Annotated in this window: 42 protein-coding genes, 1 tRNA gene and 1 other RNA gene; 24 read left to right on the forward strand and 20 right to left on the reverse strand. The window is 43.5% G+C overall.

The window, feature by feature from the left end:
- A partial coding sequence (locus F9K33_11840; protein KAB2878738.1) for a 2-C-methyl-D-erythritol 2,4-cyclodiphosphate synthase occupies positions 1 to 387 on the forward strand: 387 nt, incomplete at its 5' end.
- Here F9K33_11840 and glgC read toward each other — a convergent pair.
- Complete coding sequence (glgC, locus tag F9K33_11845; GenBank protein KAB2878739.1) at positions 384 to 1,631, reverse strand: glucose-1-phosphate adenylyltransferase; 1,248 nt, start codon at positions 1,629 to 1,631, stop codon at positions 384 to 386. The genes F9K33_11840 and glgC overlap by 4 nt on opposite strands.
- A gap of 226 nt (positions 1,632 to 1,857) precedes the next feature.
- On the opposite strand from glgC, the gene dxs reads away from it, so the two are divergent.
- Positions 1,858 to 3,858: a 1-deoxy-D-xylulose-5-phosphate synthase gene (dxs, locus tag F9K33_11850; GenBank protein ID KAB2878740.1), complete on the forward strand. Its 2,001-nt coding sequence runs from the start codon at positions 1,858 to 1,860 to the stop codon at positions 3,856 to 3,858.
- Here dxs and pta read toward each other — a convergent pair.
- From pta to F9K33_11945, 19 genes are all read right to left on the reverse strand, one after another.
- Positions 3,855 to 4,832: a phosphate acetyltransferase gene (gene pta / locus F9K33_11855; GenBank protein KAB2878741.1), complete on the reverse strand. Its 978-nt coding sequence runs from the start codon at positions 4,830 to 4,832 to the stop codon at positions 3,855 to 3,857. The two genes, dxs and pta, sit on opposite strands and share 4 nt — an antisense overlap.
- Positions 4,833 to 4,864: 32 nt before the next feature.
- Positions 4,865 to 5,749, reverse strand: a complete 885-nt coding sequence (locus F9K33_11860) for a hypothetical protein (GenBank protein KAB2878742.1) — start codon at positions 5,747 to 5,749, stop codon at positions 4,865 to 4,867.
- 11 nt (positions 5,750 to 5,760) lie between these two features.
- The gene (locus F9K33_11865; GenBank protein ID KAB2878743.1) at positions 5,761 to 6,864 is read right to left on the reverse strand and encodes a UPF0164 family protein; all 1,104 of its coding nucleotides are present in this window, start codon (positions 6,862 to 6,864) and stop codon (positions 5,761 to 5,763) included.
- Positions 6,818 to 12,013: a T9SS type A sorting domain-containing protein gene (locus F9K33_11870; protein KAB2878744.1), complete on the reverse strand. Its 5,196-nt coding sequence runs from the start codon at positions 12,011 to 12,013 to the stop codon at positions 6,818 to 6,820. Before F9K33_11870 ends, F9K33_11865 begins: the two co-directional genes overlap by 47 nt.
- Before the next feature lie 142 nt (positions 12,014 to 12,155).
- Positions 12,156 to 12,998, reverse strand: a complete 843-nt coding sequence (locus F9K33_11875; GenBank protein KAB2878745.1) for a TIGR00159 family protein — start codon at positions 12,996 to 12,998, stop codon at positions 12,156 to 12,158.
- A gap of 2 nt (positions 12,999 to 13,000) precedes the next feature.
- Positions 13,001 to 13,834, reverse strand: coding sequence for a dihydropteroate synthase (gene folP / locus F9K33_11880; GenBank protein KAB2878778.1), 834 nt, complete (start codon positions 13,832 to 13,834; stop codon positions 13,001 to 13,003).
- Complete coding sequence (locus F9K33_11885) at positions 13,821 to 15,527, reverse strand: hypothetical protein (GenBank protein KAB2878746.1); 1,707 nt, start codon at positions 15,525 to 15,527, stop codon at positions 13,821 to 13,823. The genes folP and F9K33_11885 overlap by 14 nt, the downstream gene beginning before the upstream one ends.
- Positions 15,528 to 15,588: 61 nt before the next feature.
- A complete protein-coding gene (locus F9K33_11890) occupies positions 15,589 to 17,577 on the reverse strand; it encodes an ATP-dependent metallopeptidase FtsH/Yme1/Tma family protein (GenBank protein ID KAB2878779.1) in 1,989 nt (662 codons plus the stop codon).
- A gap of 38 nt (positions 17,578 to 17,615) precedes the next feature.
- On the reverse strand, positions 17,616 to 18,158 hold the full coding sequence (hpt, locus tag F9K33_11895) for a hypoxanthine phosphoribosyltransferase (GenBank protein ID KAB2878747.1): 543 nt from the start codon (positions 18,156 to 18,158) through the stop codon (positions 17,616 to 17,618).
- Complete coding sequence (tilS, locus tag F9K33_11900) at positions 18,151 to 19,566, reverse strand: tRNA lysidine(34) synthetase TilS (protein ID KAB2878748.1); 1,416 nt, start codon at positions 19,564 to 19,566, stop codon at positions 18,151 to 18,153. Before tilS ends, hpt begins: the two co-directional genes overlap by 8 nt.
- On the reverse strand, positions 19,567 to 20,562 hold the full coding sequence (locus tag F9K33_11905) for a VWA domain-containing protein (GenBank protein KAB2878749.1): 996 nt from the start codon (positions 20,560 to 20,562) through the stop codon (positions 19,567 to 19,569).
- Positions 20,563 to 20,564: 2 nt separating this feature from the next.
- Positions 20,565 to 21,590, reverse strand: coding sequence for a VWA domain-containing protein (locus tag F9K33_11910; GenBank protein ID KAB2878750.1), 1,026 nt, complete (start codon positions 21,588 to 21,590; stop codon positions 20,565 to 20,567).
- A 507-nt stretch (positions 21,591 to 22,097) separates the two neighbouring features.
- Positions 22,098 to 23,027 (reverse strand): M28 family peptidase, encoded by a 930-nt coding sequence (locus F9K33_11915; protein ID KAB2878751.1) that lies wholly within the window; start codon positions 23,025 to 23,027, stop codon positions 22,098 to 22,100.
- Positions 23,028 to 23,040: 13 nt separating this feature from the next.
- Positions 23,041 to 23,871, reverse strand: a complete 831-nt coding sequence (locus tag F9K33_11920; GenBank protein ID KAB2878752.1) for a GTP cyclohydrolase I FolE2 — start codon at positions 23,869 to 23,871, stop codon at positions 23,041 to 23,043.
- A gap of 106 nt (positions 23,872 to 23,977) precedes the next feature.
- Positions 23,978 to 25,534, reverse strand: a complete 1,557-nt coding sequence (locus F9K33_11925; GenBank protein KAB2878753.1) for an Rne/Rng family ribonuclease — start codon at positions 25,532 to 25,534, stop codon at positions 23,978 to 23,980.
- A 299-nt stretch (positions 25,535 to 25,833) separates the two neighbouring features.
- Positions 25,834 to 27,369, reverse strand: coding sequence for a DUF4301 family protein (locus F9K33_11930; protein KAB2878754.1), 1,536 nt, complete (start codon positions 27,367 to 27,369; stop codon positions 25,834 to 25,836).
- Positions 27,370 to 27,373: 4 nt separating this feature from the next.
- The gene (locus tag F9K33_11935) at positions 27,374 to 28,876 is read right to left on the reverse strand and encodes a leucyl aminopeptidase (GenBank protein ID KAB2878755.1); all 1,503 of its coding nucleotides are present in this window, start codon (positions 28,874 to 28,876) and stop codon (positions 27,374 to 27,376) included.
- Between the two features lie 55 nt (positions 28,877 to 28,931).
- Positions 28,932 to 29,921, reverse strand: coding sequence for a bifunctional oligoribonuclease/PAP phosphatase NrnA (locus tag F9K33_11940; protein ID KAB2878756.1), 990 nt, complete (start codon positions 29,919 to 29,921; stop codon positions 28,932 to 28,934).
- A 30-nt stretch (positions 29,922 to 29,951) separates the two neighbouring features.
- Positions 29,952 to 31,235 (reverse strand): FAD-binding oxidoreductase, encoded by a 1,284-nt coding sequence (locus F9K33_11945; protein ID KAB2878757.1) that lies wholly within the window; start codon positions 31,233 to 31,235, stop codon positions 29,952 to 29,954.
- Positions 31,236 to 31,515: 280 nt separating this feature from the next.
- Here F9K33_11945 and F9K33_11950 point away from each other — a divergent pair, with 280 nt between their 5' ends.
- From F9K33_11950 to F9K33_12055, 22 genes are all read left to right on the forward strand, one after another.
- On the forward strand, positions 31,516 to 32,571 hold the full coding sequence (locus tag F9K33_11950) for an outer membrane beta-barrel protein (protein KAB2878758.1): 1,056 nt from the start codon (positions 31,516 to 31,518) through the stop codon (positions 32,569 to 32,571).
- A 24-nt stretch (positions 32,572 to 32,595) separates the two neighbouring features.
- Complete coding sequence (locus F9K33_11955) at positions 32,596 to 34,380, forward strand: M28 family peptidase (GenBank protein KAB2878759.1); 1,785 nt, start codon at positions 32,596 to 32,598, stop codon at positions 34,378 to 34,380.
- An 81-nt stretch (positions 34,381 to 34,461) separates the two neighbouring features.
- Positions 34,462 to 34,919: RNase P RNA component class A (rnpB, locus tag F9K33_11960), an RNA gene on the forward strand.
- A gap of 176 nt (positions 34,920 to 35,095) precedes the next feature.
- On the forward strand, positions 35,096 to 36,823 hold the full coding sequence (gene recJ, locus F9K33_11965) for a single-stranded-DNA-specific exonuclease RecJ (protein KAB2878760.1): 1,728 nt from the start codon (positions 35,096 to 35,098) through the stop codon (positions 36,821 to 36,823).
- Positions 36,824 to 36,839: 16 nt separating this feature from the next.
- On the forward strand, positions 36,840 to 37,427 hold the full coding sequence (gmhB, locus tag F9K33_11970) for a D-glycero-beta-D-manno-heptose 1,7-bisphosphate 7-phosphatase (protein ID KAB2878761.1): 588 nt from the start codon (positions 36,840 to 36,842) through the stop codon (positions 37,425 to 37,427).
- Positions 37,428 to 37,449: 22 nt separating this feature from the next.
- The gene (locus F9K33_11975) at positions 37,450 to 38,610 is read left to right on the forward strand and encodes a pyridoxal phosphate-dependent aminotransferase (GenBank protein ID KAB2878762.1); all 1,161 of its coding nucleotides are present in this window, start codon (positions 37,450 to 37,452) and stop codon (positions 38,608 to 38,610) included.
- Positions 38,611 to 38,643: 33 nt separating this feature from the next.
- Positions 38,644 to 38,718: transfer RNA gene (locus tag F9K33_11980), tRNA-Pro, on the forward strand.
- Between the two features lie 157 nt (positions 38,719 to 38,875).
- Complete coding sequence (locus tag F9K33_11985; protein ID KAB2878763.1) at positions 38,876 to 40,420, forward strand: NAD(P)H-hydrate dehydratase; 1,545 nt, start codon at positions 38,876 to 38,878, stop codon at positions 40,418 to 40,420.
- 58 nt (positions 40,421 to 40,478) lie between these two features.
- Positions 40,479 to 41,261: a hypothetical protein gene (locus F9K33_11990; protein KAB2878764.1), complete on the forward strand. Its 783-nt coding sequence runs from the start codon at positions 40,479 to 40,481 to the stop codon at positions 41,259 to 41,261.
- 234 nt (positions 41,262 to 41,495) lie between these two features.
- A complete protein-coding gene (folE, locus tag F9K33_11995; protein KAB2878765.1) occupies positions 41,496 to 42,059 on the forward strand; it encodes a GTP cyclohydrolase I FolE in 564 nt (187 codons plus the stop codon).
- Between the two features lie 40 nt (positions 42,060 to 42,099).
- On the forward strand, positions 42,100 to 42,897 hold the full coding sequence (locus F9K33_12000) for an enoyl-CoA hydratase/isomerase family protein (protein ID KAB2878766.1): 798 nt from the start codon (positions 42,100 to 42,102) through the stop codon (positions 42,895 to 42,897).
- A gap of 173 nt (positions 42,898 to 43,070) precedes the next feature.
- On the forward strand, positions 43,071 to 43,823 hold the full coding sequence (locus tag F9K33_12005; GenBank protein ID KAB2878767.1) for a hypothetical protein: 753 nt from the start codon (positions 43,071 to 43,073) through the stop codon (positions 43,821 to 43,823).
- Positions 43,824 to 43,839: 16 nt separating this feature from the next.
- Positions 43,840 to 44,640: a 2,4-dienoyl-CoA reductase gene (locus F9K33_12010; protein KAB2878768.1), complete on the forward strand. Its 801-nt coding sequence runs from the start codon at positions 43,840 to 43,842 to the stop codon at positions 44,638 to 44,640.
- A gap of 7 nt (positions 44,641 to 44,647) precedes the next feature.
- The gene (locus F9K33_12015) at positions 44,648 to 45,514 is read left to right on the forward strand and encodes a DUF4835 family protein (GenBank protein KAB2878769.1); all 867 of its coding nucleotides are present in this window, start codon (positions 44,648 to 44,650) and stop codon (positions 45,512 to 45,514) included.
- 7 nt (positions 45,515 to 45,521) lie between these two features.
- Positions 45,522 to 46,910, forward strand: a complete 1,389-nt coding sequence (locus tag F9K33_12020; GenBank protein ID KAB2878770.1) for a sigma-54-dependent Fis family transcriptional regulator — start codon at positions 45,522 to 45,524, stop codon at positions 46,908 to 46,910.
- 26 nt (positions 46,911 to 46,936) lie between these two features.
- Positions 46,937 to 47,884 carry a hypothetical protein gene (locus F9K33_12025; protein ID KAB2878771.1) on the forward strand — a complete coding sequence of 316 codons (948 nt, stop codon included), beginning with the start codon at positions 46,937 to 46,939 and terminating at the stop codon, positions 47,882 to 47,884.
- Positions 47,885 to 48,003: 119 nt separating this feature from the next.
- Positions 48,004 to 48,360: a TfoX/Sxy family protein gene (locus tag F9K33_12030; GenBank protein KAB2878772.1), complete on the forward strand. Its 357-nt coding sequence runs from the start codon at positions 48,004 to 48,006 to the stop codon at positions 48,358 to 48,360.
- Between the two features lie 290 nt (positions 48,361 to 48,650).
- Positions 48,651 to 49,208, forward strand: a complete 558-nt coding sequence (locus tag F9K33_12035) for a hypothetical protein (GenBank protein KAB2878773.1) — start codon at positions 48,651 to 48,653, stop codon at positions 49,206 to 49,208.
- A gap of 157 nt (positions 49,209 to 49,365) precedes the next feature.
- Positions 49,366 to 49,890: a DinB family protein gene (locus tag F9K33_12040; GenBank protein ID KAB2878774.1), complete on the forward strand. Its 525-nt coding sequence runs from the start codon at positions 49,366 to 49,368 to the stop codon at positions 49,888 to 49,890.
- 377 nt (positions 49,891 to 50,267) lie between these two features.
- On the forward strand, positions 50,268 to 50,696 hold the full coding sequence (locus F9K33_12045; protein KAB2878775.1) for a hypothetical protein: 429 nt from the start codon (positions 50,268 to 50,270) through the stop codon (positions 50,694 to 50,696).
- 393 nt (positions 50,697 to 51,089) lie between these two features.
- A complete protein-coding gene (locus F9K33_12050; GenBank protein KAB2878776.1) occupies positions 51,090 to 51,722 on the forward strand; it encodes a hypothetical protein in 633 nt (210 codons plus the stop codon).
- A 258-nt stretch (positions 51,723 to 51,980) separates the two neighbouring features.
- Complete coding sequence (locus F9K33_12055) at positions 51,981 to 52,529, forward strand: hypothetical protein (protein ID KAB2878777.1); 549 nt, start codon at positions 51,981 to 51,983, stop codon at positions 52,527 to 52,529.
- Positions 52,530 to 52,739: the final 210 nt, after the last annotated feature.

Here is a 52,739-nt window from a genome sequence, read left to right on the forward strand (position 1 = left end):
CTGGGGCACTCCGATGCTGATGTTTTATTACACGCGATCTGCGATGCTATGCTTGGCGCTTTAGCATTGGGCGATATCGGGCAGCACTTTCCGGACACAGATCTTCGTTTCAAAGATATCTCAAGTATGTCCCTGTTATCAAAAACAAATATACTTATTCAATCAAGAGGATTCTCAGTGATTAATATTGATTCCACGATCATTTTACAAAAACCTAAAATCGCGCCGTATGTGGAGCAAATGAAAAAAAATGTCGCGGAAATTTTGGGCCTGAGTAATGATGCGGTTTCAATCAAAGCAACCACATCTGAAGGATTAGGTTTTGTAGGTGCGGGTGAGGGTATTGTAGCGTACGCAGTCGCCCTGCTAGGGCCGAAGAAGATTTAGAGGAGTTGCGTGTTCTTAGATACCACGACGATTCCGGACGGTGTGACAAAGAATTTCTTCTTATCTTCCTCGATATTGTAGCCAATCTCAAAGTTTTCAGGAATCCTAACGTTTTTATCAATGATCGCCTTGCGGATCTTTGCATGGCGCCCCACGCTCACATTATTGAACAAAATAGATTCTTCCACATGAGAATAGCTGTGAATGCGGACGTTCGGCGATAAGAGGCATCGTTCTACTTTACCGCCCGAGATAATACAGCCGCCGGATACCAGTGAATCAATTGCCGTTCCCATACGGCCCCCTTCAAAGCTTTCAGAGAACACATTCTTAGCCGGTGGATACTGCCCCTGATAAGTTCGAATAGGCCAGTCAGAGTCATACAAATTAAATACAGGTGAAACGGAGACCAAATCCATGCTGGATTCATAGTAACTGTCAATAGTTCCAATATCACGCCAATAGGGGCGCGCCGTTTTATTCTCATCTTCAAAATTGTATGCCTGAACTTTGTAATTTCCAAGCATGGATGGGATTATGTTCTTTCCGAAATCATGTTGTGAATCTTTTTTCTTGGCATCGTCGATGAGTACACGGGCAATGGCCTCTGCGTTAAAAATGTAGATGCCCATATTTACATAACAAGTGTCCTCCTTGTGCGGAAGTGGTTTAGGTTCCTGAGGTTTTTCCTGATATTCGATGATCTCATTGGAGTCATTGACCACCATGACACCAAATTGATGCGCAAGGTTTTTTTCGACTTCTATTCCTGCGATGGTCAGATCGGCTTTTTTAGCGATATGGTACTGTAGCATTTTCAGGTAATCCATTTTATAAATATGATCCCCTGAAAGGATGACGATATGTTCCGGCCTTTCATCCTGCAAAATATGTAAATTCTGAAATATCGCATCAGCCGTGCCTTGGTACCAGTGGTTTGCGGTCCGAAATTGCGGGGGAATCGAGTAAATAAATTCACCCAACTCGCCGTTTAAGAAACTCCAGCCTTCTCGTATGTGGGTGTCCAACGACTGAGATTTGTATTGGGTAACAAGATAAACCTTGCGAAAGCCTGAATTTATTACATTCGAAAGAGTGAAGTCGATAACGCGGTATTTGCCGCCGAATGGAACTGCCGGTTTAGAACGATCTTTTGTCAACGGGTATAAGCGTTCGCCCTGCCCGCCGGCAAGGATGATCGAAATAGTTTTTCTGAAAAGAGTTGAGGAGATCGGCGTCATCATGGACTCCAATTTATTTGACAGATTATACAAAAATGCAGACGGGCTTGAAGAATCTAACAATTATTACTTTACGAGGCAATATAAATAAACAAAGAAACACCATAAATCGCCGTCCATTGTAGGTTTTTGAATAATCGGAGCTAAATTTTCCATTGACTACGTACTGTTAAATGCTTACTTTTGCTACGATTTAAAACATTATGTGAATATTTTAAAAGGGGAATATATGGGAAAAGTTTTCGATCGGGTCAATGTTCCAAACGACCTGAAAAAACTTTCTACCGAAGAATTGGTACAATTATCTCATGAACTGCGTCAACATGTTATTGATGAAATCACACGCATCGGCGGACACTTAGCGCCCAGCCTCGGCGTGGTAGAAATCTCCGTTGCATTGCATTATATCTTTGATGCGCCTACCGACAAGATCATTTGGGACGTGGGCCACCAGGCGTATGTGCATAAATTGCTTACGGGCCGCAAAGATCGATTTCATACCATTCGACAGTTGGATGGCTTAAGCGGATTTTGTAAAATTCACGAAAGCGAATACGACGCGTTCGGTGCTGGACATGCCAGTACGTCTATTTCTGCGGCGGTGGGTATGGCTATAGCGCGAGACCGGCTGCAACAGGATCATAAAGTGGTTTCCGTTATAGGCGACGGATCGCTCACCGGCGGTATGGCTTTTGAAGCAATGAATAATGCAGGAATGCTCAAAACCGACATGCTTGTCATTCTTAATGATAACATGATGTCCATTTCAACCAACGTAGGCGCGCTGTCCAATTATCTCACCGATTTGATCTCCACGCCGATGTATAACAAAGTTAAAGACGAAATATGGAATGCGCTCGGCAAGTTTCATGATCTTGGCGACAAGGTAAGACAGGGGCTTGCCAAACTCGATGAAGGCGTAAAATCGATTTTGGTTCCAGGGCATTTTTTTGAAAGCTTAGGATTTCGTTACTTTGGCCCGATTGACGGCCACGACCTGCCGCGAATGATCAAATTACTCCACGATGTAAAAAACCTGAAGGGGCCTATCTTAATTCATGCTCTGACCAAAAAAGGCAAGGGCATGCCACTAGAGGAACAAGACGTTGAAAAGTATAAAGTGAATGCGAATAAGTTTCATGCCGTAACCCCACCTAAGAAAGCTGAACCGAGCGCGGTTGAAATTAAATCGGCGCCAAGTTATACGGATGTTTTCGGAAAGACCGTTGTCAAGATGTGCCGGATGAATCCAAATGTGGTTGGAATTACGGCTGCGATGGCTGATGGAACAGGGCTAAAATATTTAGCTAAGGAAATGCCCGAACGTTTTTTTGACGTTGGCATTGCGGAGCAACATGCTGTAACGATGTCTGCCGGCATGGCATTGAGCGGATTAAAGCCGGTCGTGGCGATTTATTCCTCTTTCCTGCAAAGAGCATATGATCAAATCGTTCATGACGTTGCGATCCAGAATATTCCGGTATTCTTCTGTTTAGACCGCGCGGGATTGGTTGGTGCAGACGGACCGACGCATCACGGCTCGCTGGACCTTTCTTATCTGCGATGTATTCAAGGTATGGTGATCATGTCCCCAAAAGACGAGAACGAGTTAAAGGATATGGTTTATACAGGGATTCACTATAATGAAGGGCCCATTGCCATGCGTTTTCCTCGCGGTAATGGACTTGGGGTGACTATAAAAGACGAATTTGAGCGAATTAAAATCGGAAGATCTGAAACGATTCAGGAAGGGAACGATATTGCAATTATTGCAGTAGGACCCATGGTAGATCACGCAGTTCAAGCATCCAAGATTCTTCTGCGGGACGGATATACCATGCAGGTAGTTAATGCGCGTTTTATTAAACCGCTGGATGAGGATATGCTTACGGAAATATGCAGAAAATTCGAAGATGTTATTACGGTAGAGGATAGCGTCATGATCGGAGGATTTGGCAGCGGCGTTTTGGAGACGATATATTCTGTGTCGTTCATTGAAAAAGGATCAAAAAAGGATAAAAAATTCGCCGACAAAATCGCAGCGCTGCAAATCGAGCGAATGGGTCTTCCGGATCAGTTTGTCGAACATGGCGAATGCAATATACTTTACCAACGCGTTGGGATTGATCCGGTCAGCATTGCAGCCAAGGCCAAAATGATGATAGAACGGCGACGAACCGGCGGGATGCAAATGTTGAATAAAAATAATTTTAAAGCCAGCGCCAGCTAGACTTTCACGCAGCAAATGGCGACTACATCCGCAATGTCCTGCGCGCTACATCCTCTAGAAAGATCGTTAATCGGTTTTGCCAAACCCTGAATTACCGGCCCTACCGCCTGTGCCTTCCCAATTCGCTCAGTAACTTTATAACAAATATTGCCTGCGTCTAAATTCGGAAAAATATAGACATTTGCTTTTCCAGCAACCGGGCTGCCCGGCGACTTCCGCTGTCCTATGGATTCTACAAAAGCTGCATCAAATTGCATCTCTCCATCGATCTTGAGATCGGGGCGTTTCTTTTTTGCAATTCCTAAAGCCTGAGTTACTTTATCAACTGCCTCGTGATTTGCGCTTCCTTTTGTTGAAAAAGACAGGAGCGCAACGATCGGTTCTTCGCCGGTGAGTTGCAGGTGACTGTCAGCGGACGCGATAGCAATATCCGCCAGCTGATTAGGATCAGGATAAGGCATCACTGCGCAGTCGCCGTATGTCAAAACGCGCCCCTCCGGTAGAATCATCATGAATATACTGGAGACGGTACTGATTCCGGGCGCAGTTCCCACGCAGTGTATTGCGGAACGCAAGACGTCGGCTGTCGTGTGAACAGCTCCTCCGACCATGCCGTCAACTTCGCCTCGTTTAACCATCATAGATCCGTAGTAAAGAACGCTCTGCATAGCTGTTTTGGACTGTTCATAAGTCATCCCCTTGGCCTTGCGCATGGTAAAAAGTTCGCTCGACATGTCCGATGTTTTTTCAGATTTTTTCGGATCAATTATCGAAACTGAAGAGGGGATATCAACGCTAAGTTCATAAGCCCTTTGCCGGATCTTGTCGGCATCGCCTAATAGTAATGGTTTTGCTGTTTGTGATTCGAGAATTATTTTCAGGGCCTGAATGGTCCTGTCTTCTTCGCCTTCGGGTAAAACGATGCGGCATTTTTTCTTCCGCGCCTTTTCCCGTATCATGTCCATTATTTTCATAGTGTGTATATGATTGGAATTATAGGAACTAGTTAGTTTGGATTTATGTAATCTTTAGTAACGGAAAATGTCGTCCAACGCGATTTGGATTCTGCGCCGTCGTAAATGCAGTCCACTCGCCATGAATAGGCGTTACCTTTTCGAAGACGGCCCGCATCAAAAAAAGACTGATTCACAAAATGTACGGTAACAAACGGAGTTACCTTAATCTCTAAACTATCGTCTGCAGCATAAGAAGCGTTGTGAAATGTAAGATACTCATGATTATATTGATCAAAACAATCGCCGTCAAATATTCCCGGCTGCTTTTCAGCAATCCAAATTATCTGGCCGGTTAATGTTGCTAATTTAACAATATATTTTATGGGCACCAGTCCAATTCCTAAACACCAAGTGAATTTAGGTTTCGTATTAGCCGTATCCGCCGGCGGAGGACCTAAATTTTCCACCTTATGCCCAAGTTTTATTGATTTTATATAATCACTATTTCCAAAATAGGCCGATGTGTCGGTTATTTTATCTTTGGAATTTCGTGCGAAGATAAAATAACTGTAAGTCACGTCTTCAAATACATTTTCATCTATAAAAAAACTGTCCTCTTCTGCAAAATCGACCAGCCGATTTCCGATCTGAACGTAGGGGCTGTCAATGCCGTTCGAACGATAAATAAAATATTCTTCAATGATATTATTTTCGTTGCCGGTCAATGGCGACCACTCAATTCGAATTCTTTCTTCGATTCCCTCGAGAGGACGGAGTCCGGTTTCGGCTTGAAATGTGGTACCGTTGTGCCCCTTTATCCTCACGCCTTCAGGACGCGGTTCCGGCGGATTTACCTCATCCGGACAGGAAATAAGTACCATCGAAAAAGAAATTGCCAGAAAAACTGAAATGAAAATGTATTTGTGCTTAGTCAAAACGGGCTCCATTAAAATTTATAGGCGGCGCTGATGCGGTGAACATTTCCCAAAGCATGATTGGAAAGAGCATAATCGAGGCGGACCTGCCACAGCGATATCCCGGCTCCGTAAGTAATGAGTTTATCATCCTTACCCAATCGTAATGCAACCGTTTTCATGTAATCCCATTCTAAGCCGTAGTGTTTATCTCCGCCGTAACGCGTATTACTTTCGTAAGAAAACAAAATATTGCTCTTTAAGGCGCCTAACGGGTGAAGGTATGACATGCCGAATTTTAAGTTTGGCTTAACAATATCACGCGCCCGTGTAGACGAGGAAACGGCATTGTAGCGAACGCCCGTCACAGTAACATCCTGAATATGGAGGCCCATGGCAAAATCGCCCAGATTCGGTGATTCGGCAAGGTCGCTTATACCGAACATGATCATGGTTCCAATATCTACGCCGATGCCTGATTTGCTGACATCTTTTGTTATCACGCCATTGTTACCTGAAATGCCGTTAGTGCCGCCCTGAATTACTTTGAAATTTATCCCAACAGGTATCTGCATTGGAAATTCACTGTATAACCAGCCCAAATTTAACTTAATTTGATTCATTTTTGCAAAAGAAAAGAACAGCGCATTGTCGGCGTAACTAAAGCGTCCGTGAAAATATTGACTGAAATCATAATTGGGGTTGCCATGATCGTTATATGAGCCCTCTAATGCACTTGTTTCAGGAATATCACCGACGTTATAACGAATCCATCCGATCGAGAAGGCGTATGTTGATGTTAATTGATGAGTATATCCAACAAAATTGTACTGGCCAAGACCGTCAAATTGGTTGGCATACATCATCGTTACTTCACGCTTGTGCATGAGGGCTACGCCCGCCGGATTCCAGAAGAATGCAGTTCCGTCATCAGCCACTGCCACGTAAGCATTGCCGATCCCGGCTGCGCGGGCTCCGAGAGGTATTTCCAGAAAAGCATTGGCATAACGCCGGGTGCCATCACCTGCAAAAACAACGGCCTGAAAGATGACTATTAACAATACGGTATATAGAATTCGGTATTTCATATTATCTAAAATAAGCCAGTTTACCTTTCTTTTCGACAATTTTACCATTCAGCTTTCCTTTGATCCGATAAAAATAAATTCCGTTGGCAATGTCACGTCCGTTATCGTCCGTAGCGTCCCATTGAACTTCGTGGTACCCCACGGAATTCAGTATCTGGCTTGTGATATCATCGGGCGTAATTTTCTTAATACGTCTTCCAGACACTGTGTATATACCGATCTCGAGATTATCCAATTGTTCCGATGCTTCGATACGAAACGCAAAGGTAGTCACGTTGGTGAATGGATTCGGGAAATTTCCTAAAACCTTAATGTCAAAACCACTTACGACTTTGAAGTGAAGCGTGTCCGGCGCGCTCACATTTCCGTTTACATCTGAAACCTGAAAAGTAATGTTGTTAGAGCCGACATCGAAGTTTTGATCATTGATAAGCGTAAGAGTAACGACGTTTGAATTAGCCAAAGAATCCGGAAGAATTATTTTTGTTGAATCAAGCCGCTGCCCGTTTAACTCAATGTTATAATGTTTGCGGTTGAGGCTAACTCCGTTTCGGTCATAGATAATTGCGGAAATCTTCGGATTTTTCGGGGCGATCGAGCCTTGTGAAAAATACTGACCTTCGACGGTCGGCTCAATAACAGGCGATAAACGGTCGCGATTGATCATAAGAGTAAAAATGCCGATTTCAACTTGCTCCGAAACTTCGACGGAAATAGTTCCGTTTTGAATCAGCTTTTCTGAATTTACGATATTCCATTTTCGGTTGCCGGAATTCCATATATAGATATTCAGCGAGTCATGATAGAGCATGGAAGCAGGGTAGAGCGTCGTGTCATACTCAAATTGAACGAGGATTGATTTTGAATTCACAAGCGGATGCGATAACGATACATCGTAAGCTTGAGGAGTTGCATAGCCTTTCGGATATGCAAAACCGAGATCGGGTTGGTCATTTATCAGGATGTTCGTTTTTCTATTGATGGACAAGGTTGAGTTTTGGGTCACTGCGTTGGCGGGCGCATTTACAAAAAAACTATTGTCGACTGAAACGGTATCGTTCTGTATTCCATCGTATGTGGTGCCTGTGGAGGGCGTAACGTTAAATGTACTCAACGTCAGCGCCCGGAATCCGAGATTATTATATCGATTAACATCGGATGTAATTGAATCGGGATCAATCCATACATAGACATTATGTGAACCGTTATTCAGCGTCGAAGCAATGGCAACCGTGTCTACTGCAATCTTTCCGGCGTTTGGAACAGAGCCGTCAATCGTTAACTCAGCTTCGCCAATAAAAATCCCTGCAGCGCGAGGGTCGCCGTTATAGAAACGAATTTTAACATTCGAAGCAGGCCTAAATCCGACATTTTGAATGACGGCGTTAATGTTTGTTTGGTTTATTCCTCCCAAAAAAATTGAGGCGGTTTGATCGCCCGGACTGTTCACCTGATCCATTTTAAGATCGAGACCGGCAAGAATTCGAACTTCCTGTAAGTCTGAAATCGTCGAGTCGCCTAAACTGTCTTTGACTTTTATCCGATAGCTAATCAGATCATTTTCGGTGAATGGCCCGCTGCCGCGGCTGATGTAAATATTGTCTTGTGATAAAAAAAGCGTATCGGTTACATTTTCCGTAACGGAGCCCGTGCGATCATATGTAACCGTTACGCATTCCACTAAATCCGGATCGCTTGCTACGGCTGAAAATCTTACGGTGTCGGAACTTGTAGGGGTAGATGGAAGCACTTGAATCTGTGAAATATAAGCGCCATTGATAGTAAAATTATCCTGTCCATTAAAGGAATAACGGCCATCGGACGATTCGGCAAATATTCTGATTCCCGTAATGCCGTTTTCTAAAGTAGAGGATGCGATATTGCCCAGGTTAATATTAAATGAATAATTTCCATTTGAAATTAAGAAATCGACTGTATCCAGATCGACGAATGAAGGCTTGTTTGCGCCGTTGGCAACTGAATCGATAACCTGACGCATTTGATACATTTGCGCCGTTCCTGTTCCGCTTGAAAATCCCGCCGCGCCTGAAACCGTTATGACCGATGTTTTTGACGGACTGTAATTTGAAAGAGAAAAGGTTCTTTTCAACGGAGTTTTTAATCGTAATGCAGGGTCGCCCAAATAATTAAACTGAAAAACCATGCTTTGTGGTATGGCCCCGGTAGTCAATGTATTGCCGGCTCCGCTTACTTCATAATCGGTAATACCTTGCTGCAAAAGATAGTTTATTTTGCCCTGCGTCACCGCTTCACCGACCGAATTGCCCGGCTTCAAAAAAGCATTTATAGATTGATCGAGCAGTTGAAAGTCGCCGATGATCCAGCCGGTTCCGCTGGATGCTATGACGCCGACAGCGCCACCATAAGGTTTGGTTAGTAACAATTCACCCAGTGAATTAGGGTTGTCAAAGGCGCCAACAAAACAGGTCATGCTGAGTACAAGAGGGTATCGCCCCGGATTAGTTTTTAGCTCATTTACTTGGGTCAGATTCAAAAGCGGTTTTCCTGAAACAGAATCCAGATCGCCCCAGATACCGCCTCCGCCATGGCCAAGATAAGCAGTAAGTAAATTACCCTCTTCAAATCCTTTGACGACCTGAGCAAAGTTTCCGTAGAATTGATCTCGGATGGGAAAAACGTAAACCCTATCCGGTGAAAAACTCTGCGGCATGCGGGAGTTGATAATGCTGGTGGCTTGGAAACGAAAGACATCTACAGGTATACTGCTGATGTTTTGTACCACACCGCGGTTATCGCTTTGCCCGCCTATATAAAGTACTTTGTTTCTCCATGAACCCGATAAATTTGATTGTTCGTATGTAATAATCTTATCGATAACCGCATCGAGTTGCGTAACGGTTGATACTGGAAAACGGCCGATAAAAAAATCGGGCAAAATATCCTGATCATCGGCCAGACTGTACCAATAATCGCTTGCGGCCGGACCATAGGTCTTAGTTTGGATAAACTGAACAGGGATGAAATCGTTATTATTACTAATGGCTTTTGGAGAGGCGGACGCATCGCCGATTAACATGATGTAGAGTGGAGAACCCTGACTGCCATGCCAATTAGGGCTGAGGTAAGTAAAACGGAGGAAATCACGTATCGCATACGGACTTTTTATTCCGAAATTGAATTCATCATAAATATCTTCTATATCAACGGATTCAACCGATAAGCCCCTGGATCGCCGATAATTTTCCAACCTTAATGCTGCATCTTTCAACAGTTTCGGCGCAATAATCAGATAACGTGCGTTATGATATCCTGTGGTCAAAACGGATGGTTTGTCAAGAAGTACATCCTTTGGTAAAAGTTTTGCGGATTCACTCACTGCGATATATTCAATTCCGCTTATGCTCACTTCATCCTGAAAAACCAGAAAATAGGACGTGTCCTTCTGGAAGCCGCTGTTGGTTTTTAAGTCCCAATTCACAATCCGGCTTACGCCTTTTTTGTAAAGGCTGATATCCGGGTCTGTAAATTTCTCGATCTTAAATTCTTTTAGAGTAGTGAAGCTCTCGTCTCCAACCCGAAACTCAACGTAGTCTTTTTCCGCTTGGTATTTTCTTTTATAGGTGATTTCAAACCAATTTAATGCAAACTTATCCAGTAATGCAGGATTAGATGTCACGGGCGTACTGATGGTGAGCGTATTGATACCCTCTCTGAGCGGATTAGAAGAAATATTGGCTATCGGAATATCTACCTGAAATTTGACCGGGCCGGTCCATACTAAACTTGTTGTAAGTCCAATACCGTTGATTTTAATATCGACAGTATGGTTGTTGGTGCTGATGCCCTGCAAATTAATGCGTAGCACCTGATTGAGAGAAGATGAAGACAGTTTTTCGATAGTAAATTCATAATCTTTTTGAGACTGACTCGAAATCAGATTTGCAATCCCTCCGTCGAAAGCCCAAATATCCTCGACTACAGCCGGTTGAATCAGGTTAATATTTTTGATATCAAGACGAATATTGTCTTCTTCGAAATGTTTAGTGACAGTAAATTGATTTGAACTAAGTGAATCGGATTTCCGCGGAAGAATTACCCCTCCGTTTTCCTCAATGAGCCGAATTCCTGGCTTTTCTCCCCAGCTTAGGAAATAAACGTTGTCGTCGCTCCACGGGTCCAGATAATGTCCGATACTTGGCGGAATATCGCGGAGATTCTTGTTAAACTTTGCCAGGTATTTTTCTCCGTAAAATTCAAAGTAATCGCCGGAACTAAATTTATCTTTTTCCTGACTACGATAATATATCGGCACTTCCAGCCCGAGATTAAACAAACGAAAGTTTCTTGGATCGATTCCGGAAAAATCCAGCCCTGTTTTTTCTTTCAAGTAATCATAGGTAACTTTGTAAATACCATTCTTGTTAACGATAATTTTGATCGACTGACCCGGAGATTGTGTAACATTTGAAAGTGTTGCCTCAGCAGAGCTTTTTAGCATAGCTTTGTTTTTCAAATACCGTGATTTTTTGGCCTGTTTTTCGTTAATCAGTTCGGAATCAAGTATTTCATTGATCTCAGAGGTGTTGCTCTCATAAACCTGCACTTTTTTAGATGTTGAGTAGGTAATCCTGACGGTTATATTTTTATTGAACTCAACCTGATGTTTTTTTGCATTGTATCGGTATGGATATACGGTTAATCGGTACAACGGAATTTCTCGCATTTTTCCGAGATAACTTAACTCAACTAAATTTCTTGGATACCAGCCTCCGGCAGCGTTGAATTTCGAAGTGATTTGCTTTGGCGATTCTTGTACTGAACCGTCCGTGGGTAAGTTTGCGCCGGTTAAGATGATAGATTGCATCGGTATATACTCGCGCTCATTCTGCGTCACCAAGGCCTGCGGTGATCCTTCAGGTAATTCAATGAGGTAACTAATCTTGGGTAATTGCGGAGCCCCTTCCTCTTGTATATATTCAAAAAGAGGGGATGTAAGACGTTGATATGTTTCACCATTTAATTCTACCCGATCGATATCCGGTTTGACAAAATTGAATGTGTAGACTAATTCGCCTTCCTTTTCTGAGACGGACTTAACGTAATCTTGCTTTGATTGAATTTGTGCGTGAACTGCTTTGGCTCCACAAAGGATGGCAAAGGCAATCATCCCAATCGCAATAAGGGTAGATCTATTTCTGAAATGTATTTTATGCATGGTGTCTGGTCACAAAAAACCCTACAAGAAGCAACTTGCAGGGCGTTACAAATAATTCTGTCATCATTCGATAGAAACTAATTCTAAAGCCGGTTTTCTGTCTGTTATTATACAAAATTTAGGAGTTTTAGTCTACTTTTTCCTATTTAATTGCTACGTTTGTAAGCGGCTGTCTCTTACCCGAGTTTACCGATTTGCGCCACAATCCACGTGTTCTTCCTGACTTGAGGACTTCCTCAATAAAACCTTGGAGTTCAGCCACCGATATGTTTCGATTCAAGGTTCCCTTATAGGCTATGGATATCTTTCCCGTCTCTTCCGAAATGACGATCACAATTGCATCCGATTGTTCTGATAACCCCAAGGCGGCGCGGTGCCTGGTTCCGAGTGATGACTCGATGTACGGATTCTGACTCAGAGGTAAAAGGCATTTGGCGGCAGATACCTGGTCATTTTCGATGACGACAGCTCCGTCGTGAAGAGGCGATCTAGGATTAAATATGGATAATAATAATTGCTGAGAAATTTTTGCATCCAAAGATACGCCGGTCTCAATGATATTTTTTAGGCCCGTCGATCTCTCCATTGCAATAATCGCACCTGAACGGCGTTTGGACAGGTGTTCACAAGTTTTTATGACTTCATGTACATATGTGGGTATGCCTAGTTTTATAATATTACGAAGGAATCCGCTTTGGCCGAAAAACGTAAGCATACGCCGCAATTCTGGCTGGAATATGATAACAAATGCGATGACCCAGACGGTTCTGATTTGGTCGACGAGCCATATCATACCGCTCATATTCAGAGCTTGTACGGCAATGGATACGATCAAAATCAGGATCAAACCCATTAACATACGCGAAGCAGTCGTGCCTTGTATGACAAGATAAGCGCGATAAAAAATAATGGTAACAACGGCGATATCAAGTATATCAATCCATGTTACAGGCACGATCCAGAATTTAAATAATTCTTGCTGCATAGTTACGGGTTCATGATTTTTTCTGCAATAGTTACGGCTCGCCGAATGGATTTTACATCGTGTACCCTCAAAATATTTGCGCCTTTTTGCATAGCAATAATATTAGACACTATCGTGCCCTCCAGGCGGTCCAAGGGCGCAGCATCAAACGGTTTGCCGAGATATGATTTTCTTGAAGAACCGATCAATAGGGGATAGCCGAGCGATTTAAGTTGTTCAAGTTTATTTAAAATCAGAAAATTATCTTCAAATCTCTTTCCAAACCCCAACCCGGGATCAATTATAATTTTTTTAATCCCGCTTTTTTTTGCCTTTTCGCATGCATGGAACAGAAAGGTTTTTATTTCACTGACAGCGTCACCATATTGCGGGTTTGTCTGCATATCTTTTGGGGTGCCTTTTATATGCATGATTACCAACGCGGCGTCGTGTTGTACTGCGGTGGCAATCATATCATGGTCAAAAGTCAACCCGCTGATATCGTTAATAATGTGAGCACCTGATCGCATAGCCTCATCCGCTACTTTCGATTTATATGTGTCAATTGAAATTAGTACGTCGAGAGATTTTGTTATTTTTTCAATAATCGGAATTGTCCGGTCTAATTCCTCCTGTAGTGATACCGGATCCGCTCCAGGCCGAGTCGATTCGCCCCCGACGTCCACAATGTCAGCGCCGTCTTCTTTTAATTGTATGGCATGCGCCATAGCTGCTTCGGGAGAGTAAAACTTACCGCCATCTGAAAATGAATTCGGCGTAACGTTCAAAACGCCCATAATATAAACACGGGTTAGACAATCCGTGTAAAAATCTTCTGTGCGGCTATCCTTCGACATCTGGAAAAAATTCATTTAATTTTCGTCTGGCCTCTTCACGGTATTTGTCGTCCCTGTCAAGTATTTTCATCACCATTCGAAGAGCCTCTATTGCATCGTGGTCGTTTTTGAATTCCGCATAAATTTTAGCCAAGTACATATAAGCATAACCGTGATTGGGTTTCATTTGAACTGCTTTTTTGAAATAGGCCTCGGCTATCAAGTATTGGGCTCGTTCTTCATTCTTTTTTCGTTTGGGCTTGAAGCTCACTCCGATATGGTAATTAATAATCCCCAGATTATAGTATACATCCGCCTTTTCCGGATGAATTTTTTCAGCGAATTCCAACAGTTTGAGCGCGCGGTCATACATGCCGACGTAATCGCACGCCAACACCATGCCGGTTATCGCCTCAAAGTCAATTGGGCGAAGCTGGTGGGCGACGCTGTAATTATCCATAGCTAATTTCGCGCGGCTATCATGCGGTTTGCTGAGCTCGATATACGATTTGCCTAGATTGATGTAACTGTCAAAACCGCCGGGATTAAGCCGGATGGCCTTTTGAAGAACTTCCTCCTTAGAAGATAATCCGAACGACTCCCATCGCAGTTTCTGCATATAGCTCAAGACGTAGTATACGTTATAATCTCTGTTGTATAATTCGTTGGCTCCGATCAAAGCGATTTCGGCGTCAAGATAGCGAGGTTCCGGTTTGAAAAACATGTAATACTTTGCAAGGGCGGAAATGGACGGTTGAAAAGTTTCGTCGATTTGGCCTGCTTTTTTCAAATAATATTCAGTTCGGTACTGATGAAACTGATGAGTTTTGTTGTCTTTTGTCCTCAGCATTAATTCACCGTGAGCGACGCCCATCCCATACCAATTCAACGAGCCGGCGCTGTCATTTTTTAATGCCAATTGAAAAGCGTATAACGACGAATCAATTAATTTGTTCGCAAGAAGATATTTTCCACGGGAGTAATTTAATAAGCCCGGCGTCAAAAATATTTTTTGATCTATTTTTGATTCATCAAATTGCTCATCAACATATTGATACAATATTTTCGAAAGTTCAATGGATGCGGATGATAGACGTTCAGCCCATTCTTTTTCCGATGTTAGCGGAATTGAAATTGGAATTTGCCGTATGGATTTTCGTGTGGCAATTTCATAGAGCAATATGTTTAACTGCAGTATATTGCCGGTGACCTTGAAAGTGCCGGCTGCGAGGAATTTTAACTTAATTAACGTCGCCCAATCCAAAAGATGCGCGTCGTCAAAAACGGATACTTTACCTAAACTGTCATTGTCATGCGAACTAACGAGCCATTCCGGCCTTAGAAAATTAATATGTTGGGGAGAGGATAATTCGGAGTATCGGGAAGATGCTTCGGCCAGTGCCCAGCCGGTACCGGAATATTTATCGATCATGTTGCGAAGTGAAGAATCGGCTGGGGTATTTTCATTCTCCAGGGGCAGTATGCCTACATAGATAACGTCAGGCTGGGGTGGCCGGGCAATTCGCAGAATGGTGAATGTCAGAGTGACAAAGCCTAGTGCCGTAAACATAAAAATAGAAAATTTTCGTTTGTTTACCACCGGTGAATGCCGAACGATATACCAGAAAAAAAAGGAAAGAATAAAAATGATACAGAAATATAGAAAGAAGCCTCCGGGAACTTCACCCGACAAAAAACGAATTATATTCTCCATGTTCTAATAAAGACCTTTTTAAACTGTATATAGCGCACCAACCTTAACAATAATAGCCTGATTATAAATTGACATGCGGCTGATCTTCAGCGATTTCACCATTGGATTTATTAATGGTCTCCTGTGGTTTTAGGCTTTGTCCGCTCATGATCAGATCCAGATCTTCCGCATCAAGCGTCTCACGTTCAATAAGTGCGGCGGCTATATTGTGTAAATTTTGGACGTTTTCGTTGATCAGTTGAATGGCTTTTTGCTCCGCCTCAAGAATAATTGCTTTGATTTCAGTGTCGATGAGACGGGACGTTTCTTCACTATAATTTTTGGCGGTGGAAATTTCTCTTCCGAGGAATACTTCTTCTTCTTTTTTGCCGAAAGCAACCGGGCCTAATTTATCGCTCATGCCCCATTCGCAGACCATTTTACGCGCTAACATCGTTGCGCGTTCAATATCGTTGCTCGCGCCGGTTGTGTAGTGGTTAAATATGATCTTTTCCGCGCCGCGTCCTCCCAGCATGTAAGTCAGCATGGTCTGAATATACGACCGGGAATAGGAATGCCGGTCATCCGTCGGGAGATAATGCGTGAGTCCGAGCGCGCGACCGCGTGGAATAATGGTTACCTTATGAACCGGGTCCGAATCCGGCAGAAGACGCGCAACAAGCGCATGGCCTGCCTCATGGTAAGCGGTTGTTTTCTTCTCACTTTCGGAAATGACCATACTTTTACGTTCAACGCCCATCATGACTTTATCTTTGGCGTTTTCAAAATCGATGTTGTCCACGGCATCGGAATTACGCCGCGCCGCCAGTAATGCCGCTTCGTTAACCAAATTCTCGAGATCAGCTCCGGACAAACCGGGGGTGCCCTTTGCGATTTTCTTTAGAGTAACGCCTTCATGAAGATGAATCTTTCGCGTGTGAATTTTCAATATCTCCTCGCGTCCGTTGACATCCGGTTGGTCGACAACAATTTGGCGATCAAAACGGCCGGGGCGCATCAGCGCGGAGTCAAGTATGTCCGGGCGGTTTGTCGCCGCAACCAAAATAATACCGGCGTTTGAATCAAAGCCGTCCATTTCAACAAGTAATTGATTCAGTGTCTGTTCACGTTCGTCGTGGCCGCCTCCGAGTCCTGCGCCCCGAGATCGCCCTACCGCATCGATTTCATCTATAAAAATAATACACGGATGATTCTTCTTAGCTTGTTCAAAAAGGTCGCGCACACGGGCTGCCCCGACGCCAACGAACATCTCGACAAAATCGGCGCCGCTGATGGAGAAGAAGGGCACTTCGGCTTCGCCGGCCACCGCTCTGGCAAGCAATGTCTTTCCGGTTCCCTGTGGGCCCAGGAGCAATGCACCCTTGGGTATACGTCCGCCAAGTCGCGTAAATTTATCAGGATCTTTTAGAAAATCCACGATCTCCTGCAATTCTTGTTTCGCTTCATCGCATCCGGCAACATCGGAAAAAGTGACGTGAGGATCTTTATCCGACGACATCTTTGCCCGGCTTTTGCCGAATGAAAAAATATTCTTTGCGCCGCCGCCGCCCTGCATGCGTCTCAAGATAAAAATAAATATTCCAATGGCGATAATCCACGGAAGCATTTGAATGAATATGGTTGAGAAATCGGTCCCTTTTTTTGAAAATTCAACATTAATGTTTTTTGCATTCCATTCTTCGATCATTTTGCTGTCAATAAATGGCAGGTAGATCTTGAATTGGCTGAACTTCACAGGCACTCCGTCGACCGGAAAGCTGATTTCTTCTTTTAATATTCCACGTAATTCATTTTCCGTAACGTGGATACTGGCGATTTTGTCTTGAGATAACAGAGCTTGGTAATTCGAATAAGATACCTCCATGTGACGGTCACCGGTGGCAGTAAATATCTGGTATAAAAAGAAAAAAGCAGCAAAAATGGCAAGCCAAAGAAAAAAAGTGGACAGCGAATTCTTAAAATTCGGATTCCCGTCCGGCGACGGACGTTTTTTTCCTGAATTTGATTTTTCAGGTTTCAGTTTTTTGTTGGACGAGCCTTCCGATGTCATAAGCGCTAAATGTTTATCTATCAACAATATTTTCTCCTTTAGTCATGGGTAACGTAAATATCTTTCAGATGCCGGAATCGCTGTGCATAATCCAAACCGTAGCCGATGACAAAATCGTTTCCGATATCAAAACCGACATAATGAACCGGAAAATCTGTCTTTGCCTTTTCTTTTTTTAACAAAAGCGTGACAAAACGAATGGAAGCAGGCTTCATTTTTTCAATATGTTTTTTTATAAACGTGATGGATAGCCCGGAGTCAACGATATCTTCAACCACGATCACGTGGCGCCCGGCTAACTTAGCGCTCACATCTTTGTCCAATCGAATGGATCCGCTTGAATGCATATGATCGCCGTAACTTCCGATTTTGAGAAAATCGATCTCACATTCGGTATTAATTTCCCTGACAAGATCGGCAACAAACAAAAATGAACCGTTAAGAATGCCGACGAGAATGGGGTTTTTATTTTTGTAATCCTTGGTAATTTTTTTTCCGAGCCGACGCACTGCTTTACCAATATCCTCTTTCGAGATCATGATCTTAAATCGATGGTGGTCTGTTGTTATGGTTTTATTCATTCAGGTTATATTCCAGTTTAAGTAAGTGGCGTGTTCTGTTATCGACTTTGTAGCGGTCGTCTAGTCTGAGGCCGCAAACCCAGATAATATTCTCCTTGGTTCCGATCTTTTCACAGAGAAGTGGAATTTTCTTTTTTTTAAGAACCGGTATTTTGTTATCAACAAAAAAATCACTGAGCTTCTTAAAGCCGTTCATACCAATGGGCTTAAACTTATCACCGATTTTCCAATTCCGAAGCCTTAGATGTCCTGTAATCTTCTCCTTGTCAATGTATTCAACATTTAGGATGCGGCCAAAACTGCTTTTGAGTTCAGACGAATAGGGTAAAAACGAGCTCCGAAAAGAAAAACCCGGGTCTTTCCAGGAATAATTTCGGCCGGTTTCAATTCTAAAACAAAAATCGGGGCTTGCTAGCCGGTTCTTCGTCAGGAAAATAATTTGATCAGCAGTTTTCAGGCAAATGACATTGCCGAATATGACTTTCTTTCCGCTTTGTTTTTTTTCAATGAGATCGGAAAGCCTTTCGTAATCGGAAAATTGTAATTTCTGATCGAATTCATTCCAAAACAAAAATTCAATTAGCGCATGCCGTTGAGCCCGAAGATACCGGTTAAACGCTTTAATTTCAAGGACTATTTTGCCATCGGAGGCCTTGCAGACTTGCAAATACTGCTTTTTAGCATTCCGGTTGAAGTGCGATTTCGTTTCCTCGGCGATAAGACCCAGTTGAATCAAATGTTTTTCGATTTGCAGATCGAATTTTTTTCTAAGGAGCGGTATTAAATCATGACGAATTCTATTTCTCAAAATAGCGGTATCGCGGTTTGATGCGTCATTCACATACTTGATTTTCTCTGCCTGAACATATTTTTTAATGTCCTCCTTTGAAAAGACCAGCAACGGCCTAACAAACAAACCGCGTTTTTCACGAATACCTGACAATCCGGACATGCCGGAACCCTTGATTATGCGCATTAAAATCGTTTCAGCCTGGTCGCTTCTATGATGCGCAGTGCAAATTTTGTTATAACCAAACTGTTTTGCTGTTTTTTCAAAAAAAGTATAACGTAAATTATGCGCTTCTTCCTCTATGGATTTCTTTGATAACTTAGCCTGTTTGCGAACATCCAATCTTTTGCAATGAAAAGGATATTCATGCGACAAGGCAAATGTTTTAACAAACGCTTCATCCCGATCACTGGCGGCGCCGCGTAAACGGTGGTTTAGATGAGCTATGCCTATTGTAATTTTAGATTCAAGCTGTAAAATTCCGATGAGGTGTGACAGCGCCATAGAATCCATACCGCCTGAAACAGCAAGCAATACACGGTCGTTACTTGAAAAGAAGTTTTTTTTACGGCAGTGTTCCAGGAATTGTTTTTGAAAGGATTTTGTAGTTTGTCTCATTTATGGCAATTCGAGAAAAATGGATCTGATTAGAACAAAGTGTAGAAAAAGTAGAAGTAGAGCAGGGATAAGAACCCACGGGTACAAATCCTCGTATCGAAAATAGGTTTTAACGTCAATTTTTGTTTTTTCCAGTTGTCCGATCTGTTCATAGATTTCTTCCAGCGCTTTGAGATGGGTAGCGCGAAAATACTGTCCGCCGGTTATTTCCGCTATCCCTCTCAATGTTTCTTCATCAATTTTTACTTCAGCGGTCACATATTGTTTTCCGAAGAAAGGATCGTCCACCGGAATTCGCGCAAGCCCATCTTTGCCGGCGCCAATGGTATATACACGTATATTCAGCGCCTGCGCTATTTGTGCCGCAGTCATGGGGTCAATTTCTCCCCGGTTATTTTGGCCGTCCGTCAATAAAATAATCACTTTACTTTTGGATGTGCTTTCACGGAGGCGATTGATGGAATTGATCAAACCCATACCGATCGCGGTTCCGTCTTCCACAACGCCGATAGAAACCTGTCGAATGAGGGACGTTAATATTTGGTAATCTACGGTCAAAGGGCATTGGGTGAAACTTTTTCCAGCGAATACGACTAGTCCGACACGGTCGGATTGACGTCCGCGAACGAATTTTTCTGCTACATCTTTAGCTGCGTCCATGCGGTTCAAATTTCCCATATCTTCGATCAGCATACTCCGGGATACATCCAGGGCCATCATGATGTCAATTCCCTCCGTTGTAATACTGGACTGTGAGTTTCTCGTTCGCGGCCTTGCTATGGCTATGATCAGTAAAAATAATACGAGAATTTGAAGCCATTCTAACACAGGCTTTACTCGTTGTCGCAAAGAAGGCTTTGCAGCCTTAATAGTCTGAACGTTTGAATATACTACAGCCGATTTGGCAAATTTCCTTTTCCGCCAAAACAAAATGACCGGAATCAGAATCAGCAAGATTAGAAAATAAGGATCGGCAAATTCAAGTGAATTGAGCATAATTAGTCTTTAATTATTTTTCGGCGATGTATCACGAGGTCCATACACAAAGAGACAACGGCAAGAAGCAGGAACCATTGATATCTGTTTTCAAACTCAGTAAACTGATAGTCGGAATTTTCAGATTTTTCCAGTTTGGAAATCTCCTGATATATTTTTTTGACTTCAAGCTCGTTGGTTGATGCGGCATAGTATGCGCCGCCGGACTCACTTGCCAACTGACTTACGAAACCCTCTTCAAGTTTAGTTGTAATAACCGAACCGTTACTTTTCTTAAAATCTTTGACGGTTCCTGTTTCATCATAGATCGGTATGGGAGCGGCATTAGTCGTTCCGACACCGACAACAAAAATTTTGATGTTTTGTTTCTTCAAGTTCTCAAGCAGGCTGTAGGATTCAGGGTTATGGTCTTCGCCGTCAGAAAAAATGACCGCCGCTTTTCCGGCTGTAGACGTTGATTCATCGCCTGATTTACGCGGGAATGCTTGTGCGATCACGTCGAGGGCCTCAGCAAAATCTGTTCCGGCGGATGTCGTGGTATTGACGGTAACGGCATCAAGAAACATCCTCACGGCGCTGTAGTCGGTGGTCATTGGGCATTGGATAAATGCCTGTCCTGCAAAAATAACCAGAGCGACTCGATCACCTCGCAGTTGGTCAAGGAATGTAGCAATTTCATGCTTGGCCTTTTCGAGGCGGCTGGGCTTGATATCTTCTGCATTCATAGAGGTGGATACATCTAAAGCAAATACGATATCCACTCCGCTGATTTTCACTTGTTCATATTTCGTGCCGACTTCAAATCCTATCATCGCAAGCGTTATCATGATAAAACAGGTGAGCATGAGATAGGACTTAAAGTAATCTTTGACAGAACTGAAAGAAGAAAGCAGCTTTTCGATAAGGTTACTATCTGCAATTTGCAGAAGAAGTTTTTTTCTTTTCCGTGCCTGATAAAGCATCATAAATACCAGCAGCGGAATGAGTAACAATAGAAAAGCAAAATAGGGATAGGCTGATCTGATCATGAGTTAATATACTCAGAAGTTAGAAAATTTGCAAAATGAAACTAACCCATAACCGGGGCATTTGAAAGAATAATCGGCTAGCGAAATATCTAAAAAATCGGGTACTATTCTAAGTTATTGCGCTGCGGATTTGCTGCAAGAGAGAAATTTTAGCATCTTTTGTGCATTAAATCACATTTTGGAAAAAAAACACTTGTATATTTATCCGTTGGAATTTATTATTAAATATAATTCTTTAGTTCATTTTGGTAGTAGAAAACCTTAATAAAAAGGTAGGGGGCATTCTAAATGGCTGACTCTAAACCAAAAGAAAATAGGGGCGATCTTGGAGCACTCGTCTTGATGTTTGTTATATCCTGCGTGATTCTCGGGCTTCTTTTTTATTTCCTCTAAGACACCTGTTTCATATACCGAATTATATACCTGTTTACATTAGAGTAACACGAACGTGCCGGATGATGACAATCGGATGTTCGAATGTTTTTTTTTTGCTGATTTACGGAGATACTACTCGCTGTATAGCACTTCAACAAGTACGTCGCCGATCTGCTGCAGGCTTTCCGCGCTGCATTTATCAGGAGTATCGGATAGGGTATGATGATAACGGTTGCCGGCATCGGGATAATTGAAATCGATAATGTTAATACATGGTATGCCGATGCGCAAAAGGGGAATGTGGTCGTCAAACACGTCCGCTTCTATCGATGTACGAAATGCCGGTTTTTTTAATTTCTTAGCCTTATCCCACACCTTGTTTACAACATCTTTTGCTTGGTTATATGAATTTTTTTCAATCGGGATATCCAAATTCTTATCGCCGACCATATCCAACAAAATTCCATAGGCCGGCCAGTAGGTCTTGTTGTTTTTTGCAAAATACTCGGAACCGATACAATAGGGATTCAAACTATCGGGAAAAAGTTCTCCATTATGTTCTCCATAATCCTCAAGATCCCACAAAATAATATCAACTCCGATATCCAACGGGTTTTCTTTCAGAATTTTTGCCATTTCAAGTAGAACGGCTACACCGGAAGCGCCGTCATTAGCGCCCAGAATCGGTTTATCGTGGTTAGATGAATCGGGATCTTTATCAGCCCATGGGCGCGTGTCCCAATGTGCGCATAAGAGAACGCGTTTTTTACTTTTGGGTTGTAAATTGATCGACGCGATAATATTCGTTCCGTTGAGCTTCACCGAAGTATCCTTTTTGTCGACGTAAACGAAATTCTGGTGATCAACGCGTTCACAATACTTCTTAAGTTCTTCCGTTAAAAACTGCAGGCATTGTTTGTGACCTTCGGAATTGGGATTGCGCGGTCCGAACGAACACTGTTTTTCGATGTACCGCATCGCGGACTCGCCGTCAAAAGGTGGTTTTGAGCACGACGTAAGCATGGACAAAAGCGCAATTAAGATTACTAAATAGAAAGGCATTTTAACTCCTGAGTTACGAAACGGATTCGGCTAAAACAGCGTGTACGTGCCGGCTGCTCTTCACAGATTTCTTATCCACCTCAATAAACGCATAGGCGTCATGATTATGAATACTCTCGAAATTGGTTACTTCGACGCTAAACCATGTGATTGGATCCACTTCAGATAAAGAAAGAGCAATGTCCCTGACAAGATCTTCAACAAAAACCGGATTCTCATATGCCCGCTCAGTTACAAATTTTTCATCTTCGCGTTTGAGTAATGCAAAGATTTCACAACTGGAAGTTTTTTCAATGCGGTTGATTATATCTTCAAAATCCATAGACATGTTATTTGCAAAACGTGTATGCACCCGAACCAGGCCCCGTTGATTATGCGCGCCATATTCACTGATGGACTTGGAACACGGGCACAACGTTGTAACAGGAACGTCAACGGTTAAAGTCATCTGATCCGATTCGGCAGACTCACAGAGAATTGAAATCGCATAATTCATAAAGCTTTTTGTTCGTGTTACCGGCGCCTCTTTTTCAACGAAATAGGGGAATGTTATTTTTAAATAGGCCGTTTCGGATTCCAGTTCTTTTTTCATACCGGCGATTATTTGAAATACTGTTTCAAGCGAAATACAATCTTTGTTCTCGTTCATTATTTCGACAAAACGGCTCATGTGCGTGCCTTTTTGGTCGTGAGGCAGATTCACATACATCTCGAAAGTGCCAACGGTTCGCTGCAGATTACCCGAATAATTGGACACGGTGATTGGATATTGAATATTTTTAATACCGACTCTGTTTATAGGTAATTGCCTGAAATCGCTTTTGCTTTGTGTATCTTCAATCATAATATAACTTTCTTCAGTGATTATTCATGCGTGGGATTCGGAAAATATCCCATTCTGCCTTAATTTATCAACCATGCTTTCCAGTTGTGGAGGCCTCAACTAATGCTTAAACGGCGTAATTGTCCGTAACATCTTCGTCTTTAAAGGTCAAAACACGAAATTCGTCCATACGCATTTCTTCTTCACCGATGAGGTCGGCGAAAATAAAATACTTCCATTTCATTTTCTTTATTTTGATTTCGAGTTGATCGACGACGTCAGGATGAACCATGAACTGCAATCTGGAAATAAATTTATGGTCTTTTTTGTAGCGTCGAACCCATCGATCGATCTTGTTGTGCAATGTCGTACGATTCCCGACGCGGCCTGATCCGGCGCAGGCGGGACAGGGTTCGCTCAAAGAAAACAATATACTCGGGCGTATACGTTCGCGCGTCAATTCGATCAGACCGTACTCATCCATCGGCAGAATACTGAATTTGGCCCGGTCCTTCCGCAGTTCGCGTTTGATTTCCTCAAAAAGCTTTTTCTTATTTCGCTCGTCGCGTAAATCAATAAAATCGATGACGATCAATCCGCCGATATCCCGCAAACGAAGTTGCCGAACGGTTTCTCGCGCAGCGATCATGTTTACGGCCATGGAGTTGTCTTCATAGGATCCGCGACCCATAAATTTTCCACTATTTACATCGACCGAAACAAGCGCTTCCGTATGCTCGATAATGATATACCCGCCATTCTTGGTCATCACTTTTTTCTCAATGCTTTGCTGTATATCCTGCTCGATATTATAATGGTCGAAAATCGGTTTCCTGTCTCCGTAATACTCGATGCGGTCCTGCAACTGAGGGGTTGTGACAGAAATATAATTGCTGATAGAGCGGAATAGCTTTTTGTCGTCAACAAGCACGCGGGTCACGTCGTTTGAAAACAGATCCCGGATGATGCTCGACACCATCTCCATATCTTTATAGACCAGCGAGGGCGCAGCCATGGACTTGGCCTTTTTATCAACGTCATACCAAGTGTCGAGAGAATTCTGAATGTCGTTGCGCAGAATTTCTTCTTCCTTATTTTCAGAATTCGTACGTATGATTAATCCAAATCCGGCCGGTTTTACGTCACGGGCTAATTTCTTTAATCTCTTTCTTTCGTGTACATTTTGAATCTTCCGCGAAATGCCGATCATTTGAGACGGTTCATTGGGAATCAGAACGGTAAAACGGCCGGGAATTGAAATTTCCGAAGTAACACGCGCGCCTTTATTGTAGATAGGCTCTTTGATGATCTGTACGAGAATCTCCTGACCCGTTTTCAGAAAACGGCCGCCGCTGTCGTGATTATGTATGACTTTGATCTGATGGATCTCGCTTCCCGGGGCCACTTCGACATCGTCCGATTCATCGTCGTCAGCCATCGCGGCGTATTCGTGGGTATTGTCGCCGATGTCGGAGAAGTGCAGGAAAGCATCCTGCTTCATGCCGATATGAACAAAAGCCGCTTTCATGCCCGGCAGGACTTTGGCTACACGTCCTTTGTAAATGTCGCCGACCATGCGTTCTTTTTCGGGTCGCTCGACAAAAATTTCTACTAAACGTCCTTCTTCGACAATGGCGATGCGTGATTCCGCCGCAGTAGAATTGATGAGAATCTCTTTTTTCATGAATTTCCTATTCTGTACGAATAGGCAGAAAGGCTGGGTTTGTATTTAAATACAAAATTGTATTTATAAAACCCGCATTCCGCAGTGGGCGCGGAATGGATACAAAGAGCAATTTATATAGTATTATGGCGTTTGCCATTGATAAAATTGTGTCAGCCTCAGGCTGACGGCTTTGTAATTTAAAAAATTTCTGCCTAATTCGAAATTAGTTGACAATTTATTCTAATGAATCATTCAAACCAAAAGTTGATCAGCGTAGTAACCTCTTAAGGCGAAAATAAAGGAATACGCATTGAAAATCAAGGCTTTTGTTGATGTTCAGGCCGTAAAAGGTCATTGACTGTCTTTACCGGGTTAAATGTGATAAGCGGAACCTCCACAAAAATCGTGTTCCAATAAGCCATCGCGCCATTCCATAAGCCGGGTAGTTCCATCGCTTTAATCGGCTTTCCGTCTTTTGATTTTATAGAAATGAAGCCGGTTTCAGGGTCAGCAAATTGTCTCAGATCAAAGTTTTCACCCTTATAATCGCGAACACCACATACCAGATCCACCGGATTGAAATGCGTAGATGATTCCATAATGCGTTTTTGTTCGTCTGACTTAACATCAATCTGCGTTTTTTCAACTATCTGTAATGAGACGGCTCCGTTTTTTTCACGTATCCAGAAAGGCCCGCCTCCGGGTTCTCCCTGGTTTTTCACCATACCGCAAATGCGGATAGGCCGATCCAATTTATCGAACAGAATTTCAGTCTGTTTAATGGCCGGCAATTTGTCAAAATTCGTAGGAAATGCAATGGACAACTTTTTTTTAGAGAAAATAAAAGCGTCGTTGATTTCAGTTTCAGATAGATTGTCTTCGGAAATTTTCTGAAGATAATGGAACACCTGATTTTGCAATTGGATGAGGTAACCGCCCAGAAGTTTTTTATACAGATAGGTTGTCTCCTTGAGACGGTCAGGTACCACATTATCGATATTTTTGATGAAGACAATGTCGCCGTTAAGATCGTTCAGATTTTCCAACAGCGCGCCGTGTCCCGCCGGCCGGAAATAGAGATTACCGTCCTCACTGCGAACGGGTTTATCCTGCATATCAACTGCGATAGTATCCGTAGATTTTTTTTGTTCCGAAAACGTAATCTCCAATTTGCCGTTTGTTTTTTCATAACGGGGTAATACGGATTGGATCAGCGCGTTGCATAAATCGCGATGCTCAGAGGATATGGTAAAGTGTATACGAGCGGTCTGCTGTGCATCCCTCGCATAGGAAAGCGCTTCTACTAAATGTTCCTCCAAAGCGGTTCGTGAATGATCCGGATAACGATGAAATTTGATCAGGGCTTTGGGCAACGCGCTATAATTCGGGCCGCTTTCGGTGAGAGTTAATCGCATAATCTCGTCATAGCGTTTCTCATTGACGAGTTGTTTTAAGTTTCGAATATCTTCGTGAAAAGCAAACTTATCGATATTCTGTATAAAATCAAGACAAGCATTGACATCCGGATCGTCCGTTGTTTCGCTTATAAGGAACTCCCGGAATTGTTCGTATTGATTGCAGACCGTGGTGAGCGAATGGAACATGCGGGTTGCGGCGCCGGAGGCAGGAACAAATTTCATGACACGGCCGCGGGATGCGGCTTGATTGAAAAGCACGATCAGCGAATCGAATTGTTGCGGATCAATCGTTAACAGCCCGTCACCCATGGTGCAAGGACGAACGAGCGTGATAAATGGAAATCCGGTCTTGAAGAATTCGATTTGGGCGAGAACTTTTTCTTTTGAAATTCCCGAGTCGGATAATTGCCGCAGATCCTGAGCAGAGAAAGTCATGGAGTTACCATTTTCGTAAAGCTTCGACCAAAAGCCTTACACCAAATCCTGTCGAAGAGACGCGCGCCGTGTAGGGAAGTTCTTCTTCGCTGTTGGCTGTCCCGGCAATATCCAGATGCACCCATGGATAATCGCCGACAAAGTGCTTCAAAAAAGCCGCCGCGGTGATGGCGCCTGCAGGGCGGCCGCCAACATTTTTTATGTCTGCTATATGGCTTTTGACCTGTTTGTCAAATTCTTTCCACATCGGAAGTTCCCAGACCTTTTCAGACGTAAATTTGGAGGCATCCATAAGCCGGCTCTTTATATTGGCGTCGTTCCCCATCATGCCCGCACCTGCATAGCCGAGTGCAATCACGCAGTGTCCGGTTAATGTCGCAAGGTCTATGATCGCTTCCGGTTTGTATTTTTGTGCATAGGCAAGCGCGTCGGCCAGGATCAGGCGCCCTTCGGCATCGGTGTTTAAAACTTCAACCGTCTTGCCCGAATACATCGTCAACACATCGCCCGGTTTGAATGCTTTACTGCCGAGAAGATTTTCCGATGAAGGAACGATGCCAACGACGTGCAGAGGCAGTTTCAGATGCGCAATGGCCTGTATGGCGCCAATCACCGCTGCACCGCCGCACATATCAAATTTCATTCGGTCCATATCTGCAGCGGGTTTGATGGATATGCCGCCCGCGTCAAAAGTTAGCCCTTTTCCAACCAGTACGATCGGTTTTTTATTTTTAGCTTTAGTGCCGGCGTATTCCATGATAATCATACGTGGCGGCTCGCTGCTTCCCTGCGCCACGCCGAGTATTCCGCCCATCTTAAGCAAGGCTAATTTCTTTTCATCAAAGATCTGAATCTTAATTTTATTTTTTCTGCACATTTGCGCGGTACGAATTGCCAGCTCCCTTGGCGTTAGTTCATTACCCGGAGCATTCGCCAGATCGCGGGTGAAACTCACCGCATCGCAGATAACCGTTGCAGCGCGAACGCCCTGATGAACTCGTTCGCTTGGCGATACGTAGGTAATAAGTGTTAATTCCTCCAGCCGGCTTAATTTTGCTTTTTTGTCAGTCTGGTGTTTATCATAACGGTAATCGGCAAGCAGAGCGCCTTCTACCACCGCCTGTGCGAGACCCGATTCGTCAAACTGTTCAGAAACCAGATGCGACGGGAATATCAATGATATCTTTTCAATCCCGATGGCATTTGCCGTCTTCACCGCTTTGGCTGCGGATTTTCTGAAAGTATCCCATTCAAGGTCTTTGGTTTCGCCTAATCCGACCAAGGCGATTCTCTTGCTTTTAGTTTTGTTATTGCCGTGTAAGACGTAGATCGATTCCTCTTCGGCGCCGAATTCCTTACTTTTCATTAGGTCTTTAAATAACGTACCGAAGATCTCATCGAGTTCATTTAACCAAGGGTTTGTTTCATCATTTTTTGTTAAGAAGACGCACGTCAGTTCCGATTTCCAAAGCTTGAGTTTGGAGTGTTTAGCATGAATAACCATCATTCAATTCCTTTAAGGTGAATTTCGGTGGGCAAATAGACAGCAGAGAATATATGAACTACTTGGCGTACTTAGCCGAGTAATATTTTTTTACTTTGTCTACCATATCGGCCATGGTCGGTTCAAACGGGGTCTTCAGCGTAATGCCGGACGCATTCTTGTGTCCGCCTCCGCCGAATTGTTTAGCGAATGACTGAACATCTACATTTCCTTTGGATCGTAGACTAACCTTTGTGAAACCTTCCGGGGTTTCGTAGAACAGGATTCCAAGGTTGGATTTTTCGATTTTAAGTGTATAGTCGACAAATCCTTCGGTGTCACTGCGCTGGGCGGTGGTTTCGCTAAAATCCGAAGATTTCAGGTAGGTCCAATTAATGCCGCCGTCGCATTCCGGCTTGATATGGGCTAACGCCCGGCCTAATAATTTCATAACGCCGCTGTTGCCTTGCTCGAAAACTTCCGCGTAGATGTCATTCGGTTTAACGCCTAATTTCATCAGTTCCGCCGCAATGAGATGCGTGGCGGGCCGGGTGGCGTTAAAACGGAAATTGCCCGTATCGGTGATGAGCGCTGTGTAGAGGGCTTGTGCGATTTTCAAATTAGGTTTGCCCTTGAAATGTTTGATGAAATTGTATATCAACTCAGCAGTTGCCGGTGATTTTTCGTCAACGCAATTAAGGTGTCCCAAGCCGTCATTATCTAAATGATGATCGATGCAAATGCGTTTAGCCGGCGAGGCCATAACGGCCTGCTGCATGCGGTCGAGGCGTTTAGAAACGCTAATGTCCAGGACCATGATCACGTCTGCCTTTTTGATCACGGAATCATGTTTTTTGGGATCGTAGGTTTCGATTTCGTTTTTTGTATTCAGAAAACGATATTGTTTTGGAACCGGGCTTGTATTGATAATGCGTGGTTTCTTCTTCATCATCTTCAAAAATGTATACATCGCAACTTCACTGCCAAGACCGTCCCCGTCGGGATTGAGGTGTGTGGTCAAAACAAAACTCTTAGATGTTTTTACCAATCGCTCGATCTTTTTGAACATATGACTCAAGTCCTTCTGTTTGTTCAGAATTTAAATTACATTTTTTTCCACGGTCAGATCGCCTTCGGCAAATCGGGAAAAACGCACAGGGTGGAGATCAAATGTCTCTGATTTGCCTTTGACAATGAGTTCTGCGGCAGCCTGACCGGCTGCGGGAGCGTGCATAAGGCCATGGCCGCTGAATCCGCCAGCAATGATAAAATTGTTATAATTGGGGACACGGTCTAAAATACTGTGATGATCGGGCGTGGTCTCGTATAATCCCGCCCACGTACCCGGATATTTAGTTTTGATCTCGGCGTTTTCCAAGTAGGGCATGACTTCGAGCGCGGTCATGAGCATAGTATCGAGAAATTCATTATCAATCGTTTCATCGTATCCCGGCTTTTCATTGTTATTAGCTAAACCGATCAAAAGACCGTTGCCTTCCTTATGCATATACATTCCTGTCGTGACGTCCACTACCATTGGGAATGCATCGGACATAAAATCCAACGCGCCCGTCGTGGTAATCATGCGCCGCAACGGCTCAATTGGAATTTCTACGTCGACGAAAGCGCCGATTTCTTTTGCAAAGGGCCCTGCCGCATTTACAACATAGTCGCAGGCAATTGCGCCTTGCGGGGTAACGACGTGTGTGATCTTTCCGTCTGATCCTTTGAGTCCTGTGCACGGCATGTCGGTCTCAAATTCAATATTCATTTTCCGTGATTTTTTGAAATAAGCGTCTACCATCATGTACGGGTCAACCAGGCCGTCTTTCGCCCCAAAAGTTCCGCCTAAGACTTTTTCCAATCCGTAATTCGGAGCCAATTTTGAAATTTCGTCTTTGCTCACAAAACGAACGTCAACACCGTATTTTTTCTGTATTTCCATATTTCTCAAATACTGTGCCTTTTGCTCCTCTGTTTTTACAACAAAAAGGTAGCCGCATTGGACGAATTGTATACCGTATTCTGCGTCCAGTTTTTCAAACTCATGGATGCTATAATGACTCATGTGAATATTGATCGGAGTGGAAAATTGAGCACGCACTCCACCCGCGCATTTTGCAGTGGCGCCCGTTCCGATCATTTTTTCTTTTTCAATGACCAATACATTAGTGCAACCCATGTCGCCTAAGTGACTCGCCACGCTGACCCCGATGCATCCTGCGCCTATGACAACCACATCATATTTCGACTTCATTTCAAATCCTGTAAGTAGTTTAAATTGAACAGTTAAAGTTGTGAGTTGCTCGATTTGGCCTATTCTAAGTTTGAGACAGCAGCGGCGCCGTTGTGTGCTGTAGAACTCTAAACGAGCGCTTGTCATAGAATAGGTTAAAATAAAGCCTACTCGTGAAACCAATAGCAATAAAATTTAGTTAACAACGGGGTGAAATGCAACCCTTTTATATTATTAGCTTACGAAGGAAATTTCGGGTGAACCGGGTCGGATTGAGTAACAAATGTTTGTGATTTTGTCGAAATTATGTTACTTTAGCAACAATTGATGTCGAATCCGGTGCGAAAATGGGTAAGTGCAAAACGACCATGATTAGTTATCAAAGATATTTATAAATCACTTTATCAATCTTATTAAGAGGTATTCGATGAAAAAGTTCAGTATTCTTATTTTGCTTTTTTGCAGTGTGGGTGTTTTTGCACAATCGAAGAATGAAAATAGCGCCGTCGCAGTCCTGGAATTCCAAAAAACAGGAGCGATTACCAGTGACGATGTTCAAACATTGACTAATCGTTTTCGCGCCATGCTGTTTCAGACAAAGACATTCAATGTCGTAGAACGCCAGAAAATGAAGGAAATTCTTAAAGAGCAGGAATTTATTCTGTCGGACGAGTGCAGTACGAATGAATGCGCAGTTCAGGTTGGCCAATTGCTCGGCGTGGAATACATGATTGCCGGCGACATCGGCCTGATAGGCGACACGTATACGATCGACCTGAGGATGATCGAAGTAAGAACGGGTCAGCTTGTGCAAACTCATAGCAAAGATTATGACGGTAAAATAGCCGGATTGCTGGAGATCATGAAACAAATTGCCAACTCCTTTTCTCAGTTTAAAAAAGACGCAGCTAAAATGAAATCAGATGAACAAAAATCGGCCGTATCATCCGTTACAACCGAAAAGGATAAACAAGAGGTCAAAACGGAAATAAAAACAGAATCCGGTTCGAATGCATCAAAAAGTACATCGAAAAATTTTGCTTTCAGACTTTTGTTCGGCAGTGCGAATCCAACCGGCAAATTTAAAAGTGATTGGGAAGAAAAGGCCGGATCTAATTTCATGATCAGCTGCAGTTATTATTTTACACCTAAAGTTCAATTAGGAATTGATTTTGGAGCTCAATCTTTTAAGAACGGTGTTAAAACGGTTCCGCTCATGATCACAGGCCGGTATTACACTATATCCCGAAAATTTACGAATTACGTGTCTCTGGGTTTAGGTACCGCAAAATTTACAGAAGACGGTTACGGCAAAAATTTTATTTCAGGTAAAATAGGAACGGGTATTGGTTATAAAATCACTAAAAAACTCAGCGCGGAGATGTCGTTGGATTTTATGAGCCTTGGCTCAAAAGATGAATTTGGATACAACACTACTTCCACGCAATTTGGTTTAGGACTCAATTACAATCTGGCATTCTAATTTAAAAAACTAACCGGAGTTATCATGTTACAAAGTCGTTTTCTGATTCTGGCGGCTGTTTTAGCGCTTTCGTGTAATACGAAACGAAACGAGTTTTCAAATCCGGAAATCACGCAGGCGGAAATCAAATATCATGTGGAGTTTCTTGCTTCGGATTCGCTTAGGGGAAGGGCCTCGGGAGCAGAAGGCAACAATATTGCCGCAAAACATTTAGCCGACGAATTCAAAAACTACGGTTTAAAACCCGCAGGCGATGATAACAAATATTTTCAATCGTTTGAAATTGTAACCGGGTTAAAAGCCGGTGAAAAGAATGAAGTGTCGTTTGGAAACAAGAAATTTGAATTAGAAAAGCATTTCCGTCCTCTGGCGTTTTCTGCAGATACCGGTTCGGAAGGCCAACTTGTTTTTGCAGGCTATGGTATTTCATCTTCGGATACGAAGTATGATGACTTTGAAAAAGTTACGGTAAAAGATAAAATTGTTTTGATTTTTCGGTATACGCCCGAAGGCGATAATCCGCACAGTCATTTTAACAATCATGCGCCCCTTAGGAAAAAAGTAGGTCTGGCTGCGGAAAAAGGAGCCAAGGGCGTTTTGGTCGTCACCGGTTTCGAAGACGGTGAGGACGATTTGATCAGACTTCAATACGAAATCGGCCATGGAAATTATGGAATTCCTGCAATGAGTATTAGCCGTGAGGCGGCTATGGAAATTTTGGGCTATTCAGAGCCGCAATTTCGCGATCTACAAAGGAATATTAACAATTCAAAGAAACCGAATTCATTTGAAACCGCATCAACCGTCAAATTGAGTTCGGAAGTGCTAGTAGAGCGTTCACAAACTCAAAATGTGGCAGGCTGGCTTGAAGGAACGGATCCGGAATTGAAAAAGGAATACGTAATTATCGGAGCTCATTTTGATCATCTGGGGATGGGCGGAAGCAATTCGATGTATCGGGGTGAGCCTGCAATTCATAACGGAGCCGATGATAATGCGTCTGGAACTACAGCCTTATTGGAATTAGCGCAAAAATTGTCTACTCAAAAATTGAGGCGCAGTTTGCTTTTTATAGGTTTTACAGGCGAGGAAATGGGACTGATCGGATCAAAATATTTTGCCGAACATCCGACGACTGATTTGACGCAAGCGGTGACGATGTTTAATTTTGACATGGTCGGCCGTCTTAAGGAAAATCAATTGATCATTCACGGAATGGGAACGTCACCCCATTTTACGCAAATGATAAACGATCAAAACAAGACATATAATTTTGCTTTAACATTGAAACAGGACGGAAACGGACCAAGCGATTTTGCTACGTTCTATCAGAAAGACATGCCTGTCATTGCTTATTTTACAAATCTGCATGCGGATTATCATAAACCGTCGGATGATGCAGATAAAATTAATCTTGAGGGCGAAGAGCGCATTATAAAAATGGCTTTCGAGACCATTGTTGCGATCGCCAATGCCGACAAGCGCCCGGAGTTTACGAAAGTTAAAGGTGAATCTGAAAGACCCATGACGGGTTTTCGCGCTACGCTTGGCATCGTACCGAATTATGCGGACGATACAGAAGGGCTGAAGATAGATGATGTGAACCCCGGACAGGCCGGGGACCATGCCGGAATCAAGAAAGGCGATATTTTGGTCAAATTTGGACCGAAAACTATCAAAAATGTTTACGATTATACGTATGCTCTTGGGGAACACAAAGCCGGCGACAAAGTTGATATTATCGTACAACGTGGCGGTAAGGAAATCAAATTGCAGGCCGTTTTGCAGAAATCCAAGAGACAAAACTGAAGCATACGCGCCTTCAAAAAGGCATAAAGAAGATACAAAGTATCATTCTAGTTTCATTATTTGAAGATATTTGTTCTTTGAAAAAGCAGACAGATAATCGTCTTGTTCCGACTAGTCGGAGCAAGAAGGAAAGTCCGAACTCCGCAAGGCAAGGCGCCGTCAGAGTTCCGACCGATCGGGGCAATGACGGGTATTTATCCTGTAAGGGGTAGATAACGGAAAGTGGAACAGAAAAGATACCGTCCCGCATTCTGCGGGATAAGGGTGAAATCGTGCGGTAAGAGCGCACGCGCTGCGGCAGTAATGCTGCTTTATGCTAAACCCCGCCTGGAGCAAGATCAAATAAGAAGGTGTGTGCGCCTGGAGCGCATATAGAGCCGCCTGCTCGATTCGAAAGAGCATCTTCGGGTAGATCGCATGCGTTTCGGAATTAGATCTTCGGATTTAATTTCAGATCGGCATCCGCTTTTGGCGGAAGATAAATGATTATCACCGGCCTCCGGTCGGAACAGAATTCGGCTTACCGTCTGCTTTTTTATTTTATATAAAATAAGTCTTTATAAATATTTGCGGAATGTTTTTGCTTTTAACATAACAATAATATATATTCTGCCCGTTCGTAAGCGGTCACGAATTAAAACCCTTAGGATAATTTATTCACACCATACTATGAATTTTAAAGAACTAAATATTAATATAAACTCCAAGCTACCTTATGTTAGAACAACAATGGGTACTCAATAACCATCATGATAAGGAGCGTTTAAAAAAACTAGCAGAAGAAATCAATGTCCCGGAACTCATAGCCAGCATCTTATTTAATCGTGGTATCACCACATTTGATGAGGCTAAAAATTTTTTTCGTGCTGAAAATGCTCCGCTTATTGACCCTTTCTTAATGTACAACATGGACGTTGCCGTTAAGCGCGTGATCGAAGCGATGGATAATCGTGATTCGATCATGATCTACGGCGATTACGACGTGGACGGAACCACCAGTACTTCCATGTTATACCTATTCCTTCGTGAGATCCACAAAGGACTTATTACCTATTACATTCCGGACCGAGTCAAAGAGGGTTACGGATTGTCGCGAAGCGGCATTACCGCGGCTCATGCGCAAGGCGTCAAGCTGGTGATCGCGGTTGACTGCGGAATTACTGCCGTCGACCAGATAAATCTGGCCAATGAATTCGGCCTTGACGTTATTATCTGCGATCATCACCATCCCGGCGATGTGCTGCCCAACGCGCTGGCGATATTAAATCCCAAACAGGAAAAGTGTTCTTATCCGTTCAAAGAACTGTGCGGCGTTGGCGTTGCGTTCAAACTGGCGCAGGCCCTGACGGAAACGTTGAAAATCGATCGCGGAATTTTATTACAGCACCTTGACCTTGTTGCGATCGGAAGCGCGGCGGACATAGTTCCGCTGATAGGAGAAAACCGCACATTAGTAAAGAACGGCCTGAAACTGGTGAGCGAAGCAAATAAAGTCGGCATCCGCCAGTTGGTCAAAAACGCCAACGTATACGGCAAAGCAATTTCAACCGCCCAGATTGTTTTTTCCCTTGCGCCGCGCATTAATGCAGTCGGCAGGCTGGGCGACGCGAACAGGGCAGTTAAACTTCTTATTACTAACAGCGAAACGGATGCCGTAGAATTTGCAAGTGTACTGGAGTCGGAGAACCGGAACCGGCGTGACTTGAATGAAGTAATGTTTCTGGAGGCCTGTGAAATTGTTGAAGAAGAATTTGATTTTGAAAAAGATAAAGTGATCGTTGTTTTCAAAGAAGGCTGGCATCAGGGTGTGATTGGCATCGTTGCGAGCAAGCTGGTCGAGCGGTATTACAGGCCTGCGATCGTTATTGCAGAAGCCGACAACCGAGGCAAAGGATCAGCCAGAAGCGTCGAAAATTTTGACGTATTTCAGGCGCTAAAGGCTTGTGAAGACATGATGGTCGGGTATGGCGGACATAAGTATGCGGCAGGATTAACTATCGAATTGGATAAGATCGTGGAATTCAGACGCCGTGTGAACGCGTATGCTGAAATAAATTTACCGCCTGCGGATCTCATTCCGAAGATCCAAATTGATGCAGAAATAACGCTCGACTCGATCAATGAACGCCTGATGAATTTGTTAAACTTATTCAAACCGCACGGACCGGGAAATATGCGTCCGATATTTTTGTCGACCAGCCTGCAAATCGTCGGGTATCCCCAATTAATGAATGAACGCCATATTCGCCTGAAGGTGCGACAAAACGGAGCTACGTTTGATGCCGTGGGCTTCAATCTGGCGCATCACTATAACAAGATCGGCGTGGGCGATAAACCTATTGATTTAGTTTATCAAATAGACGAAAATACATGGCAGGGCCGCACGACCACGCAACTGAAGATCAAGGACCTGAAAGTGCAAACCAACGGCAAGCTGAATTAATATCGGAATCGGATTATTGGAACAGTCAAAACACAGGGCGGTATTCATTGACCGGGACGGGACTTTAAATGTTGAAAAAGATTATGTGTACAAGATCGAAGACTTTGAATTTATTCACGGAGCCAAGGAAGCCGTTCGTCTCCTAAACGAGCATCATATTAAGGCCATCGTGATAAGTAATCAATCCGGTATAGCGAGAGGTTATTACACACCCAATGATGTACACCTTCTTCACGATTACATCCAAAGGGAATTGAGAAAAGAAAAGGCACAAATTGATGCCTTTTTTTATTGCCCGCATCATCCGGACGGAACCATCGATGAATTTCGTAAAGTATGCGATTGCAGAAAACCCAGCCCAGGCATGATTTTACAGGCAGAGCAAAAGCTAAATATCGATTTGCAGAGTTCCTACGTGATCGGAGATCATTTATCGGATATTAAATTACAGGAAAAAGTTCCGGTAAAAACTATTCTGGTAAGGACAGGTCATGGAAACAAAGCATTAGAGGAGCTGCAGAAAGAGAAGATAAAGCCGGAGAGAATTGAAGAGAACTTGCTTGATGCGGTGAATTATATTATACGAACGACGAATCCTTTCTAATATTAAGACTTAGGAAAACGCAATGGATTACACTTTTGCAGACCGATTAAAGAACATTACATCGTCGGCGACGGTTAGTCTGGCGGAAAAAGCCAAAAGTTTACGCGATGCCGGACAAGACATCATCGATTTGACCATCGGTGAGCCGGATTTTCCAACGCCGCCGCATATTATTCGCGCGGGTTACAGGGCGATGATAAAGGGGCATACGAAATACACCAACAGCCGCGGCATAATTGAATTGCGAAAAGCAATCGCGCAAAAACTGGAAAACGAAAATGAGCTGCTGTATTCCGCAGATACTGAGATCATCGTGACTCCCGGAGGAAAGCAAGCCATCTTGTATGCGGTGTTAGCGCTTATTAATCCCGGCGATGAAGTATTGTGCATCGAGCCGTGTTGGTTAGGTTACGAGAGCTGCATCGCTTTGGCGGGCGGCGTCTATGTCGGAGTAGAAACTCACGAAGAAGACGGATTTTCAATAACTGAAAAACAGATCCTGGAAAAAGTTACGCCGAGAACTAAACTCATGCTGATAAATAGCCCGTGTAATCCGACCGGCAAGGTGTTGACCAAAGAAGAACTGGAGATCATTTCAAAAATCTGCATTGAAAAGAACATGATGTGTGTGTCGGATGATATTTATGAAAAAATTATTTTTGATAATCATCGATTTCATTCTATAGCTTCTTTGCCTTCGATGCGCGAACGGACTCTTGTATTAAACGGTTTCTCCAAAGCGTATTCCATGACGGGCTGGAGGCTTGCGTATCTTGCCGGTGATCGAAAAATAATAGGACAGATCAATAAACTTCAGCAGCTGTCTGCGACTTGTCCTTCGGCCGTTAGCCAGTGGGCGGGCGTGGAAGCTTTGACGGGCCTTCAACTGCACTTAAAAAAAATGACTCAGGCTTATGAGGTTAGACGGAATATAGTTCACAAGGGATTTAACAACAAAAAACTGGCATGTTTTAAGGCTCAAGGAGCCTTTTACGGATTTGTTAATGTCAAAAGACTGGGGATGAGTTCGGATCAGGCGTGCGAATTTCTATTAGAAAAAGCTAAGATGGTCACGGTTCCCGGCAGCGCATTTGGCAAAGCCGGAGAAGGATATGTGCGGATTTCGTTTGGTACGTCCGAAAAGAATCTAAAGAAAGCAATAAAAAATCTTGAGTATTTGTAGACGCCATAGTATATTGGCGCATAATTGATGATTCGGAATGTGGCGCAGCCCGGATAGCGCACTCCCTTGGGGTGGGAGGGGTCGGAGGTTCAAATCCTCTCATTCCGACAAATTTTTTCTTCGTTTCTTTCCTTCCTTTTTTCATCTTCCTTAGTTAAATTATATTCAACGGTTTGGTTACCGGCACGGAAAGGTACTTTCTCGCACGGTGATGGTACCAAACGAACCTTATTTATTTTTTCAGTAGTTTTTATAATCATTGCAAATGAAAAAAATCGTAACGCCGCAAGACATGCAGGAGATCGACCGTAGAACCATTCAGGATTATAAGATCAGCGGCGAGGTATTGATGGAATGTGCGGGTGCGGCAGTATTTGGGCGTATCAGGGTTTTGTTTGCAGAATATACTTCCAAGAACATTTTTGTTTTTTGCGGTAAGGGCAACAACGGCGGTGACGGGTTTGTAATTGCACGTTATCTGAAGGAAAACGGCGCTGCACCTAAAGTATTTGTTACCGGCAGTATGGAAGACGTTAAAATGGATGCGCGCATTCATTTCAATAAACTCATAGCCGGCGGCGTACAGCCAATTTTTATTTCCAACGGACATGATCTTGGGAACGAGAAGCCGGATATTATTGTTGATGCGCTACTAGGAACCGGCGCGCGCGGCTCTCTTGATGGAGAACTTCTGAATCTTGTCGAGAAAATTAACGCGTGGCGAAATCAGCAAGGGTGTTATGTGCTTTCGGTTGATATTCCGTCCGGGATGAACGGTGAAACTGGCCGCGTAGAGAATGCCGCCGTCAAAGCGGATGCAACGGTCACCATGGGTTTGCCGAAATCGGGACTACTTTTCGGGGATGGAAAACACTATACCGGAAAACTGTATGTTGCGGATATCGGGTTTCCCGATGAACTGACACGCGGCGATAAATTTGTACTGATCGAAAAAGAAGACGTCAGGAAGTTATTAAAACCCCGCAGGCACAATGCATACAAATATGATTTCGGCAAAGTTTTGATTATAGCCGGTTCGCGCGGCATGAGCGGCGCGGCTTTCTTAGCGGCGAAATCAGCGCTGAGAATTGGGGCCGGTTTGGTTAAAGTTGCTATTCCGGAGGGAGTCGCGCATGTGATCGAGCATGCACTGCCGGAAGCCATGACGCTGCGTTTGGAAGAAACTAAAGAGGGCTCACCTGCATATCGAAATCGTGAACGGTTAATAGACTATATGAATTGGGCAGACGTAACGGCCATCGGCCCGGGATTGTCCCAACACGATGAAACCATACAACTCATTCAGGAAATAGTGCAACAATTAAAAAAGCCTGCTGTAATAGATGCCGATGCGGTAACGGCCCTTGCGGGAAAGTCGGAATTGATTTCATCGGTTGCATCCGGCATGGTTTTCACTCCGCACATTGGTGAATTTGCCGTTTTGTCAAATGTTGTAAAAGAGAAAATAGTTTTGGATCGTATAGATCACCTTCGGCACACCTCGCGAAAATTAAATAAAACGATTTTACTCAAAGGTTCACCGACCCTTATTGCCGCGGCTGACGGGCGTATTCATGTTTGCAACACCGGTAATCCGGGCATGGCGACCGCAGGAAGCGGGGACGTCCTGACCGGGATCATAGCCGGCTTGCTGGCGCAACAATTGCCATCCGAACAAGCGGCCTTTGCCGGAGCTTATATCCACGGACTTGCCGGCGACGTAGCGAAAAATAAAAAAACAGAAATGGGGTTGATCGCTTCCGATATTGTCGATTATCTTCCCGAAGCGCTCATGGACATCGGAGCTTGATTCTGTAAAATTAAATTATATTTTAACTTATCATTTAATCAGAGTAAAAAACTCAAAGATGAATAAACGAAAACTCTTAATGGGCTCTTTGCTTTTAGTTGCCGTATCCTCGGGCTTTTTGGTATACCCGCGCGCCGAACAATATTTTTATCGTCAACAAATGGAAAAAGAAAACATTGAAACGCTGCAAAAAATCACGTCGAAAGATGTTGTGACCAAGTCGGCGTTGGAATCAATTCAGGCGTCGGTATTAAAGCCCGTTATTCCGGAAAAAGCGTACCTGGAAGTACCGTTTTTCTGCCAGGCGCCTATGACAAATGATGCGAGTTGGGATATACACCACGCCAGTTGCGAAGAGGCGGCTGTATTACAGGCCGTTTACTATGACACGGGAATCAAAGAAGCTGATCTTGCAAAAGTAGACAAGACGCTTCAGGATATGATCGCGTGGCAGGAAAAGCATTTCGGCGTTCACAAGGATATTCATGCCGACAGTATTAAAATGCTGATGGTGGGATTTTTCGGGTACGATGCGGATGAGATCGCCATCATGCGTAAGGCAAGCATCTATGACATAAAACAGCAAGTTGCGCTGGGCTTTCCGGTGGTAGCGCCTACGTACGGGCGTATGCTGAAAAACCCGTTCTATAAACAACCGGGGCCTGAGTATCATATGGTTACCGTTATCGGTTATACCGAAGACCGTATTATTACAAATGATGTTGGAACCAAAAGGGGAAAGGACTTTTCGTACCCTTTGGAAATATTTAAAATGTCTATGGACAAAGAAGGAGCCGATGCGCTCGTCATCCGGTCCAAACGTACTATTCAAAAACAATAAATTTAATGAATTAGTGAAAATTTTTCTTGCATTCGTGAACCTGATTCTATATCTTGCCGTTGCATTTTTGTTATTTGAGAATCCACCTTTTAAACTTAGTCAATGCAATCTATTTTGTTTTTCACATTGAAAGTTCAATTAGACACTAAGAACCATTTTATAAATTTTTTTACATCGTACAATTAACTCGAACCCTGAACGACAGCCGCTTCAGGGTTCTTTTTTTATACCGGTATGAATACCAAAGAACTGATCAAAAACTTGCTTAAGAACTACGGGGAAAATCCCGACCGTGAGGGGCTTTTGGAGACTCCGGAACGCGTGGAGAAGAGTTATGATTTTCTCATGGGCGGTTATAAGATGAGCCCGGAAGAAATCATCAATTCCGCCGTTTTTGAGGAAGACATTAACGAAATGGTGCTGGTCAAAGACATTGAACTATACAGTCTTTGCGAGCATCACATGCTTCCGTTTTTCGGGAAATGCCATATCGCGTACATTCCCAACGGTAAGATTATCGGATTAAGTAAGTTGCCGCGTGTGGTAGATATTTTCAGCAGGCGTTTGCAAGTACAAGAAAGGCTCACACAGCAGATAGCGCATGCCATTCATGACGCGCTCAATCCGCAAGGCGTAGGCGTAATTATCGAAGCGCAGCATCTCTGTATGATGATGCGCGGCGTTGAGAAACAGAAAAGTTTAACGACGACCAGTTGCATGCGCGGCGTATTCAAAGAGGATAGCCGGACGCGCAGCGAATTTCTGACATTACTCAGGACCGGCACTCAAATTTTATAATTCAATTCATACTAATAAAAAAACCAACAGGAGTTGTACCATGGCCGACAAAGTTTTAGTTCAATATGAGGTTAAAGACCGTATTGCGGTTCTCACATTGGCTGATCCGCCTGCAAATACTTACACGCATGAGATGATGCGCCAATTGGATGAAGCCATATTGAAAGCGCGTTTTGACGAAAACGTCAATGTGATACTGCTGACCGGCCTTGGTGAAAAATTTTTCTGCGCCGGTGCTAACATTGACATGCTCAGCAAGGCCGATCCTGTTTGGAAATATTATTTCTGCCTTCATGCCAACGAAACCTTGCTTCGGCTGGAACAGACGCCGAAGTTGGTCATTGCCGCACTAAACGGGCACTGCGTCGGCGGCGGATTGGAAATTGCTATGGCAGCCGATATACGCATCGCACGTAAGGACGGCGGGATGATCGGCTTACCGGAAGTATCATTAGGCGTCTTGCCCGGCACCGGCGGGACACAGAGGTTTGGCCGCGCCGTCGGACGAAGCAAAGCGATCGAACTCATGGCTACCGGCAGAAAATTTTCGTACGAAGAAGCATTGGATATGGGGCTGATCAATTATATTTATGAAGGGAATAGCCAGCAATTCATGGAACAGGTGATGGCCTACTCTAAGCAATTCACCATACCCAACAAAGCGGCGATGGCCGTGGGCCATATTAAACGGTCGGTACAAACCGGTTTGGAAATAGGCCTTGAGCAAGGGCTGGCTGTTGAACGCGAATTACAGTCTCTCCTTTTCAAAAGCAGCGATGCGAAAGAAGGTCTCATGGCGTTTGTAGAAAAGAGAACGCCTAAATTCAGCGGAAAATAAAAAGCGGGGAAAAGTGCGCAACGACTCACGTATTTTTAATACGATGATACATATTATGAATTCTCAAATATGGTACCCGTCCATCGGATACCGAACGATGTAAAACACAAATGCACTAAATGAAATCATTTAGTGCATTTTTTTTTAATTTATTTTTCTAAGGAGGCACGACATTGCAGGCGACGATACAAAATTTAGTAACATTGCAGGGCATTGACACCAAGCTCGCAGAAATTGAAATGCTGCGGGGCGATCTACCGAAACAGGTTGAGAGCCTTAAAGCGGAGTTATCTGAATTGAAGGAAGAGATCCAATCCGATCAGAATTCCATCGAAGCTTTTAACAAGGAGAAGAGCGACATTTCCAACGAGCAGGCGCTTAACAAAGAGAAACTGACGAAATTCCAGGATCAACTTTACAAAGCGACGTCGAACAAAGAATATGAGGCAACCTCATCCCAGATTGAGCATTGCGAACAGGAGAACAACCGCATTAAGTTGCGCATTATCGAAATTGATTCGAAGGTGATGGAAATGGAAGAAGGCCTGAAGCCAAAAGTGGAAAAGCTGTCAACGCTGGAGGCGGATTATCAGGAAAGAGAAAACGAACTGAATATCAAGATCAGCGAGACTTCAAAAGAAGAAGACGGATTGAAAGAACGCAGAAATGCAATTACTCCGAAGATCCGGAAAGATCTGGTCAGCAAATATGAACGCATTCGTAAGGCCAAGAACGGTTTAGCAGTAGCCGCGATAGTAAAGTCGTCGTGCGGCGGTTGTTTTAATCAGATCCCACAACAGATCATCATTGAGCTGAAGAAAAAAGATATGATTCGCACGTGCGAATACTGCGGCAGGATCATATATTTGAACGATGCAGACTTAGCGAGCCTTGAAATGGGCGCCATGTCTAAAATGAGTTCATGACCAATTATAACATACCATGTTAGATAATACATTTTTAAAAGACCGTCTGGTGGTCATAACCGGCGGTGGAACCGGACTGGGTAAGTCCATGGCAGAGGCTTGTGCCGTTCGCGGGGCCCACATTGCTATTGCCGGGCGCCGGAAAGACGTTTTGGAAACCGCCGCGCATGACCTTTCAAAACACGGCACGACGGTAACGCCCATTACATGCGACGTTCGTGTTCCGGAACAAGTTCAAAACATGACGGATATGTTGATTAAAAAATTTGGAAGGATCGATGCGCTGATCAATAATGCTGCGGGAAATTTTATATGTCCTGCGGAGAATTTGTCCATCAACGGGTGGAATTCCGTTGTCAATATAGTTTTAAATGGAACTTTCTACTGTTCCAGTTCGATCGGTAAAACTATGATCAAAAATGGAGGCGGCACGATCATCAATATCGTTGCAACTTACGCATGGGCATCGGAACCCGGCGTGGTGCATTCTGCCAGCGCGAAGGCGGGCGTTCTGGCTATGACGCGCACACTCGCAGCAGAGTGGGCTAAGTATCATATCAGGGTCAACGCTATTGCGCCGGGCGCAATTCGCACCGAAGGGACGGATAAAAACTTGTGGAGTGATGAGGATCAGCGCGAGCGTATGAATCGGAGGATCCCCATGCGCCGGTTCGGCCAACCGGACGACGTGTCCAACAGTTTACTTTTTCTATTGTCTGATTATTCACACTATATTACGGGTGAAGTCATAACGGTGGACGGCGGGGGGTGGCTCGGCAAAGGTACCTATGAAATGATAGACGTGACAAAAGACTGAAAGAAAAATGAAACTCACATTTTACAAATTCTTCGTTTTGATATTGATGCTGTCTTTCGGCAGTAATGCTTACAGCCAGAAGATCGTTGCCAAGGTCAAAGTGATTCATGACAAACTGCAAGGACGTAATCTCGATCTTTTTGAGGGATTTGAACAAAAGTTAACGAGTTATCTGAACGACTATAATTGGTCTAAAACCGATGATCAGACGCCTCTGAATCTCGAGGTGCAAGTATTTCTGGAAAAAGTGATAGATGAAGGCGGCGCCAAAACCGTTTCAGCCACGATCTATTTTTCAAATTCTAAAGAATTACAATACTTGGATAATGGATGTATATTCGTTTTGAAGAAAGGGTACACTTTCTATCATAATGACAATGTAATCGATCCATTATTGAGCATTATTGATTTTTACGTGAATATCATGCTGGGCGATGAAATGGATACGCTTGGAAAATTTTTGGGGACAAACTATTTTCAGAGAGCCAAGAGCATTGCACTGCAATCCAAGGCGTTGATCGCTTATAATGCGAGAGGATGGGAAGACCGGCTTCTTAAAGCGGAACTGTTTTTGGATCCTCGTTATCTTGATTACCGCATCATGAAAGATTTTTTCTATGAAGGCCGGTTCAACTATGAGGACGGGGATATTACATTGGCGCGAAAGAACGTGTCGAAAGCGGTTGATCTTTTTCAAAGCCTCAAGGGAAAAACCGAAACCGCATATCACACCGAGCGTTTCATTCAAGTACATTACATTACTATCTGTAAGATATTCGAAAAATCAGGCGATACCCGCCTTTTCGACCTCATGATCGAGCTTGATCCGAAAAATAAAGATACTTATGTAAAATACCGAGACGGTAAATTGTAATCCTCCCATGCCGAATTCCAATCAATTCAAAATACTAGTCATTGAAGACAATGCCACTATGCGTGAAGGTATTGTTGAAGTGCTTAAGCCGCAATATACAGTGGAGTGCTCATCAAACGGACAAGACGGACTAACCCTGATCCGGAAGCAGTATTTTGACGTCGTTATCACAGATTATAAAATGAGCGCTTTGGACGGTATAAAAGTTTTGAAAAATGTGAAAGAGATTTCTCCTGAAACGGAAGTGATATTGATCACTGCCTTTGGCACAGTGGATATTGCCGTGGAGGCAATGAAATTGGGCGCGTCCGACTTTATTACAAAACCGTTTTCACCGGATGAGTTGTTACTCAAACTTAATAAGATCTTAAAAGTTTATCAGGAACGAAGGCTGTTTGTTAAAACAGACGAGGAGAATAAATATCTAAGAGAAGTAATCCGTGACAAATATAATTTTGGTGAGATCGTCGGCAGTTCACCGCGAATGAAAGACATTTATGAACTGGTCAGGAAGAGCTCGGAAACGGACAGTTCGGTTGTGATATTTGGGGAAAGCGGCACTGGAAAGGAACTCATCGCGCGCGCGATCCATTATAACAGTTCGCGCAAAGATAAACCGTTTATCAAAGTGAACTGCGCTGCGCTGACGGAAACGCTGCTGGAAAGCGAACTTTTTGGGCACGAAAAAGGTTCTTTTACCGGCGCGATCAAAACAAAAAAAGGCAGATTCGAATTGGCGGATACGGGAACGTTATTTCTTGACGAAATTGGTGACATCACACCGAATGTCCAGGTGAAATTACTGCGCGTGATACAGGAGCAGGAGTTTGAACGCGTCGGCGGGGAAGTAACGCTGCGTGTAAATACACGCATCATAGCGGCTACCAACCGTAATCTTCTTGACGGGGTCAAGAAGGGCGTTTTCAGGGAAGATTTGTATTACAGGCTTCATGTTATACCTATTCTGCTTCCGCCGCTGCGCGACAGGAAAGAAGATATTATACTGCTCACAGAGTTTTTTATTCATAAAATAGAAAAAGATACCGGAAAAAAAATAAAAGTAGAGCAGGGGATTCACGAAATACTCCAAAAGTATCATTGGCCGGGGAATGTTCGTGAACTCGAAAATATTATTGAACGTGCGGTGGCTCTTGCCGATCATAATACCCTGACTCCGGCCGATTTTTCAATGATACAAAATGCGGAACGGGAATTCTTGTTAAACCTTGAGGATGTCGAGTCGGCCGGGCTTGATGCTATGCTTGAACAAATCGAAAAATCCATGATTGAAAAAGCGCTGGACAAAAGCGGCGGCACTCGAACAGAAGCCGCACGTATACTGGGTATAAAGACAAGCGCGTTTTATTATAAACTGGAAAAATACGGCCTGCTTTAAAGCGTTTTGATTTGAGGTTTGAGATTATGAACCGGTGGTATTATCGTATTCGAAAGAGCGGCTTTTTTTTATTAGTACTGCTATTGCCTTATTCTATTTACGGCCAGATCCAGTCTGAATTTTCATCCCCATCTGTCATTGAAATTTTGCGCTTTTTGGAAAAGTCGCATCACGACGTAACTACTTTTGATCAGACAAAGAAAATGCTGACTGTACAATATGACACCCTCGTTCTTCATATCGACCGCATTAAACAGGCGGGTGACATCGGTTTCTTCGACCGAATAGAATTAAAAGGCTTACTCAAAGAATCCGAAGATATTGCAAAAAAGATTGTAAAGATCGATAACCTGATCCGCGCCCACGGAGAAGCGAACGAACAACAGATCGCCAAACTTGTAGAGATCATGGACAAAGAGATAAGCGACACGATTCGGGTGTTGCTATCCCGGAAGAACGATGACGATATCTCTTACAACGAGATGTCTAAACTGAACAAAATGTTTGCGGAAAAAGCTCCATTTCAGACTTACCGAATGAAAAAATTCGACATGCCGCTCGTTGACATAAGAATGCAGCGCAATGACGAGCCTGAAGAATTATACCAGAAAGCCGATTACCTGCTGGATCAGTCGGACCGTCTAACTGTGTATTGCAACGATCTCGATCGCATGATACTGTTTATTCGCGCAGAAAACGACTTGAAAGAGATCGTTACGCGATTTATGCGCTCGCGGGGGAATGAATTGAGCGCCGTTTCAGGAATTAAATTCTATTTCCCTGATTCCCTTGCCGCGCTTCAACGCCTGCCGCTTTCAAAAAACCTTGTTATGCCTTTTGACGATTACGGTACACTGATGGAACGGCTCACGGATGAAAGAGAAGCGGCCCAATCACGGATCAGGTTGTACACCGAAAAGTCCGAAGAAATCAGGGACATTGCGGATTACAAACATAAGATCTGGGAAAAGTAAACGGCTGCCTGAAGAACACGAAAGATTTTCAGCCTGAGCCGGCGGAGGGCTGAAGGTTTTTCTTATTTAGGAGTTAACCGGATCAGCACATTAATTTATAAAGCGAAAGGCGCATTGTTATGGCATACGATCAGGAATTAGCCGTCCGCATTCGCGGAATACTCGGTAACAAAAAAATTCGTTTCGAAGAAAAAGAAATGATGGGCGGCGCATGTTATTTAGTAAAGAAGAAAATGTGCGTTGGCATTATCAAAGACGATCTTATGGTTCGTCTCGATCCCGATATGTACGCCGAAGCGCTGATGCGCAAAGGATGTAGGGAGATGAATTTTACCGGCAAACCGATGAAAGGGTATGTAATGGTGGAACCCGCAGGCATGAAGAACGACAAGGAACTCGGATCGTGGATACAACTTGCGCTGGATTTCAATCCGAAGGCCAAAGCGAGTAAGAAGAAAAAGAAAAAACCCAAGTAAAGGAATCGGTAATTGGCGTTTCAGAAAGGATAGAACGAACGCTAAACAGACTCTCGGCGGATGTCATTCTGTAAGAATCTTTTTTGAATCGGTGATATTACTTTACTCAAAAAGATTCTTTCAGAATGACAGTGTTTTTTGTTTTCATATTGTAACGTGAAGAAACCATTGACAAATCGCATTTCAAGCCTTACCTTTTTCTAGTCTATTCATCTCAGTAAATCGTATTCTCAAAAAAAATACCGCCGGATCCTCCGGCACATTATTCATCACTAAATGAGGAGAATGCCATGGTTTCCATCTTATCGCTCTGGCTGCCGATCCTGCTGTCCGCAGTGGCCGTATTTATTGTCAGTTCGATCATCCATATGTTCCTTCACTGGCATAAAGGCGAATATCCGAAACTAGCGAATGAGGAGCAGGTGATGGACACGCTTCGTCCTATGAATCTGAAGCCCGGCGATTATATGGTGCCTAGAGCGGCGAGCATGGAAGATATGAAATCGGAGGCGTTTGCTGACAAGATGAAAAAAGGCCCGGTGCTGATCATGACGGTGCTTCCGAATGGGACTCCTTCGATGAGCGGAAATTTAATACAATGGTTTTTATACTCGTTGGTCATCGGAGTTTTTGCTGCATACGTGGCCGGGCGCGCGCTGACTGCAGATGCAACGTATCTTCAGGTTTTCCGCTTTGCCGGTGTCACGGCATTTCTGGGTTATTCGGCAGCGCTTTGGCAGATGTCTATTTGGTATAAACGGTCATGGACAACGACAATCATGGCCACCGTAGACGGTTTCATCTATGCGCTCGTGACAGCAGGCGTGTTCGGATGGCTTTGGCCGTAGGGTGGAAATAACAAATGTTTCGGTCTTATGTATTTGAGATTTGATTGTGATTTGTGTTTTGGAATTTGGGATTTAAAATATTGGTGATTTGTGTTTTGGAATTTGGGATTTAAAATATTAGTAATTTGTGTTTTTGAAATTTGGAATTTAGTACACTATGAAATTCGATCTGAACCAAGCTATTGAAATACTCGAGCGAACGCCGAAGATCATGGAATCCATGCTCTCAGGCCTTTCGGACGAATGGATCATGAACAATGAAGGCGAAGGCACCTGGTGTCCGTTTGACATCATCGGCCATCTCATTCACGGCGAAAAAACAGACTGGGTTCCACGAATGGAAATTATACTCTCCGATCAAACGGATAAGCGCTTCGAACCTTTTGACCGCTTCGCGCAATTCCAGTCCAGCGAAGGAAAGAACCTCTTACAGTTATTAGTGGAATTCAAAACGCTTCGGGCGGCAAATCTCGAGGACCTCCGGTCGAAGCGCTTGACCGCGAATGATCTCCAAAAAACAGGCGTTCATCCGGCATTCGGTGCGGTGACGCTCGGACAGCTGATTTCCACCTGGGCCGTGCACGACCTGACGCATATCACGCAGATCGCGCGGGTTATGGCGAAACAATATAAAGATGAGGTCGGCCCGTGGGTGGAATACCTGCGTGTGCTTCAGTCTTAGGCCGAGTCGTGGAATACCTGTGTGTGCTGCAATACTGAGATCAGATGATCAGAAACCTTCAGTTTATTGCTCTTAATACCCGGCGCGGCAATTTTTATTTTCCCACTTGCGGATGATGCTAATTCCGGACACAAACCTTGAAGGTTTGCCGCGCAGCCTTAGGAAATTTCATTTGACAAATACCCCGCCTCAGAGTACATTCCTCCGTCTATCAACGTTCTTTCTATCGTAGGATTTCTCGTCATGATCAATTTTAATAAGAAAATATTGAATAAACGCGATTGTATATTGTCACAAATGATTGCGTGTGCACGCAGTTTCGGTTATAGAGAAAGATCTGTGCCATCAGCGCGTCATGAAAATGAACGGTGTAAAATATGGGTAACGGCAAGGAACCTCCTGATCGGCAGGAATATCTCACAGAACGAAAATTATTAATAGAATTAGAATCAACTGCGGCCTCGACTTTTGATAAGGCCATGTTGACGCTTTCTGCGGGCGCGATAGGATTGTCTATCACATTTACAGAAAAAATTGCATCTAACCCTATCTGTAAGGAATTTTTATACACGTCTTGGTGCTTCTTACTTGTATCATTGTTGGCAATACTTTCATCATTCATAACCAGCCAACATGCACTGAGAGAGCAACGGGATAATTTAGATGGCAGGTATAATGAAATGGATTTTAAAGAAAAAACGACGTTTGCAATGGTAACAAATATACTCAACTGGCTTTCCATCTCTACGTTTACTATCGGCATCATATTTCTGATTATTTTTGCTATAAAGAATTATAAGAATTAAGGAGGCATCATGGCATCTGAGGAGAAAAAAGAAAATAATAAACTAAATGTTATGTCTGACGACCCAAACCTGAAAATGGGATTGGTTCCACCTAAGCAGCCTGCAAATAACATAGTGGAGAAGCCAGTTGAAAATAAACCAGTGGAAAACCAGCCAACACAGGAAAAACAGTCGGAAGAATAGAAGATATACTCTGAGGTATAACAAGCGGCTTCCTTGTACGCTGTGCGACACTTTTTGATTTTACGAAAGAGATTGTGGGGCGTCGCTCGCCAGTAGCTCGCTCACGGTTTGAGTATGTTCTTAATTAATTGTATTTTTCCCCGCGTGCGAGCTACTGCGTGTAGCCGCCGGGCGCTATGTGCCATGTCGCCTAACCAAGAAGACCTTTATATGAATATCGATAATCTTATAATCACTTTAAATCAAGACGCTGATCAAATTGCTTCATATTGCAAAACTTTAACCTCTCCTGAAATAAAAGTTATAACATTAGACATTTTTGTAATCGGTTCTGGTCAACGAACGATATATTTAATTGATGGTTTTCTTGATTCAATATTGAAAGGTAACTTTGTTTGTACTGCTCCCATTATTAGAATGAACCTCGATACTCTTCTCAGAATAATATTCATCATGAAGCATGGGACGGAAGAAATACTTTCACAATTTGTTGAAGGTAAGGCTTTTCGAAATATTAAAGATCAAGACGGTCGCAAATTGACCGATCAGAGACTACGAGAGTACGCGCGACCCCATTACAAGTGGATAGATCCAGTTTACGAACAAACTTCTGATTTTGTTCATTTGTCGAGCCGCCACTTCTATTCACACGTTACAATTGTAAATAGCGACATTAGCAATATACACTTTCGATATGGAAGACCAGCAATTGAGTGGATGAAAAAAGAAGATGTGTTTGAACATTGTGCGGCGATGCAAACAATTTCTAGTAACGTAAAAATAATGATTGAGAAGTATATTAAACATCGCCCGAACATTCACTTAGGGCGACCCATCGCATAACATCTTTAAAAAGTACTTTGTCTTGCGGCTTACACGTGCCGCTTCGCGACGCCTTTTGATTTTACGAAAGAGATTGTGGGGCGTCGCTCGCCAGTAGCTCGCTCACGATTTGAGTATGTTCTTAATAAATGTTATTTTTCTCGCGTGCGAGCTACTGCGTGTAGCCGCCCAGCGTTATACGCAATTGCAGCCCCGGTTAGATGTTTATTGAAATTAGCGAGTGTCTAATTATTCTTTCCAAAAGCATGCGTGGTGAGCGTGAGCGATAATTACAACATCCTGTATCATATTGATGATCAAGATCAAATCGTACTTGTGAGCGAGACATGGGATGCTTTCGCGTTAGCAAATGAAGGACACAATATTCTATCATCGCATGTATTCCGCCGCTCAATATGGGATTTCATTAGTGATCCTGCAACTGAGCAAATATACCGGCAGGTGTTGAAAACCATACGTAGTGGTCGGTCATTGCGATTTAACTTTCGATGTGATTCGCCCGCTCGTCGAAGGCTGTTGGAAATGAATATTGTTTCGGGACAACGGTCAACGGTTATTTTTAACACACGCACCTTGTCTGAAGAGATGCGGCATCCGCCCGCGATCCTCGGCCCTCGTAAACCTAGTTCCGATAAGTTTGTGCGTATGTGTGGCTGGTGCAAGAAAATCGATATGGGGAATCAGTGGGTCGAAGTTGAAGTTGCCATGGAACAACTGCGTTTGTTTGAGGAAGAGAAGGTTCCTTCAATAACTCATGGTATTTGTGGCGAATGCTACGGCAAGATGAAATTACTAATTGAATCTTGAGCCAAAGCCGGACTGCAATTGCGGTTGTCATTAAATGTGACGAAAAAGGATTTTTATTACTTACCAATGGAATTGATTAAAGAATGTGCTTATCGGGTTTACTCACATACGTCATGGTGAGCCCTTCGGCAGGGCTCAGGACAGGCTTGTCGAACCATGACCAAGTTTAGTAAAATCAGTCTTCGACTTCGCTGGTATGTAAAGAGTCAA

The organism is bacterium (assembly GCA_008933615.1).
GTDB lineage: Bacteria > CLD3 > CLD3 > SB21 > SB21 > SB21.

Coding starts and splice junctions, on each gene's coding strand:
- F9K33_11940 (KAB2878756.1), bottom strand. CDS start 29,921: ATGTTCAAAAAGATCGAGCGATTGGTAAAAACATCTAAGAGTTTTGTT.
- hpt (KAB2878747.1), bottom strand. CDS start 18,158: ATGAATAAAACCATAACAACAGACCACCATCGATTTAAGATCATGATC.
- F9K33_11920 (KAB2878752.1), bottom strand. CDS start 23,871: ATGATTGAAGATACACAAAGCAAAAGCGATTTCAGGCAATTACCTATA.
- F9K33_12025 (KAB2878771.1), top strand. CDS start 46,937: ATGAACCGGTGGTATTATCGTATTCGAAAGAGCGGCTTTTTTTTATTA.
- F9K33_12010 (KAB2878768.1), top strand. CDS start 43,840: ATGTTAGATAATACATTTTTAAAAGACCGTCTGGTGGTCATAACCGGC.
- F9K33_12000 (KAB2878766.1), top strand. CDS start 42,100: ATGGCCGACAAAGTTTTAGTTCAATATGAGGTTAAAGACCGTATTGCG.
- F9K33_11950 (KAB2878758.1), top strand. CDS start 31,516: ATGAAAAAGTTCAGTATTCTTATTTTGCTTTTTTGCAGTGTGGGTGTT.
- F9K33_11905 (KAB2878749.1), bottom strand. CDS start 20,562: ATGCTCAATTCACTTGAATTTGCCGATCCTTATTTTCTAATCTTGCTG.
- F9K33_11925 (KAB2878753.1), bottom strand. CDS start 25,534: ATGAAAAAAGAGATTCTCATCAATTCTACTGCGGCGGAATCACGCATC.
- F9K33_12035 (KAB2878773.1), top strand. CDS start 48,651: ATGGTTTCCATCTTATCGCTCTGGCTGCCGATCCTGCTGTCCGCAGTG.
- F9K33_12030 (KAB2878772.1), top strand. CDS start 48,004: ATGGCATACGATCAGGAATTAGCCGTCCGCATTCGCGGAATACTCGGT.
- F9K33_11955 (KAB2878759.1), top strand. CDS start 32,596: ATGTTACAAAGTCGTTTTCTGATTCTGGCGGCTGTTTTAGCGCTTTCG.
- F9K33_12040 (KAB2878774.1), top strand. CDS start 49,366: ATGAAATTCGATCTGAACCAAGCTATTGAAATACTCGAGCGAACGCCG.
- folE (KAB2878765.1), top strand. CDS start 41,496: ATGAATACCAAAGAACTGATCAAAAACTTGCTTAAGAACTACGGGGAA.
- F9K33_11935 (KAB2878755.1), bottom strand. CDS start 28,876: ATGATGGTTATTCATGCTAAACACTCCAAACTCAAGCTTTGGAAATCG.
- F9K33_12045 (KAB2878775.1), top strand. CDS start 50,268: ATGGGTAACGGCAAGGAACCTCCTGATCGGCAGGAATATCTCACAGAA.
- F9K33_11865 (KAB2878743.1), bottom strand. CDS start 6,864: ATGGTAAAATTGTCGAAAAGAAAGGTAAACTGGCTTATTTTAGATAAT.
- folP (KAB2878778.1), bottom strand. CDS start 13,834: ATGTCGAAGGATAGCCGCACAGAAGATTTTTACACGGATTGTCTAACC.
- tilS (KAB2878748.1), bottom strand. CDS start 19,566: ATGAGACAAACTACAAAATCCTTTCAAAAACAATTCCTGGAACACTGC.
- F9K33_12020 (KAB2878770.1), top strand. CDS start 45,522: ATGCCGAATTCCAATCAATTCAAAATACTAGTCATTGAAGACAATGCC.
- F9K33_11915 (KAB2878751.1), bottom strand. CDS start 23,027: ATGCCTTTCTATTTAGTAATCTTAATTGCGCTTTTGTCCATGCTTACG.
- F9K33_12015 (KAB2878769.1), top strand. CDS start 44,648: ATGAAACTCACATTTTACAAATTCTTCGTTTTGATATTGATGCTGTCT.
- pta (KAB2878741.1), bottom strand. CDS start 4,832: ATGAAAATAATGGACATGATACGGGAAAAGGCGCGGAAGAAAAAATGC.
- F9K33_11910 (KAB2878750.1), bottom strand. CDS start 21,590: ATGATCAGATCAGCCTATCCCTATTTTGCTTTTCTATTGTTACTCATT.
- F9K33_11870 (KAB2878744.1), bottom strand. CDS start 12,013: ATGCATAAAATACATTTCAGAAATAGATCTACCCTTATTGCGATTGGG.
- recJ (KAB2878760.1), top strand. CDS start 35,096: ATGTTAGAACAACAATGGGTACTCAATAACCATCATGATAAGGAGCGT.
- F9K33_11930 (KAB2878754.1), bottom strand. CDS start 27,369: ATGACTTTCTCTGCTCAGGATCTGCGGCAATTATCCGACTCGGGAATT.
- dxs (KAB2878740.1), top strand. CDS start 1,858: ATGGGAAAAGTTTTCGATCGGGTCAATGTTCCAAACGACCTGAAAAAA.
- F9K33_12050 (KAB2878776.1), top strand. CDS start 51,090: ATGAATATCGATAATCTTATAATCACTTTAAATCAAGACGCTGATCAA.
- glgC (KAB2878739.1), bottom strand. CDS start 1,631: ATGATGACGCCGATCTCCTCAACTCTTTTCAGAAAAACTATTTCGATC.
- F9K33_11875 (KAB2878745.1), bottom strand. CDS start 12,998: ATGCAGCAAGAATTATTTAAATTCTGGATCGTGCCTGTAACATGGATT.
- F9K33_11985 (KAB2878763.1), top strand. CDS start 38,876: ATGAAAAAAATCGTAACGCCGCAAGACATGCAGGAGATCGACCGTAGA.
- F9K33_11990 (KAB2878764.1), top strand. CDS start 40,479: ATGAATAAACGAAAACTCTTAATGGGCTCTTTGCTTTTAGTTGCCGTA.
- F9K33_11885 (KAB2878746.1), bottom strand. CDS start 15,527: ATGGAGAATATAATTCGTTTTTTGTCGGGTGAAGTTCCCGGAGGCTTC.
- F9K33_11975 (KAB2878762.1), top strand. CDS start 37,450: ATGGATTACACTTTTGCAGACCGATTAAAGAACATTACATCGTCGGCG.
- F9K33_11890 (KAB2878779.1), bottom strand. CDS start 17,577: ATGACATCGGAAGGCTCGTCCAACAAAAAACTGAAACCTGAAAAATCA.
- F9K33_11945 (KAB2878757.1), bottom strand. CDS start 31,235: ATGACAAGCGCTCGTTTAGAGTTCTACAGCACACAACGGCGCCGCTGC.